Annotated in this window: 50 protein-coding genes and 1 tRNA gene (1 of these 51 only partly in view); 32 read left to right on the forward strand and 19 right to left on the reverse strand. The window is 68.4% G+C overall.

Annotated features, from left to right (window positions below):
* Positions 1 to 284: 284 nt before the first annotated feature.
* Positions 285 to 2,633 carry a DNA 3'-5' helicase SftH gene (locus EXE63_RS18115; RefSeq protein ID WP_168143044.1) on the reverse strand — a complete coding sequence of 783 codons (2,349 nt, stop codon included), beginning with the start codon at positions 2,631 to 2,633 and terminating at the stop codon, positions 285 to 287.
* Positions 2,634 to 2,918: 285 nt separating this feature from the next.
* Between EXE63_RS18115 and EXE63_RS18120 the strand changes: the two genes are divergently transcribed.
* From EXE63_RS18120 to topA, 3 genes are all read left to right on the forward strand, one after another.
* Positions 2,919 to 3,122 (forward strand): cold-shock protein, encoded by a 204-nt coding sequence (locus EXE63_RS18120; RefSeq protein ID WP_006243848.1) that lies wholly within the window; start codon positions 2,919 to 2,921, stop codon positions 3,120 to 3,122.
* A 73-nt stretch (positions 3,123 to 3,195) separates the two neighbouring features.
* A complete protein-coding gene (locus EXE63_RS18125) occupies positions 3,196 to 3,777 on the forward strand; it encodes a hypothetical protein (RefSeq protein ID WP_168143045.1) in 582 nt (193 codons plus the stop codon).
* A 111-nt stretch (positions 3,778 to 3,888) separates the two neighbouring features.
* Positions 3,889 to 6,711 (forward strand): type I DNA topoisomerase, encoded by a 2,823-nt coding sequence (topA, locus tag EXE63_RS18130; RefSeq protein ID WP_168143046.1) that lies wholly within the window; start codon positions 3,889 to 3,891, stop codon positions 6,709 to 6,711.
* Here topA and EXE63_RS18135 read toward each other — a convergent pair.
* Positions 6,708 to 8,282, reverse strand: a complete 1,575-nt coding sequence (locus tag EXE63_RS18135; RefSeq protein WP_168143047.1) for an adenylate/guanylate cyclase domain-containing protein — start codon at positions 8,280 to 8,282, stop codon at positions 6,708 to 6,710. The genes topA and EXE63_RS18135 overlap by 4 nt on opposite strands.
* Before the next feature lie 80 nt (positions 8,283 to 8,362).
* On the opposite strand from EXE63_RS18135, the gene EXE63_RS18140 reads away from it, so the two are divergent.
* Both EXE63_RS18140 and EXE63_RS18145 read left to right on the forward strand, forming a co-directional pair.
* Positions 8,363 to 9,574: a DNA polymerase III subunit delta' gene (locus EXE63_RS18140; RefSeq protein WP_168143048.1), complete on the forward strand. Its 1,212-nt coding sequence runs from the start codon at positions 8,363 to 8,365 to the stop codon at positions 9,572 to 9,574.
* Between the two features lie 90 nt (positions 9,575 to 9,664).
* Positions 9,665 to 9,740: transfer RNA gene (locus EXE63_RS18145), tRNA-Thr, on the forward strand.
* A gap of 21 nt (positions 9,741 to 9,761) precedes the next feature.
* Here the strand turns inward: EXE63_RS18145 and EXE63_RS18150 are convergent.
* Positions 9,762 to 10,616, reverse strand: a complete 855-nt coding sequence (locus EXE63_RS18150; protein WP_168143049.1) for a lysophospholipid acyltransferase family protein — start codon at positions 10,614 to 10,616, stop codon at positions 9,762 to 9,764.
* 47 nt (positions 10,617 to 10,663) lie between these two features.
* Between EXE63_RS18150 and EXE63_RS18155 the strand changes: the two genes are divergently transcribed.
* Positions 10,664 to 11,233, forward strand: coding sequence for a TetR/AcrR family transcriptional regulator (locus EXE63_RS18155; protein WP_168143050.1), 570 nt, complete (start codon positions 10,664 to 10,666; stop codon positions 11,231 to 11,233).
* Here EXE63_RS18155 and EXE63_RS18160 read toward each other — a convergent pair.
* The 3 genes from EXE63_RS18160 to galE form a co-directional block, all read right to left on the reverse strand.
* The gene (locus EXE63_RS18160) at positions 11,230 to 11,598 is read right to left on the reverse strand and encodes a hypothetical protein (protein ID WP_168143051.1); all 369 of its coding nucleotides are present in this window, start codon (positions 11,596 to 11,598) and stop codon (positions 11,230 to 11,232) included. The genes EXE63_RS18155 and EXE63_RS18160 overlap by 4 nt on opposite strands.
* Before the next feature lie 61 nt (positions 11,599 to 11,659).
* Positions 11,660 to 13,420 (reverse strand): hypothetical protein, encoded by a 1,761-nt coding sequence (locus EXE63_RS18165; RefSeq protein ID WP_168143052.1) that lies wholly within the window; start codon positions 13,418 to 13,420, stop codon positions 11,660 to 11,662.
* 28 nt (positions 13,421 to 13,448) lie between these two features.
* Positions 13,449 to 14,432: a UDP-glucose 4-epimerase GalE gene (gene galE, locus EXE63_RS18170; protein ID WP_168143053.1), complete on the reverse strand. Its 984-nt coding sequence runs from the start codon at positions 14,430 to 14,432 to the stop codon at positions 13,449 to 13,451.
* A gap of 137 nt (positions 14,433 to 14,569) precedes the next feature.
* Between galE and EXE63_RS18175 the strand changes: the two genes are divergently transcribed.
* Positions 14,570 to 16,369, forward strand: coding sequence for an N-acyl-D-amino-acid deacylase family protein (locus tag EXE63_RS18175; protein WP_168143054.1), 1,800 nt, complete (start codon positions 14,570 to 14,572; stop codon positions 16,367 to 16,369).
* Between the two features lies 1 nt (position 16,370).
* Complete coding sequence (locus EXE63_RS18180) at positions 16,371 to 16,955, forward strand: TetR/AcrR family transcriptional regulator (protein ID WP_168143055.1); 585 nt, start codon at positions 16,371 to 16,373, stop codon at positions 16,953 to 16,955.
* Here EXE63_RS18180 and EXE63_RS18185 read toward each other — a convergent pair whose 3' ends face one another.
* Genes EXE63_RS18185 through EXE63_RS18195 form a run of 3 tightly spaced genes read right to left on the reverse strand, consistent with a single transcriptional unit; the run spans position 16,956 to position 23,424 of the window.
* A complete protein-coding gene (locus tag EXE63_RS18185) occupies positions 16,956 to 18,206 on the reverse strand; it encodes a lipopolysaccharide biosynthesis protein (RefSeq protein ID WP_168143056.1) in 1,251 nt (416 codons plus the stop codon).
* Positions 18,203 to 19,543: a M1 family metallopeptidase gene (locus EXE63_RS18190; protein WP_168143057.1), complete on the reverse strand. Its 1,341-nt coding sequence runs from the start codon at positions 19,541 to 19,543 to the stop codon at positions 18,203 to 18,205. Before EXE63_RS18190 ends, EXE63_RS18185 begins: the two co-directional genes overlap by 4 nt.
* The gene (locus EXE63_RS18195; RefSeq protein ID WP_168143058.1) at positions 19,540 to 23,424 is read right to left on the reverse strand and encodes a Pls/PosA family non-ribosomal peptide synthetase; all 3,885 of its coding nucleotides are present in this window, start codon (positions 23,422 to 23,424) and stop codon (positions 19,540 to 19,542) included. Before EXE63_RS18195 ends, EXE63_RS18190 begins: the two co-directional genes overlap by 4 nt.
* A 121-nt stretch (positions 23,425 to 23,545) precedes the next feature.
* On the opposite strand from EXE63_RS18195, the gene EXE63_RS18200 reads away from it, so the two are divergent.
* The 5 genes from EXE63_RS18200 (at position 23,546) to EXE63_RS18220 (ending at position 28,376) form a co-directional block, all read left to right on the forward strand.
* Positions 23,546 to 23,953 carry a hypothetical protein gene (locus tag EXE63_RS18200; RefSeq protein ID WP_209999734.1) on the forward strand — a complete coding sequence of 136 codons (408 nt, stop codon included), beginning with the start codon at positions 23,546 to 23,548 and terminating at the stop codon, positions 23,951 to 23,953.
* Positions 23,954 to 24,043: 90 nt separating this feature from the next.
* Positions 24,044 to 25,633, forward strand: coding sequence for an aldehyde dehydrogenase (NADP(+)) (locus tag EXE63_RS18205; protein WP_168143060.1), 1,590 nt, complete (start codon positions 24,044 to 24,046; stop codon positions 25,631 to 25,633).
* Between the two features lie 33 nt (positions 25,634 to 25,666).
* The gene (locus EXE63_RS18210; RefSeq protein WP_168143061.1) at positions 25,667 to 26,596 is read left to right on the forward strand and encodes a 5-dehydro-4-deoxyglucarate dehydratase; all 930 of its coding nucleotides are present in this window, start codon (positions 25,667 to 25,669) and stop codon (positions 26,594 to 26,596) included.
* A gap of 2 nt (positions 26,597 to 26,598) precedes the next feature.
* Entirely contained in the window at positions 26,599 to 27,858 is a 1,260-nt protein-coding gene (locus tag EXE63_RS18215) for a glucarate dehydratase family protein (protein ID WP_168143062.1), read from the forward strand.
* Positions 27,859 to 27,905: 47 nt separating this feature from the next.
* Complete coding sequence (locus EXE63_RS18220; RefSeq protein WP_168143063.1) at positions 27,906 to 28,376, forward strand: PNPOx family protein; 471 nt, start codon at positions 27,906 to 27,908, stop codon at positions 28,374 to 28,376.
* Here EXE63_RS18220 and EXE63_RS18225 read toward each other — a convergent pair.
* Positions 28,369 to 29,871: an alkaline phosphatase D family protein gene (locus tag EXE63_RS18225; protein WP_168143064.1), complete on the reverse strand. Its 1,503-nt coding sequence runs from the start codon at positions 29,869 to 29,871 to the stop codon at positions 28,369 to 28,371. The two genes, EXE63_RS18220 and EXE63_RS18225, sit on opposite strands and share 8 nt — an antisense overlap.
* A 61-nt stretch (positions 29,872 to 29,932) precedes the next feature.
* Complete coding sequence (locus EXE63_RS18230; protein ID WP_168143065.1) at positions 29,933 to 30,577, reverse strand: TetR/AcrR family transcriptional regulator; 645 nt, start codon at positions 30,575 to 30,577, stop codon at positions 29,933 to 29,935.
* An 82-nt stretch (positions 30,578 to 30,659) separates the two neighbouring features.
* Here EXE63_RS18230 and EXE63_RS18235 point away from each other — a divergent pair, with 82 nt between their 5' ends.
* Together EXE63_RS18235 and EXE63_RS18240 are read left to right on the forward strand one after the other, a co-directional pair.
* Positions 30,660 to 31,619, forward strand: coding sequence for an oxygenase MpaB family protein (locus tag EXE63_RS18235; RefSeq protein WP_234904178.1), 960 nt, complete (start codon positions 30,660 to 30,662; stop codon positions 31,617 to 31,619).
* 53 nt (positions 31,620 to 31,672) lie between these two features.
* Entirely contained in the window at positions 31,673 to 32,599 is a 927-nt protein-coding gene (locus EXE63_RS18240) for a LysR family transcriptional regulator (protein ID WP_168143066.1), read from the forward strand.
* Here the strand turns inward: EXE63_RS18240 and EXE63_RS18245 are convergent.
* Positions 32,596 to 33,564 (reverse strand): 2-hydroxyacid dehydrogenase, encoded by a 969-nt coding sequence (locus EXE63_RS18245; protein ID WP_168143067.1) that lies wholly within the window; start codon positions 33,562 to 33,564, stop codon positions 32,596 to 32,598. The two genes, EXE63_RS18240 and EXE63_RS18245, sit on opposite strands and share 4 nt — an antisense overlap.
* A 352-nt stretch (positions 33,565 to 33,916) precedes the next feature.
* Here EXE63_RS18245 and EXE63_RS18250 point away from each other — a divergent pair, with 352 nt between their 5' ends.
* The 9 genes from EXE63_RS18250 to EXE63_RS18290 all read left to right on the forward strand — a co-directional run bounded on the left by EXE63_RS18250 (position 33,917) and on the right by EXE63_RS18290 (position 43,465).
* Complete coding sequence (locus EXE63_RS18250) at positions 33,917 to 35,485, forward strand: ABC transporter substrate-binding protein (RefSeq protein WP_168143068.1); 1,569 nt, start codon at positions 33,917 to 33,919, stop codon at positions 35,483 to 35,485.
* Between the two features lie 35 nt (positions 35,486 to 35,520).
* Entirely contained in the window at positions 35,521 to 36,450 is a 930-nt protein-coding gene (locus EXE63_RS18255) for an ABC transporter permease (protein ID WP_168143069.1), read from the forward strand.
* Positions 36,451 to 36,462: 12 nt separating this feature from the next.
* Positions 36,463 to 37,443 carry an ABC transporter permease gene (locus tag EXE63_RS18260; RefSeq protein ID WP_168143070.1) on the forward strand — a complete coding sequence of 327 codons (981 nt, stop codon included), beginning with the start codon at positions 36,463 to 36,465 and terminating at the stop codon, positions 37,441 to 37,443.
* On the forward strand, positions 37,444 to 38,463 hold the full coding sequence (locus EXE63_RS18265; RefSeq protein WP_168143071.1) for an ABC transporter ATP-binding protein: 1,020 nt from the start codon (positions 37,444 to 37,446) through the stop codon (positions 38,461 to 38,463). It abuts the gene before it with no gap.
* Positions 38,456 to 39,466, forward strand: coding sequence for an ABC transporter ATP-binding protein (locus EXE63_RS18270; RefSeq protein ID WP_168143072.1), 1,011 nt, complete (start codon positions 38,456 to 38,458; stop codon positions 39,464 to 39,466). Before EXE63_RS18265 ends, EXE63_RS18270 begins: the two co-directional genes overlap by 8 nt.
* Positions 39,467 to 39,500: 34 nt before the next feature.
* Entirely contained in the window at positions 39,501 to 40,226 is a 726-nt protein-coding gene (locus EXE63_RS18275) for a sulfite exporter TauE/SafE family protein (RefSeq protein WP_168143073.1), read from the forward strand.
* Positions 40,223 to 41,032 (forward strand): IclR family transcriptional regulator, encoded by an 810-nt coding sequence (locus EXE63_RS18280; protein ID WP_168143074.1) that lies wholly within the window; start codon positions 40,223 to 40,225, stop codon positions 41,030 to 41,032. The genes EXE63_RS18275 and EXE63_RS18280 overlap by 4 nt, the downstream gene beginning before the upstream one ends.
* A 97-nt stretch (positions 41,033 to 41,129) precedes the next feature.
* Positions 41,130 to 42,476: an enolase C-terminal domain-like protein gene (locus tag EXE63_RS18285; protein ID WP_168143075.1), complete on the forward strand. Its 1,347-nt coding sequence runs from the start codon at positions 41,130 to 41,132 to the stop codon at positions 42,474 to 42,476.
* Positions 42,477 to 42,478: 2 nt separating this feature from the next.
* Positions 42,479 to 43,465: a 2-hydroxyacid dehydrogenase gene (locus tag EXE63_RS18290; RefSeq protein ID WP_168143076.1), complete on the forward strand. Its 987-nt coding sequence runs from the start codon at positions 42,479 to 42,481 to the stop codon at positions 43,463 to 43,465.
* Here the strand turns inward: EXE63_RS18290 and EXE63_RS18295 are convergent.
* The 3 genes from EXE63_RS18295 to EXE63_RS18305 all read right to left on the reverse strand — a co-directional run bounded on the left by EXE63_RS18295 (position 43,447) and on the right by EXE63_RS18305 (position 45,696).
* On the reverse strand, positions 43,447 to 44,589 hold the full coding sequence (locus EXE63_RS18295; protein WP_168143077.1) for a serine hydrolase domain-containing protein: 1,143 nt from the start codon (positions 44,587 to 44,589) through the stop codon (positions 43,447 to 43,449). The two genes, EXE63_RS18290 and EXE63_RS18295, sit on opposite strands and share 19 nt — an antisense overlap.
* A 26-nt stretch (positions 44,590 to 44,615) precedes the next feature.
* A complete protein-coding gene (locus EXE63_RS18300) occupies positions 44,616 to 45,137 on the reverse strand; it encodes a 2-oxo-4-hydroxy-4-carboxy-5-ureidoimidazoline decarboxylase (RefSeq protein ID WP_168143078.1) in 522 nt (173 codons plus the stop codon).
* A 70-nt stretch (positions 45,138 to 45,207) separates the two neighbouring features.
* Complete coding sequence (locus tag EXE63_RS18305; protein ID WP_168143079.1) at positions 45,208 to 45,696, reverse strand: inorganic diphosphatase; 489 nt, start codon at positions 45,694 to 45,696, stop codon at positions 45,208 to 45,210.
* A 66-nt stretch (positions 45,697 to 45,762) separates the two neighbouring features.
* On the opposite strand from EXE63_RS18305, the gene dacB reads away from it, so the two are divergent.
* The 5 genes from dacB (at position 45,763) to EXE63_RS18330 (ending at position 50,461) form a co-directional block, all read left to right on the forward strand.
* On the forward strand, positions 45,763 to 47,136 hold the full coding sequence (gene dacB, locus EXE63_RS18310) for a D-alanyl-D-alanine carboxypeptidase/D-alanyl-D-alanine endopeptidase (protein ID WP_168143080.1): 1,374 nt from the start codon (positions 45,763 to 45,765) through the stop codon (positions 47,134 to 47,136).
* On the forward strand, positions 47,133 to 48,221 hold the full coding sequence (locus EXE63_RS18315) for an Rv3626c family coenzyme F420 biosynthesis-associated protein (RefSeq protein WP_168143081.1): 1,089 nt from the start codon (positions 47,133 to 47,135) through the stop codon (positions 48,219 to 48,221). The genes dacB and EXE63_RS18315 overlap by 4 nt, the downstream gene beginning before the upstream one ends.
* The gene (tilS, locus tag EXE63_RS18320) at positions 48,200 to 49,156 is read left to right on the forward strand and encodes a tRNA lysidine(34) synthetase TilS (RefSeq protein WP_168143082.1); all 957 of its coding nucleotides are present in this window, start codon (positions 48,200 to 48,202) and stop codon (positions 49,154 to 49,156) included. The genes EXE63_RS18315 and tilS overlap by 22 nt, the downstream gene beginning before the upstream one ends.
* A gap of 31 nt (positions 49,157 to 49,187) precedes the next feature.
* Positions 49,188 to 49,745, forward strand: coding sequence for a hypoxanthine phosphoribosyltransferase (gene hpt / locus EXE63_RS18325; protein WP_168145647.1), 558 nt, complete (start codon positions 49,188 to 49,190; stop codon positions 49,743 to 49,745).
* A gap of 368 nt (positions 49,746 to 50,113) precedes the next feature.
* Complete coding sequence (locus EXE63_RS18330) at positions 50,114 to 50,461, forward strand: hypothetical protein (RefSeq protein WP_168143083.1); 348 nt, start codon at positions 50,114 to 50,116, stop codon at positions 50,459 to 50,461.
* 180 nt (positions 50,462 to 50,641) lie between these two features.
* Here EXE63_RS18330 and EXE63_RS18335 read toward each other — a convergent pair whose 3' ends face one another.
* The 4 genes from EXE63_RS18335 to EXE63_RS18350 form a co-directional block, all read right to left on the reverse strand.
* Entirely contained in the window at positions 50,642 to 51,382 is a 741-nt protein-coding gene (locus EXE63_RS18335; RefSeq protein ID WP_168143084.1) for an SIMPL domain-containing protein, read from the reverse strand.
* 65 nt (positions 51,383 to 51,447) lie between these two features.
* On the reverse strand, positions 51,448 to 52,464 hold the full coding sequence (locus tag EXE63_RS18340; protein WP_168143085.1) for a zinc-binding dehydrogenase: 1,017 nt from the start codon (positions 52,462 to 52,464) through the stop codon (positions 51,448 to 51,450).
* Positions 52,464 to 53,642, reverse strand: a complete 1,179-nt coding sequence (locus EXE63_RS18345) for an LLM class flavin-dependent oxidoreductase (RefSeq protein WP_168143086.1) — start codon at positions 53,640 to 53,642, stop codon at positions 52,464 to 52,466. Before EXE63_RS18345 ends, EXE63_RS18340 begins: the two co-directional genes overlap by 1 nt.
* Positions 53,639 to 54,574, reverse strand: coding sequence for an alpha/beta fold hydrolase (locus tag EXE63_RS18350; RefSeq protein ID WP_168143087.1), 936 nt, complete (start codon positions 54,572 to 54,574; stop codon positions 53,639 to 53,641). Before EXE63_RS18350 ends, EXE63_RS18345 begins: the two co-directional genes overlap by 4 nt.
* 146 nt (positions 54,575 to 54,720) lie before the next feature.
* On the opposite strand from EXE63_RS18350, the gene ftsH reads away from it, so the two are divergent.
* The 3 genes in view from ftsH to folP are tightly spaced (at most 16 nt apart) and all read left to right on the forward strand, a layout consistent with a single transcriptional unit that may run on beyond the window.
* Positions 54,721 to 57,021 carry an ATP-dependent zinc metalloprotease FtsH gene (gene ftsH, locus EXE63_RS18355; RefSeq protein ID WP_168143088.1) on the forward strand — a complete coding sequence of 767 codons (2,301 nt, stop codon included), beginning with the start codon at positions 54,721 to 54,723 and terminating at the stop codon, positions 57,019 to 57,021.
* Positions 57,022 to 57,037: 16 nt separating this feature from the next.
* Positions 57,038 to 57,655 (forward strand): GTP cyclohydrolase I FolE, encoded by a 618-nt coding sequence (gene folE / locus EXE63_RS18360; protein ID WP_168143089.1) that lies wholly within the window; start codon positions 57,038 to 57,040, stop codon positions 57,653 to 57,655.
* A 14-nt stretch (positions 57,656 to 57,669) separates the two neighbouring features.
* A protein-coding gene (gene folP, locus EXE63_RS18365; protein ID WP_168145648.1) for a dihydropteroate synthase crosses the window boundary here: on the forward strand, positions 57,670 to 57,671 show a 2-nt sliver of it. 865 nt of this gene lie beyond the right edge of the window; just 2 of its 867 coding nucleotides fall inside the window; the start codon is cut by the window's right edge — 2 of its three bases fall inside, at positions 57,670 to 57,671; its stop codon lies beyond the right edge, outside the window.

Genomic DNA, 57,671 nt, shown 5'->3' on the forward strand with positions numbered 1-57,671 from the left:
AGCTGGAAGGCGGTGGCCCACCCGCGGTTTCCCCGGCTGCGGAATCAGTCGTCCATCGCGGCCGGGCGGCGATTGTAAGCCCGATTCGGACACCTCGGTGCACTGATTCTGAGTTGCAGATTGCGGAGCTCAGGAGGTACTTTCCCCTCTGCGCCCGGATCTCCGGGATTGAAAACGGATCGCGTTGTCCGACCGTTTTTTCGCGAAGCCTGTGTGCTCGGCGTCGCTGGTATCGGCACATTGCTGGACGGGGCGGTCGGCGAGGGGTGGACCGCTGCGCGGCATCAGTGCCGCGCCAGCGCGTCGAGCACCAGGCGCAGCACCCGCACCGCCCCGGCCTTGTCCAGTGGGTCGTTGCCGTTGCCGCACTTGGGGGACTGCACACACGACGGGCAGCCGGCCGGGCATTCGCAGGCCTCGATGGCCGCGGCGGTCGCCGCCCACCACGTTTCGATCTGCCGGTAGCCCCGCTCGGCGAACCCGGCCCCGCCGGGATGACCGTCGTACACAAAGATCGTCGGTAGGCCCGCCAGCTCACCCGGTCCCGGACCCGCGGCCGTCGACACACCACCGATATCGCCGCGGTCGCAACTGGCCACCAGCGGCAGCAGACCGATCGCCGCGTGCTCGGCGGCGTGCAGGGCGCCCGGCACCATGAGTGCCTCGACGCCGTTGTCCGCCAACGCTTCCGGCGTGATCGTGCACATCACCGCGACGGTGTCCAGGGTGCCCGTCGGCATCTCGAGCTCGACGAAATCGATGACTTCGCCGTCCAGCGCCCGCCGGAGATAGCCCGTCACGGTGTTGGACACCGACACCGGCACCACGCCGACGGTCACCGGTCCGTGGCCGTGCAGCTCGCCGTCTCCGGTCACCGCGATATCGGTCAACTCCCGTGCCGAGGTGGTGTAGCCAGGGTCCCCGGCGTGCACCAGAGCGATACCGTCCTCGAAATCCAGTGCGTCGACGACGTAGGTCTCGCCCTGATGCAGATACACCGCCCCGGGATGCACCGATGCCGGCGCCTGCCCGGTCCCGGTGGTGCCCAGCACGCGGCCGGTCCCGGTCTCCAGGATGGCGATCTGGCCACCCGATGAGCCGCGGATGTCGACCGCGGGGTGCGGATCGACTCCGGGAGCCGGAAAGTAGCCGCCCGGCCTGCGGCGCAGCAGGCCGTCATCGATCAGCGCCGCTGCCACCGCCTCGGCATCCCAGCTGCGTACCTCGGCATCGGTGAGCGGCAGTTCGGTGGCCGCGCACAGCAGCTGAGGGCCCAGCACGTACGGATTTCGTGGGTCGATCACGACGCGCTCGATCGGCTTGTTCAACAGTGCCTGCGGATGATGGACCAGATAGGTGTCCAGGGGATCGTCGCGGGCGATCAACACGATGAGCGCGCTCTGCCCGCGCCGTCCGGACCGTCCGGCCTGCTGCCAGAACGACGTGACGGTCCCTGGGAAGCCGGCCAGCACCACCGCGTCGAGGCCGGCGATGTCCACCCCGAGCTCCAGGGCGTTGGTGGTGGCCAGGCCGCGCAATGCACCGTCCGACAGCGCGCGCTCCAGCGTCCGGCGATCCTCGGCGAGGTAGCCGGCGCGATAGGAGGCGACCGCCTCGACCAGGTCCGGGGCGACCTGCTCGAGTCGGGTCCGCGCGCCGAGTGCGGTCAGCTCGGCGCCGCGGCGGGACCGCACGAAGGTCAGGGTGCGCGCTCCCTCGGCCATCAGATCGGCCATCACCCGGGACGCCTCCGCGCCGGCCGAGCGCCGCACCGGCGCACCGTTCTCCCCGACCAGGTCGTCGAGCAGGGCCGGCTCCCACAACGCCACCGTCCGGCCGCCCTGCGGCGAACCGTCCTCGGTGACCGCGGTGACGGTCTGCCCGATCAGCTCGGATGCGGTCTCGGCGGGTGCGGCGGTGGTGGCGCTGGCGAAGAACACCGTCGGCGAGCCCGAGTACCGCTCGCACAGGCGTAACAGACGTCGCAGCACCATGGCGACGTTTGAGCCGAAAATGCCCCGGTAGTAATGGCATTCGTCGACCACGATGAACTGCAGGTTCCGCAGGAACACCGCCCACCTGGCGTGGTTGCGCAGCAGCGAGAGGTGGATCATGTCCGGGTTGGAGAAGATCCACCGCGACCGTTCGCGGGCGAACCGGCGCAGATCGGTGGTCGCGTCACCGTCATAGGCGCTGGGTGCGACATCGCGCAGGCTGGGCACCGCATCGGTCAGCGCCTGCGCCGCGCGCAGCTGATCGTGCCCGAGGGCCTTGGTGGGGGACAGGTACAGCGCGCGGGCCCGCGGGTCGGCGGCCAGCGCGGTGAGGATGGGGAGCTGATACCCGAGCGACTTGCCCGATGCCGTACCGGTGGACAGCACCACGTGCCGTCCGGCGTGGGCCAGATCGGCCGCGACAGCCTGATGCGACCAGGGTGTGCCGACGCCGCGGTCGGCGAACGCCGCGACGATGCGCGGATCGGCCCACTGCGGCCAGTCCCGGTGCTCGCTGCGGCGCGGTGGCAGGTGCTCGACGTGGCGCACCGGATGCTCGTCGGGGGCGGTGCCCTCGATCGCGCGGAGGAGCAGGTCCCGGCCGAAATCGGACCCGGAATCTGCCGCGGAACCAGACAACTGTCGCCTCTCAAGATCGTTTTGATGTGTACCCAGGTGAATTGTTAACTACATGATCATTTCCGAGACTGTCGCTGGCGCGTTGAACGTGGTTGACTGAACGTGGTCGCAGCTTCTGTGTTCGTGTTTCAGCACCCGCAGGATCGAACGTTGCGATCGCGGTTCCTGCGAGGTTGTAGGTCGGGTCGAGTTCCGGCGACACACGCGTTGGTATGGCGGTCGGAACGGGCCCGGTACACCGGAAGTCGGTGAACCGCACCCGGTAAGAGAAGGAATGTACGAGAGATGCCACAGGGAACTGTGAAGTGGTTCAACGCGGAGAAGGGCTTCGGCTTCATCGCCCCCGAGGACGGCTCCGCTGACGTGTTTGTCCACTACACGGAGATCCAGGGGTCGGGCTTCCGCACCCTGGAGGAGAACCAGAAGGTTGAGTTCGAGGTCGGCCAGAGCCCCAAGGGGCCGCAGGCCACCGGCGTTCGCGCCGTCTGAGCAATCGCACTAGGAAGACACCCCCGGCCCCGCCGGGGGTGTTTTCGTATCGGACGCCGATAGTGTCGTTCGTGTGAGCCAGCTGTCGTTCTTCTCGGCGGAGTCGGTGCCGCCGGCCGTCGAGGACCTGACCGGGCTGCTGGCTGCCCATGGTCAGGTGGTGATCCACGGCGGTGAGGCGCGCCTGTCGATCGTGGTCGACGACCTCTGGCGTGCCCGGGAACTGGCCGCGATGATCACCGAGGTCGGGCTGGAGCCCGAGATCGCGCGCACCGACGAGAGCACACCGCTGGTGCGCACCGGAATGGACAGCCGGTTGGTGGGCATCGCCGCCGAGTGGACCCGCGGTGCGGTGAAGACCGTTCCCGGCGATTGGCTGCCCGGTGCGCGGGAATTACGTGCCTGGACGCTGGCCGCAGGCACCCCCGAGGCCGCCGACCGGTACTTGCTGGGATTGGATCCGCACGCACCCGATACCCATCCGGTGCTGGCATCGGCGCTGATGCGGGTGGGTATCGCTCCGACATTGATCGGCACCAGAGGGGCGCGGCCGGCGTTGCGGATCAGTGGGAGAAGACGGCTGTCACGGCTGGTGGAGAACGTCGGGGAACCTCCCGTGGACGACGACGCGTTTGCACAATGGCCGCGAATATAAGGAAAGCTGACGGGCGAGCCAGTTTGCGTTGGTTCGCCCAGGATGCGAAATTGTCAGTTGCCAGCGCGCCGCACGGCAGCTTGGCAACAGAGAAGTGGAGTGTAAGAGCAGGTGGCTGACGACGACCGGAGCCGGGCAGGCGCCGGTAACGTTCGGCGGCTCGTGATAGTCGAGTCGCCGACCAAAGCGCGCAAGATCGCGGGCTACCTCGGCTCCAACTACATCGTCGAGTCCTCGCGCGGTCACATCCGCGACCTGCCGCGGGCGGCCGCCGACGTGCCCGCCAAGTACAAATCCGAGCCGTGGGCGCGCCTGGGCGTCAACGTCGACGCGGATTTCGAACCGCTCTACATCGTCAGCCCGGACAAGAAGAGCACGGTCACCGAGCTCAAGGCCCTGCTCAAGGATGTCGACGAGCTCTATCTCGCGACGGACGGTGACCGTGAGGGTGAGGCCATCGCCTGGCATCTGCTCGAAACCCTCAAGCCGCGCATTCCGGTCAAGCGGATGGTGTTCCACGAGATCACCGAGCCGGCCATCCGGGCCGCCGCGGAAAGCCCCCGTGACCTCGATACCGACCTGGTCGACGCGCAGGAGACCCGCCGCATCCTGGACCGCCTCTACGGCTACGAGGTGTCCCCCGTGCTGTGGAAGAAGGTCGCGCCGAAGCTGTCGGCCGGCCGTGTGCAGTCGGTGGCGACCCGCATCATCGTCCAGCGCGAGCGCGAGCGGATGGCCTTCCGCAGCGCCGGGTACTGGGATGTCACCGCCGAACTCGATGCCAGCGTGTCCGACCCGCAGGCCACCCCGCCGCGATTCACCGCGAAACTCAACACCGTCGACGGACGCCGGGTCGCGGCCGGACGCGATTTCGACTCCCTGGGTGGGGTCAAGAAGCCCGATGAGGTGCTGGTGCTCGACGAGGCCGCGGCCGCGGCGCTGGCCGGTGGCCTGCGCGGGGCCCAGCTGGCCGTCTCGTCGGTGGAACAGAAGCCCTACACCCGCAAGCCCTACCCGCCGTTCATGACCTCCACGCTGCAGCAGGAGGCGGGCCGCAAGCTGCGGTTCTCCTCCGAGCGCACCATGAGCATCGCGCAGCGGTTGTACGAGAACGGCTACATCACCTACATGCGCACCGACTCCACGACGCTGTCGGAGTCGGCGATCACGGCGGCGCGTAACCAGGCCGGTCAGCTCTACGGCCAGGAATACGTGCATCCGACCCCGCGCCAGTTCACCCGCAAGGTGAAGAACGCGCAGGAGGCCCACGAGGCGATCCGGCCCTCCGGTGACGTGTTCCAGACCCCGGGCCAGCTGCACTCCGCCCTGGACAACGACGAGTTCCGGCTCTACGAACTGATCTGGCAGCGCACGGTGGCCTCGCAGATGGCCGACGCGCGCGGCACCACGCTGAGCCTGCGCATCGCCGGGCAGGCGGCCTCGGGTGAGCAGGTGGTGTTCAACGCCAGCGGTCGTACGCTCACCTTCCCGGGCTTCCTCAAGGCCTACGTCGAGAGCCTCGACGAGCAGGCCGGCGGTGAGGCCGACGACGCCGAGAGCCGGCTGCCCAACCTCACTCAGGGCCAGCGGGTGGACGCCGCCGATCTGACCGCCGACGGCCACACCACCTCGCCGCCGGCGCGCTACACCGAGGCCTCGCTGATCAAGGCACTGGAGGAACTGGGCATCGGGCGCCCCTCGACCTACAGCTCGATCATCAAGACCATCCAGGACCGCGGCTACGTCCACAAGAAGGGCAGCGCGCTGGTGCCGTCCTGGGTGGCGTTCGCGGTGATCGGCCTGCTCGAGCAGCATTTCAGCCGTTTGGTGGACTACGACTTCACCGCCGCCATGGAGGACGAGCTCGACGCGATCGCCTCGGGCAATGAGCGACGTACCAACTGGCTCAACAACTTCTACTTCGGCGGTGAGCACGGCGTCGAGGGCTCGATCGCCCGCGCGGGTGGTCTCAAGCAGCTCGTGGGCGGCAACCTCGAGGAGATCGACGCGCGACTGGTCAACTCCATCAAGCTGTTCGACGACGAAGAGGGACGCGCCGTCAACGTCCGGGTCGGCCGCAACGGCCCGTACCTGGAGCGGATGATCGCCGATCCGGACAATCCCGGTGAGCTCAAGCCGCAGCGCGCCAACCTCAAGGATGAGCTGACGCCCGACGAGCTGACTCTGGAGTTGGCCGAAAAGGCTTTCGCCACACCCCAAGAGGGGCGCTCGCTGGGTGTCGATCCGGAGTCCGGTCACGAGATCGTGGCCAAGGACGGCCGGTACGGCCCGTATGTCACCGAGGTGCTGCCCGAGCCGCCCGAGGATCCCGAAGACGGGGTGGCGGCCAAGAAGGGCAAGAAGCCGACCGGCCCGAAACCGCGGACCGGTTCGCTGCTGCGCACGATGGACCTGGAGACGGTGACGCTGGAGGACGCCCTCAAGCTGCTGTCGCTGCCGCGCGTCGTCGGCGTCGACCCCGCCAACAACGAGGAGATCACCGCGCAGAACGGCCGCTACGGCCCATATCTGAAGCGCGGCACCGATTCTCGTTCGCTGGCCACCGAAGAGCAGATGTTCACCATCACCCTCGACGAGGCGCTGAAGATCTACGCCGAGCCCAAGCGGCGCGGTCGCCAGGGTGCGGCCACCCCGCCGCTGCGTGAACTCGGCAACGATCCGGTGTCGGAGAAGCCGATGGTGATCAAGGACGGCCGGTTCGGTCCGTACGTCACCGACGGTGAGACCAACGCCAGCCTGCGCAAGGGTGACGACGTGCTGTCGATCACCGACGCCCGCGCGTCCGAACTGCTTGCCGATCGCCGTGCCCGTGGCCCGGTGAAGAAGGCGGCCAAGAAGGCGCCGGCGAAAAAGGCTGTCAAGAAGGCCGCCGCGAAGAAGGCGCCCGCCAAGAAGGCCGTCAAGAAGGCTTAGTTCGACACCGCGCGGTGGAACGACCGGGCGGGCCGGGCCAGCTGAGTGGGCGCCTGGCGGCCACGCAACTCGACGATCTCGCCGACATCCCAGCACAGGGCCTCGGCGTCGAGCGCACCGCTGACCGCGATGGCCGAGGCGAGCACGTGGCCCACCTCCAGCTTGGCCAGCTCGGTGAGCCGGGCGGCCTCGTTCACCGGATCACCGATCACGGTGTATTCGAAGCGGGCCTGGGCGCCGATATGACCGGCGATCGCGCGTCCGGCGGATACGCCGATGCCGAACTCCGTCTGCCCCAATACATTAACCAGTTCGTCGTGCAGCTCACGGGAGGCCGCCAGTGCGGCCCCGGAGGCGTCGGGGTGCTCGATCGGGGCGCCGAAGATTGCCAGCGCGGCGTCACCCTGGAACTTGTTGACGAACCCGCCGTGCTTGTTCACGGTGTCGACGATGACGCGGAAGAACTCGTTGAGCAGGTTCACCACTTCGGAGGCGGGGATGGTGGAGGCCAGCTGCGTCGAGCCGACCAGGTCGACGAACAGCACCGCGACATCGCGTTCCTGCCCGCCGAGTTCGGTGCCGCGTTCCAGGGCGCGCCGCGCCACGTCCTCGCCGACGTAACGGCCGAACAGATCCCGCAGGCGCTGCCGTTCGGCCAGATCGCGCACCATGTCGTTGAAGCCGGCCTGCAGCAGGCCCAGCTCGCTGGCGTCATAGATCTGCATGTGCGCGTTGTAGTTTCCGCGCTGCACCTCGCCCAGTGCCCAGCGCAGCTGGCGCAGCGGGTCGGCGATCGACATGGAGACCAGGACGGTGCCGACCAGACCGATCAGCAGGGCGGCGATGGCCAGCAGCAGGATCGGGGTGGTCAGCTTCTCGGCGGGTGCGTTGAGGATCTCGAACTTGCTCGCCACCACGGCCAGCACGATGGCCAGGATCGGCACGCCGGTGGACAGCACCCAGGTCAGCACCTGTCGCAGGATGACCCCGGGGGCCCGGAAGTTCTCCGGTACGCCGGTGCGCAGTGCGGCCACCGCCACCGGGCGGAGCACCCGTTCGGACTGCAGGTAGCCGATGATGGCCACCGCGGTGGCGCCCAGGGCGGTGGCGACCGCGACGACGGGCGCCGACTTGCTGGCCACCGGCCAGCTCGCGACGATGAAGACGATGGAGCCCAGGCACCAGTTGGTGACGTTGATGACCGACCGGTAGAAGGGCATCTTCAGCGCCCGGACCCGGGCCACCTCGGTGATGGTGGTCGAGGTGTCACCGAGCAACGTGTCGCGGCGCTGCCAGCGGATCACCGGGATGAGCATCCGCAGGGTGATGTAGGCGGCGATGGTGAACGAGACGAAGAGGTAGGCCAGGAAGACCGCCAGGTTGAATGCCGGAAGCTCCTGGAGCTGGATGCGGTCCTCGGGCGGCAGGCCGTAGCGTAGAAAGCCCAGGACCAGCAGCGCACCGATGATATCGGCCTGCACCATGCCCAAGCCGAACACCGGCCATGGCGTGCGGGCCACCCAACGGAGGAACGCGCTGACGCGTCCGACCAGTGTCACCTCCGCACTCACCCGTTCACCGTATCGGTCACCGGCGACGTGTCGCGCCGGTGAGTCCGTGTCGTGTCGGGCGGTGCCACTACTGTTGACCGGTGCATAGCGGTGTTTTTTCGCGTCTGGTGGGCCAACACCTCGTCGAGGAGGAGCTGCTCGCGGCCGCCAGATCCGCCCGTGGTGAAAAGTCTCACAGCGGACTCACAGCAGGCGGTATGACCCATGCCTGGCTGATCACCGGCCCGCCCGGTTCCGGTCGTTCGATCGCCGCGCTGTGCTTCGCCGCCGCGCTGCAGTGCACGTCAGAGGGCCAGCCGGGCTGCGGTGAATGCCGCCCGTGCACCACGACCATGGCGGGCACCCACGCCGATGTCCGCCGGATCATCCCGGAGGGGCTGTCCATCGGGGTGAAGGAGATGCGCGAGATCGTGCAGATCGCGTCTCGGCGGCCCGGCACCGGGCGCTGGCAGATCGTGGTGGTCGAAGATGCCGATCGGCTCACCGAGGGTGCGGCGAACGCACTGCTCAAGGTGGTGGAAGAGCCGCCGCAGTCGACGGTGTTCCTGCTGTGTGCGCCATCGGTGGATCCCGAGGACATCTCGGTCACCCTGCGGTCGCGGTGCCGGCACGTCCCGCTGGTGACCCCGCCGACCGCGTCGATCGCCGAGGTGCTGACCGGGCGCGACGGGATCGACGCCGAAACGGCGGCCTGGGCGGCGTCGGTCAGCGGCGGACATGTGGGCCGCGCCCGGCGGTTGGCGACCGATCCGGAGTCCCGGCTGCGCCGCGAACGCGCGCTGAGCCTGGCGCGGGACGCCGCGACGCCGTCACGCGCCTTCGGAGCTGCCGAGGAGCTGGTCGCCACCGCCGAGGCGGAGGCCAAGGCGCTGACCGTCGACCGCAATGAGAGTGAGGCCGAGGAACTGCGGACCGCGCTGGGTGCCGGTGGCACCGGTAAGGGCACCGCGGGCACGATGCGCGGTGCCAGCGGCGCGATGAAACAGCTCGAGGCGCGGCAGAAGTCCCGCCAGACCCGGGCCGGCCGGGACGCGCTGGACCGCGCGCTGATGGACCTGGCCACCTACTTCCGTGACGCGCTGGTGGTGTCGGCGGGCGCCGGCGGGGTGGCGGCCAACCATCCGGACATGGCCGAGAAAGTGGGGGCGATGGCCGCGCACGTGGCGCCGGACAAGCTGCTGCGCTGTATCGAGGCCGTGCTGGACTGCCGGGAGGCGCTCGCGGTCAACGTGAAACCGAAGTTCGCCGTGGACGCGATGGTGGCGACGGTGGGGCAGGCGCTGCGGAACTGAGGTTCGGCGGGCTGGAGGTCAGCGACCCGGGGATCAACTTGGGCGGTGGACGGACCCTGCCGTAGACTCATGCCGCTCTGAAAAGAGCGCGCCACCCTAGCTCAGTCGGTAGAGCAATTCACTCGTAATGAATAGGTCAGGGGTTCGATTCCCCTGGGTGGCTCCACGTTTTCGTGCACCGCGGCCGTCACGGCTGCACGGCATCGCGCCAGGCCAGCGGATTCAATTCGCGGTAGGGGTCGCCCGCCCGGATCTCCTGCAAGTCGGCCAGTACGGCCTCCAGCGATGTCTGGGTCCGTTGTTTCACGGTGTCCGCCCACTCCGGCGCGGATACGCCGGCCGGCCTGGCGGTGTCGATCGGCTCGGCGAAGCGCAGGTACATCCGCTGCGGGCGCGGGATCAGGGTGGGGCCGATACCGCGCAACAGCGGCATCGCCATATCGCCGGGGGCTCCGAGCGCCTTGGCGATGCGCTGGCTGAACCGCCCGAACAGCCCGTCGCGGGACGTCAGGCTGCGGTACACGTCGTCGCCGCCGATGAGCCCGGCCGGCACGATCGGATAGTCGTGTTCGGCCGAGATGCGCGCGAATCCGGCCCGGTCCTGCCAGCGCAGGGTGTTCTCCTCGCCCTTGAACTTCGCGATCTCACGTCCGCCGCCGGGGAACACCAGGATCGTCTGGTCATGGCGCATCAACTCGCCGGCGGATTCCGGGGAACCGACCGTCGCGCCGCAGGCCGCCAGCAGGTCGGCCGCGGGCCCGGGCATGGTGGCGAACCGGCGATCGGTCAGCGGGCGCACCAACGTGCCGATTTCACGACGGACCAGATACGGGATCAGGAATCCCTCGGTGCCGGACTGGGTGTGATTGCCCACCAACAGGAATCGTCCGTCGCGGGGGAGGTGCTCGAGTCCGTCGACAAAGGGCCGCCAGAGGTCGATGAGCGGGGCTGCGTTGTCGGCGACCGTCTCGACCACCCGCCGGATCGCCTGGATGCGACTCGGCTGGTCCATCAATCTCTCGGTGTTCGTCATGACTGTCATGACTTCACATTACCGAACGAACTGGTTCGTCTGGTTATGCTCTCCCTGTGAGAACCACGACCGAACTACGCGCCGAGATCCTTGCCGCGGCGCGCGCCGAGTTCGCGCAGCACGGACTGGCCGGTGCCCGGATCGATCGCATCGCGCGCGCGGCCCACGCCAGCAAGGAACGGTTGTACGCGCATTTCGGGGACAAGGAGACGTTGTTCAGGGAGGTCCTTGCCGCCGACGCCGCCGAGTTCTACCGTTCGGTCACGCTGCGGCCGGAGGCCGTCGAGGAATTCGTCGGCGGAATCTTCGACCTGGCCTGCCGCGAACCCGCCCACCTCCGGATGATCACCTGGGCACAGCTCGAAGGGTTCGCCCTCGGTCCGCCGGAAGTCGATGGCCAGCCCTTTCCGGATCAGGCGATCCGGGCCATCGAGGTGGCCCAAGATGCCGGGCATGTCGATTCCGCGTGGCGGCCCGACGATCTGATCGTGCTGCTGTTCGCCATCGGGCTGTCCTGGGCGCATTCGCCGCACCCCGACGCCACCACCGGCGATTCCGGGATCCTTGCCCACCGGCGTGCCGTCGCGGTCGACGCCGCACGTCGACTGATCGCGACGCGGCCCTAACCGGCCCTGCGCTGGGATTCCTTGCGCTCGGCGAGCCGCCGCCACAGGTCCTCGAGATCGATATCGTTGGGCTGGCGCGGTCGGCGGTGATGGAACAGCGAGTCGTCATGGCTGGCCGGGCAGTGAAAACGGTGCAGCTGCAGACATTTTGCCGGCCAGCGCGGCTCGTGCTCGTCGTCGAGGTCGACGACCTGACGCGTCGAACGCCGGATCGCGAACCGGTTTCCGGCCGCGCTCTCATCGGTGGCGAACATCTCGGCGTGGAACAGTCGCCAGCCGCCATAGGCCATCTGCAACCAGACCGTGTCGGTGCCGCAGTGCTTGCACGGCGCGACCACCGACGGTCGCGAGTCTGTCCGGTCCATGGGATCAGGCTAGGGACACCTACCGACATGTCGGGTCCGCACACGCCGTGTCGGGTGGAAACTATCGGGGCGCCACGAATCCGATCGGACCGGAGGCGACACACACCGACAGCGCTGCGGTGTTCGCGCTCACCCGGACGGCGTCGCCCGCCCCGGACAGCCGCACGAACACCCGGTTCAGCCCGGGATGCACCGGAACCTTCACCGGCACACCCTCGGTCAGCGACATGGTGAGTGATCCCTCGCTGTTGGCCAGATAGTTGATCTCCGCGGTCCAGTCCGCGGGCAGCAACGGCCCGTCCAGCGGCATGACGACCTCGGAGTCCTCGGTCTGCACCAGGTAGCCGCAGTTGGGCGCGGGCCCGGGGACGATGGTGCGGACCCAGGTGACCAGCGCGTCGCGCAGCCGGCCTGTGCTGTCGAGAACTCTCAGTTCTGTGGTGGCGCTGCTGAATTCGGGGCGTTCGGGCAGCAGCGCGAACATGTGGCTGGCCAGATTCTCCGGGGCGGCCACCCGCTGCATGATCATGGGGTCGACCTCCTGATCCAGCAGTGGCGCCGCCAGCGGGTCCATCGAGGACAACCCGGTGCGCGCGTTGTCCAGGTAGGCCGGGACCGGACTGTCCTGCCAGACCCGCAGGAAGGTCACCGTCGAGTACAGGCTGCTGCCGACGAAAGCCGCCGCGACCACGGTGACCACCACGGATCGGGCAGGTGAGGTATCCAGGCGCCGTGACGATGCCCGGTTCGGGGCACAGAAGGCCACCGCGGTGAGCAGGGCCAGGACCACCACCAGATCGGGCAGATAGCGCAGGGTCTGGGCCAGCTCCAGCGCAGTGAACTGCGATGAGCGCATCAGGTAGATCGGCACCTGGCAGGCCACCGCATAGCCGACGGCGGCCAGCCATACCGGGCCGATGCGCTCCTTGCGAGCCAGCGATACCGCGACCACCGCGGCCAGCACCAGCCAGCCCAGCACCATCACCGTCACCGACGGCGTGGCCCACGGGGACGCCGGCGCCCAGCGCTGCCAGTCCCACGGTCCGCCGGCCAAGCCAGGAACGATGCCGTGGGTCACCGAACGCAGGAGCAGATCCCAGGTCATGCCGAGGTCCAGCGACCACCGCTGCTGGTCGACAACGATCAGGTACACCCCGATCCAGGCGGCGGTCACCGCGAGAAGTCCACTCCAGAGCCGGATTCCGCGGCGCCAGACCTCCGCGACGGAGGCGCCGGTCACCCAGGCCAGCAGCGCCGCCACCGCGAACGCCACGAACGGGATGACTGCGGACTTCTCGAAGAACAGCAGCCCGCCGAGATAAACCAGGGTGCCGGTCACGGCGTAGCGCCGATTCCCGGTGCGTACCAACAGGATCGCGTCGGCGCTCACCCAGGCCAGCGCGGCCAGCATGGGCAACGAGTTCAATCCGGCCGCCCACCACGCGAAACCGGGCACCGTCAGCGGGGTGAACAGCGCAAAGGTCAGCGGTATCAGCAGCACCGGGCGCCAGCCCAGGATCACGTGCAGTGCCCGCAGCAACGCCGCCGAGGCCAGCAGTTGCAGCACCAGCAGGCTGATCGCCGGGCCTGCCCATTCCAGTGGCGCCAGCCGGGTGATGGCGCCGGCCACCAGGAAGGCCCCCGGCATCACGTGCCCGTCATGATCGTCGAACAGGTACTGCGCGGACAGCAGGCTCTGGGTGCCGGCCCGGCCGACCAGGATCAGGTCATCCCAGTAGAAGTCGCCGCCGAAGGCCAGCACGGAACGGACCAGCAGCTGCACCGCGATCAGCGCGACGGCACTCCTAGCGACCCAGTTCATCGGTTGCGACTGTACGGAGCCGTTGCCTTCAGCCCGCGGTTGGATAGCTTTCGCCGGCCGCCTGGCGAGCCGCCCACGCCGATGCCACCATATCGGTCAGCGAATGTCGCATCCGCCAGTCCAGATCGCGCGCCGCGAGGTCCCCGGCCGCCACGATGCGCGCTGGATCTCCAGGCCTGCGCGGGGTGACCGCAGGGTCGAAATCGATTCCGGTGACGTCGCGGATGGCCGTCATGATCTCGCGTACCGATGTGCCCGAGCCGCTGCCCAAGTTGTAGACGGCCTCGACGGGTTCACCTGTCGCCAGTCGGTGCGCGGCCGCGACGTGTGCCGAGGCCAGATCCGAGACGTGCACGTAATCGCGCACGCAGGTTCCGTCGGGTGTGGCGTAGTCCCCGCCGTTGATCTGCGGGATCTGGCCGTGGAAGAGCATGTCCAACACCTTGGGGAACAGGTTGTGCGGGCTGCGGTCGTAGATGTCGGGCGAGCCGGACCCGACCACGTTGAAATACCGCAGGCTGGTGTGGCGCAGTTCTCCCGAGCGGGCTACGTCGCGAAGGAGCCATTCCCCGATGAGTTTGCTTTCGCCATAGGGCGATTCGGGCGACGTGGGGGTTCGCTCGTCGACCACCTCGACATCGGGGGTTCCGTAGGTCGCCGCGCTGCTGGAGAAGACGATCTGGTTCACGCCGGTCTTGGCCATCGCCGCGAGCAGCACCGTCATGGCCGTGACGTTCTGCTGGTAGGTGTGCAGCGGGTGCTTCACCGACTCGCCCGCATATTTGTATCCGGCGACGTGCACCACTCCGGTCACCCGGTGATCTCGCAGCGTCGACTCGACGGTGTCGGCATCGAGCAGATTTGCTCTGACGAGTTCGACGCCGTCGGGGACGAACTGCGCCAGCCCGGTGGAGAGGTCATCGATGACGACCACCGGGGTGTTCGCGTCGGTGAGCGCCCGGACGACATGCGATCCGATATAGCCTGCACCTCCGGTAACCAACCAGGTCACGTGGTCTCCCTGTCTGCGTATCGTCCGAGGTCACCATGCTGTCACAGACCCGTGGCAGGCAAACGGCTCCGGGTGCCATCGCGATGAGACCGGCGAAAAAGATTGTGAGTGATCACTATCTAACCTAGCCTGGGCCCATGCCCTATGACGTGATCATCCGCAACGGTCTGTGGTTCGACGGGACCGGGCGCCCGCCGCTGACCCGCTCCCTGGGTATTCGCGATGGCCTCGTCGCCGAGGTGTCGGCCACTGCGCTGGACGAGACCGGTTGCCCCGAGGTCATCGACGCGACCGGCAAATGGGTGACCCCCGGTTTCATCGATGTGCACACCCACTACGACGCCGAGGTGCTGCTCGACCCGGGTCTGCGCGAATCGGTGCGCCACGGTGTCACCACCGTGCTGCTCGGCATGTGCTCGCTGTCCACCGTGTACGCCGATACCGAGGACGCCGCCGACCTGTTCAGCCGCGTCGAGGCCGTGCCGCGGCAGTTCGTGCTCGGTGCGCTGGCCGAGCACAAGACGTGGTCGAACCCCGCCGAGTACGTGGCCGCCATCGACGCGCTGCCGCTGGGCCCGAACATCGCCTCGCTGCTGGGGCACTCGGACCTGCGCGCCTCGGTGCTGGGACTCGACCGTGCCACCACCCGTGACGTGACGCCCACCGAGGCCGAGCTGGAGACGATGGCGCAGCGCCTCGATGCCGCGCTGGACGCCGGGATGCTCGGCATGTCCGGGATGGACGCCGCCATCGACAAACTCGACGGCGACCGGTTCCGGTCCCGAGCCTTGCCCTCCACCTTCGCCACCTGGCGCGAACGTCGCCGGCTGATCAAGGTGCTGCGCCGGCGCGGCCGCATCCTGCAGAGCGCACCGAACGTCGCCAAGGCCCATGAGGCGTTGAACTTCTTCCTGGAGAGCAGTGCAATGTTCGGCCGTCGGCGCGGGGTGAAGATGAGCCTGCTGGTCTCGGCCGACGCCAAGTCCGCACCCGGGGCCGTGCACGTGCTGGGCCGCGGTACCCGGCTGTTGAACCGGTTACTGGACGCGAAGGTGCGGTTCCAGCATCTGCCGGTGCCGTTCGAACTGTATTCCGACGGAATCGATCTGCCGGTGTTCGAGGAGTTCGGGGCTGGTACGGCGGCGCTGCACCTACGCGATCAGCTGGAGCGCAACACGCTGCTCGCCGACCCCGAATACCGCCGCCGGTTCCGCAGGTCCTTCGACCGCCGCAAGCTCGGACCCGCGTTGTGGCACCGCGACTTCCACGACGCCAAGATCGTGGGCTGCCCCGATGCGTCGTTGATCGGCAAGAGTTTCGGTCAGATCGCCGATGAGCGCGGTATCCACCCGCTGGACGCCTTCCTGGACGTGCTCGTGGAGAACGGCGAGCGCAATGTGCGGTGGACGACCATCGTGGCCAACCATCGCCCGAAGCAGCTCGACAAGCTCGCCGACGAGCCGTCGGTGCACATGGGGTTCTCGGATGCCGGTGCGCACCTTCGCAATATGGCGTTCTACAACTATGCGCTGCGGCTGCTCAAGCGGGTGCGCGATGCCGATGAGGCGGGCCGGCCGTTTCTCACCCCGCAACGCGCGGTGCACCGGCTGACGGCCGAGGTGGCCGATTGGTTCGGGCTGGACGCCGGCACCTTGCGCCGCGGTGACCGTGCCGACTTCGTGGTGATAGACCCAGTTGCGCTGAATGATTCGGTCAACGCCTATCACGAGTCGACGGTGTCCTTCTATGGTGACCTGAGCCGCATGGTGAACCGCAATGACGAGACCGTCATCGCCACCGGAGTCAACGGCCAGGTGGTGTTCACCCGGGGCGAGTTCCGCGACGGTTACGGCAGCACGGTCCGGTCCGGGCGTTATCTGCGCGCCGGCGCATCGGAGTCCCCGTCGCTCCGCGCGCCCCGGTCGACCACCGTCTGAGATGGCCCGCACCCAGCAGCAGCGCCGAGCGGATACCATCGCGCGGCTGCTCGACGCCAGCATCGAGACCATCGTCGAGATGGGTTACGCGCGGGCATCGGCGGCGGTCATCGCCAAGCGGGCCGGCCTTTCGGTCGGCGCGTTGTTCCGGCATTTCCCGACCATGGGGGACTTCATGGCCGCCACCGGGTATGAGGTGCTGCGCAGGCAGCTGGAATCGTTCAGCAAGCAGGTGGCCCAGATCCCGAGCGGTGAGCCGGCGCTGCCCGCAGTGCTCTCCGTGCTGCGCGATATCACGGCCAGCGACACCAACGCCGTGCTCTATGAATTGATGGTCGCCGCCCGGACCGATGAAAAGCTGCGCGCCACACTGCATGTCGTGCTCACCGAATACAGCGCAAAGATCTTCGATGCCGCCGGCGCGGTCGCGCCCACAGATGGGCTCCCCGGCGACGCCCGGGCTGTGCTGACGGCGATCCTGACGAACACGTTCGACGGTGCGGCCATCCTGCGGCCGGTGATGACCGACCCGGAGTTCGAGGAGCGCAAACTCGCGATGCTGGCCGATCTGCTCGGCCGCTACTGACTACCCGCGGTCGGCTCTGGCCAGTGCGTACAGATGCACGGCGATGCCCACGATCGGCCCGCACAGCAGCGCGATGACGGTCCGGGTCTCCAGGTCAAGCGGGAGCAGCAGCAGCGCCACCGCGGCCAGCGTGGCGCCGACCCACCCCGCCGCATACGCGCGGTGCAGCGCCGCCGCGACGGCAGCCGCACCGGTGAGGGTGAGCAGGGCGATGGCCACCGCACCCGCGGTGAACCAGGCCAGCAGCCCGCCCGCGATCTGATAGTCGGGGCCGAAGGCGCTGCGCAGCAGCCACGGTCCGGCCGACCAGGCGGCCACCACACCAACGCCGCCGATCGTGGTCACCGCCACGGCCGGCACCACCAGCGCTCGCAGACGACGGTGGCTCTGGTCCACGAAGTGCGCGATCAGGTTGCCCTGCATGGCGGTCAGCGGTACCAGCAGCGGTGCCCGGGTGAGTGTCACCGCCAGGATCACCACACCCCCTGCCGCGCCGAGCTCACCGGTGGTGGCCTTGAGCAGCACCGGGAAACCCATGATGAGGACGGCGCTGGCGCCGGCCGCGGCCACCGAGTGGAAGGCTCCGGTCAGAAAGGTCCGGGCGCTGCCCGCGGCGGTCAGCCGGGCCGCGTCCCGAGTGGCCGGCGAAAGCGCCAGCAGGATCAGCCAGGCCACCGACCCGGCGACGGTGGCCCACAGGAAACCCGCCAGCCCCCACCCCAGCACGAAGGCGGTTGCGGCGATCGCCACCCGAAACACCGCATCGGTCACCATCAGCGATCCGTACTGCGTCCAGCGGTCCACTCCGGCGAGCATCCCGAGCAGCGTTGCGTGCAAGCAGAATCCGGCCAGCCCGATGCTCAGCAGGACCACGCTCAGCAGCTGGTCCTCGGTGAACACCCGGGCCGACCACAGCGGCGCGGTGACCGCGATCAGCACCGCTGAGCCGATGCCGACGACGGCGGCGATCCGCATGGGCCGCGTGGTCGCGGCGGGACGGTGTTGCCCACGCATCGCGCGGACCTCGCGGGTGGATTCCTGCAACAGGCCGTTGGCGGCGCCGCTGACCAGACCGAACGCCCCCCAGAACACCCCGAACAGGGAGAACCCGGCCGGGTCCAGATCGCGGGCGGCCAGATAGAGCACGGCATACCCGCACAGCGCGGACAGTGCGGTGGCGATCCCGACGCGGGCGACGCTTCCCCGTGTCACCGGACCGCGGGCCGGCACCGCCGCGCTGGCGTCGGTCACAGGTCCGGTACGTCCTTGGAGTACAGCCAGCGGTCCCACAGTGCACGCAGCGACACGTCGGCGTGGTTGGCCGCCAGCCCGGTGAAGTCGTCGGTGACGGCCGTGCTGTGCCGGTACCGAGTGGTCCAATCACGAAGCAGCGCAAAGAAGTTATCGTCGCCGATCACGCCGCGCAGCGCGTGCAGGGTGAGCGCGCCCCGTTTGTACACCCGGTCGTCGAACATATCGGCCGGGCCCGGGTCGGTCAGCAGCAGGTTCTGGGGTGAGTCCTTCAGCCTGCGGTGATACGACCGTGCCCGCTCGTCGGCGGTGGGGCCGCCGGACTCCTCGGACCACAGCCACTCCGCGTAGCACGCGAACCCCTCGTGCAGCCAGATGTCACGCCAGCGGCGCACCGTCACCGAGTTGCCGAACCACTGATGGGCGAGTTCGTGGGCGATCAACCGCTCCGCGCTGCGCTTGCCGTCGCAATGGTTGGCCCCGAATATCGAAAGCCCTTGCGCCTCAAGCGGTATTTCCAGATCGTCATCGGTGACGACGACGGTGTAGCCGCCCGCGAGCGGGTAGGGGCCGAACTGGCGGGTGAACAGTTTCATCATCTGGGGCTGCCGGCCGAAATCGTGCTCGAAGTTGCGCCGCAACCGATCCGGGAGCACTGCGTGCATCGGCACCGGGCTCTTCTGTAGCCGGTGGCGGCTGTACTCGCCGATCTGCAGGGTGATGAGGTAGGTCGAGGTCGGCTCGGTCTGCTCGTAGACCCAGGTTGTGTGGCTGGCCCGCACCTGCTTGGACAGCAGTTCACCGTTGGCCAGCGCGTAGTACGGGCTGTCGGTACCGATCCGGATGTGGAAGCTCGCCTTGGCGGCCGGATGATCGTCGCACGGGAACCACGAGGCCGCGCCGTTGGGCTGTCCGGCCACCAGTGCGCCGTTGGACAACTCCTCGAAACCGACCTCGCCCCACAGAGTTCGCAGCGGTCTGGGCGTTCCGCCGTAGCGGACCGCGACGGTCATCGCCGCACCGGCGGGCAGCGTGGCGCCGAGCGTGATGTGTAGCTTGCCCGCCGACGTTCGGAACTGGGCGGGGCGCCGGCCGTTGACCGTCACCTTCGATACCGACAGCGCGTCGGACAGGTCCAGCGTGAAGGTGCGCAGTGCGGCCAGCGTCACCGTGGTGATCGTGGCGGTCCCGGCGAGCCGGTTGATCGCCACCTTGTATTCGAGATCCAGTGCGTACCGCGACACCCGGTAGCCGAAGTTACCGTTGCGGGGCAGGTAGGGGTCGATGACCGGGGGCTGGTGTGCCGCCTTGCGGGCAGCTTTCTTGGCGGGCGTCACCGGTCATGCTTCTTGGGCCGTTTGATCGTCCATGGCGCAATCGGGTTGCCCTGCCACCTGGTCCACGGCGGCACCTCGTCACCACGCATCACCAGCGATGCCGGTCCGACGGTGGCGCCCTCGCCGATCCGCGATGCCGGCAGAGCCACGCAGTGCGGGCCCAGTGTCGCGCCCTCGTCGAGGATGACGGTGTCCATCCGCATGATCCGGTCGTGAAAGAGGTGGGTCTGCACCACACAGCCACGGTTGACGGTGCTGCCGTCGCCCAGGGTGATCAGGTCCGCCTCGGGCAGCCAGTACGTCTCGCACCACACCCCGCGGCCGATCTTCGCACCGAGCCCGCGCAGCCAGATGTTCATCACCGGGGTGCCGGTGGCGGCCCGGGCGAACCACGGTGCGGCCACCGTCTCCACAAAGGTGTCCGAGACCTCGTTGCGCCACACGAACGATGACCACAGCGGGTGCTCGATGGCGTCGATACGGCCCACCACAAGCCATTTCGCCGCCACCGCGATGGCTCCGGCCACCGCGCCGGCGATCAGGAGCACGAGGCCGCCCGCCAGCGCGGTCCAGCCGTAGCCGATGGCATCGGCCAACTGGTGCAGCGCGGCCAGCACCGCGACGCCGATCGCGAAGGTCACGATGACCGGGATGATGCGGCAGGTCTCCACGGCCGAGCGCATCACCCGCAGCTTGACCGACGGATTGAAGGTGCGGATCACATCGGCGGTGGTGGGTTTGCGGCGCAACCGGATCGGCGGGCTGCCCAGCCATGACGAGCCGGCCTTGGACTTGTGCGGTGCTGCCGACAGCACCGCCACCAGACCGTCGTCGGGGACCCGCCGTCCCGGCTGGGTGATACCGGAGTTGCCGAGGAACGCACGTTTGCCGATGGTGGCCTTCGCGACGTGGATCCATCCGCCGCCGAGTTCGTAGGAGGCCACCATGGTGTCATCGGCCAGGAACGCGCCGTCCTGGACCTCGGTGAACTTCGGGGTCAGCAGTGCTGTCGAGATCTCGGTGTCCTTACCGATTTTCGCGCCGAGCAGGCGCAACCACCACGGTGTCAGCAGGCTGGCGTAGATGGGGAACAGGTAGTTGCGCGCCGCATCCATCAGCCGCTCGGTGGCCCACAACTGCCAGCCGACGCGGCTGCGCACCGGGTGATAGCCCTCGGTCAGGCCTGCCGAGAGCAGGCGCACCCCGATCACCGTCAGCCCCGCGTACACCACCATCGCCACCAGTGCCGCCACCGGTGTCCAGGCCAGGGCCGGGAGCAGGGCGTCGGCCGGGGTGGCGGTACCGCGGATGGCCCAGCCAAGTACGGCGAGCCCGGCGGCCAGCGCGGCCAGCGGCAGCCCGCCCAGCAGCATCGACGTCACGCTGTAGAAGGCCACCCATACCGGTGCGCGGCCGGGCCGCTCCTGCGGCCAGGGATGGCGTGCCTTTCCGGATTTCGCCGCCGGCGAGCCCTTCCAGTACTGGCCGTTCTTCACCTTGCCGACGACACCGGAGCCCGCGGCGACATCGGCGTTCTTGCCGACGACCGCGCCCGGGAAGAGGGTGGTGCGTGCGCCGATGGTGGAGTCGTTGCCGACGGTGATCGGTCCGACATGGAACACGTCGCCGTCGATCCAGTGTCCGGTCAGGTCGACCTCGGGTTCGATGGAACAGCGGTGGCCAAGGGTCAGCATGCCGGTGACCGGCGGTGCGGAGTGCAGGTCGACCCCTTTGCCGACCGTATTACCAAGGGCGCGAGCGTAATACACCAACCACGGGGCGCCGGCCTGATTCTCCGCACCGCTGGCCTCGGCCAGTCGCTCGGCGAACCAGACGCGCAGATGCGCGCTACCGCCGCGGCGGTAGCTGCCCGGTTGCAATCCCGACAGCAGGGTGCGGGCGCCGAGTACGGCGATACCCATCCGGCCCGGCGGGGTGATGAAGATCAAGAAACCGGCGATGATCCACCACCAGTTCGCCGTTGCCGCCCACGGCACCAGCTCGGTGGTGGCCGCGATGTTGTTGAGGATCGCCAGCCAGATCACCCACTGCAGGCCGGTCAGCGTCGCCAGCGGCAACGACATCGCCACCTGCGCCAGTTGGGTGAGAACGGGTGTCGGTGCCACATCGCGGCGCACCACCTCCGGGGGCGGGGCCAATTCGTCGAGATAGCCGGCCAGCGAGCCGAGCCGCGGATGGTCGTACAGATCGGCGACGGTCACCTGCGGATAGCGTCCGCGGACCGCGGTGACCAGCTGCGCGGCCGACAGGGATCCGCCGCCGAGGGCGAAGAAATCGGCCTCCGGGCCATCCACCGCCGCGGCCAGCACATCGCGCCACAGGCCGGCCAGCCAGCCCATGGTGCCGCCGAGGTCGGGCTCCTCCTCCGCGGCTGCTCCGGGCGGGGGCCACGGCAGCGCGTTGCGGTCGACCTTGCCCGAGGTCCGGGTGGGCAGTTCGTCGAGCAGGACCAACCGGGGCACCAGCGCCGCGGGCAACGCGTCCGACAGCGCGGTGCGAGCCGCCGCCACGTCGAAGCCCGGGTCGGCACTGGCGATGTAGCCGACCAGCAGGGGAGTGCCGCTGGTGGTACGGCGCACCGCGGCCGCCCCGCCGCTGACGCCGGGCAGGTTCACCAACGCGGCGTCCACCTCGCCCAGTTCGATGCGGCGTCCGCCGACCTTGACCTGGTCATCGGCGCGACCCTGGAAGTACAGGCCGTCGGCCTCCAGCCGCACCAGGTCCCCGCTGCGGTAGGCGCGTTCCCAGCCCAGCGTCGGCATCGGGGCGTACTTCTCGGCGTCCTTCTCGGGGTCCAGGTAGCGGGCCAGCCCGACACCGCCGATGACGAGTTCGCCGGTGTCGCCCAGCCCGACCGGCAGCCCGTCCTTGTCGACGACGACGAGGTCCCAACCGGCCAATGGCAGCCCGATGCTCACCGCGGATTTTCCGTCCAGCGGCGCCGCGCAGGCCACTACGGTCGCCTCGGTGGGGCCGTAGGTGTTCCACACCTCGCGACCGTCGACGGCGAGGCGTTCGGCCAGTTCGGGTGGGCAGGCCTCGCCGCCGAAGATCAGCAGCCGGACCGCTTCCAGTGCCTCGGCGGGCCACAGCGCGGCCAGGGTCGGGACGGTCGAGACGACGGTGATGTCGCGGGTCACCAGCCATGGACCCAGGTCCATACCGCTGCGCACCAGCGACCGCGGAGCGGGCACCAGGCACGCGCCGTGGCGCCAGGCCAGCCACATCTCCTCGCAGGACGCGTCGAAGGCGACCGACAGCCCGGCGAGCACCCGGTCACCGGGGCCCAGCGGCGAGTCCCGCAGGAACATCCGGGCTTCGGCGTCGACGAAGGCGGCGGCGTTGCGGTGGGTGACCGCCACACCCTTGGGTGTGCCGGTGGATCCGGAGGTGAAGATGATCCAGGCGTCGTCGCGGGTCAGCGGTGCCGCGGCCCGCCAGCCGCGCGAGGATCCCGGGCCGCGCACCAGGCCCGCGTCGGTGATGATGGCCACCACCTGTGCCTCCCCGAAGACGAGTGCGGCGCGTTCTTCGGGGTCGTCGGCGTCGACCGGGACGTAGGCGGCGCCGGTGGCCAGGGTGGCCAGGATCGCGGTGTAGAGCGCGTAGCTGCCCGAGGCCATCCGGATGCCGACGCGGTCGCCGCGGCCGATGCCGCGGGCCGCGAGCCACTGCACGCTCTCTTCGATATCGCTGACCAGTTCCGAATAGGTCAGCTGCACGTCGCCGTCATCGATCGCGGGGGCATCCGGGAAACGGTTCGCGGTGTCGTAGAGGACGTCGATCAGGGTCCGCGGGGGAGCTGCCGCCGGGGAAAGTAGGTACTGGGGAGGTATGGCCTGCCCGGGCTCCGCTGTCACTGTTACAAACTACTAAGCCACCCGACCGGCCCGCGCGCGGCGCGCTGCCCCGCCATGTTGCGTTCAAGTCGTGGTGATCGCAACCGTGGGCGGGTCGTGCCCCTCTTCGTAGCGTGGCGGGGTGCGGTTATTCGTGGCGGATGAAGCGTGGAGTGAACTGACCTGCGGTCCCGAGCCGGTGGTCCGGGTGGCCGCCGACGACCTGCAGCAAGCCCGCCGGGCCCGTGCCCGGCTCCGCGATGACGACGGCGATGTGGCGGTGATCCTGGACGTCACGGTCGCGGTCGCCGGGGATGTGCGCGCCGCCTGTGCCTCGTTCGGCACCGACGAGTCCGTCCGCGGTGTGCGCTACGCGGGCACCGTGCGCGGGCTGGCCGGTCTGATCGCCGATATCGAGACCGCCGGGGTGGCCGACGGCGTCACGCTGGTGGGCGTCGCGTCACCGCCGAGCGCCACACCGCTGGACCTGGCTGAGATCGGCCGTACCGTGCTGGCGGTTCTCGAGCAGCGCAGCCGAATCTGCGCTTAGCGCGGGGCCGTCAGATTGATTCATGCACTGCATTAGTTGGCACTGAATCGGTCTTGGACATGAATGGATCGGCGTCTTAGCGTTAGAGCCATGACTGCCACCCTCGCCCATCAGCTGACCGGACAGATGATCATCGCGGGATCGCCCGTCAGCGGAACCGGTGCCGAGATCCGCGGATTCGACCCCGCCGCCGGTCAACCGCTCGAACCGGCCTACCGGCACGGCGACAGCGCCGATGTCGAGGCCGCCGCCGCCGCGGCCGCCGCCGCGTTCCCGGTCTACCGGGCCACCACGTCCGAGCAGCGCGCCCAGTTTCTGGAGGCCATCGCCGCGCGCATCGAAGCGGTCAAGGAAACCCTGATCGCCCGCGCCGTCGCCGAGAGCGGTCTACCCCAGGCCCGCATCACCGGCGAGGTCGGGCGCACCACCGGCCAGCTCCGGCTGTTCGCCGAAGTGCTGCGCGAGGGCAGCTGGAACGGCGCCCGCATCGACAACGCACTGCCCGACCGTGCGCCGCTGCCCCGCCCCGACATCCGTCAGCGTTTCATCCCGCTCGGCCCGGTCGCCGTGTTCAGCGCCTCGAACTTCCCACTGGCGTTCTCCGTCGCCGGCGGTGACACCGCCTCGGCCCTGGCCGCCGGGTGCCCCGTGGTCGTCAAGGGTCACGACGCGCACCCCGGCACCTCCGAGATCGTGGCGCGCGCCATCACCGAGGCCGTCGCCGAGAGCGGGCTGCCCGCCGGGACGTTCTCGCTGCTGTTCGGCACCGGCCAGAAGCTGGGCATCGCGCTGGTCACCGATCCGCGGATCAAGGCCGTCGGCTTCACCGGATCCCGCACCGGCGGAACGGCTCTGGTAGCCGCGGCCGCGGCCCGCCCCGAACCCATCCCGGTCTACGCCGAGATGAGCTCGATCAACCCGGTGTTCCTGCTCGACGGGGCGCTGAGCACCCGCGGCGCCGAACTCGGCAAGGCGTTCATCGGCTCGCTCACCATGGGCTCGGGCCAGTTCTGCACCAACCCGGGCCTGGTCATCGCCGTCGACGGACCCGGCCTGGACGCCTTCGTCGCCGCAGCCAGGGAGGCCGTCTCGGCCGCCCCCGCCACCCCGATGCTCACGCCGAACATCGCCGGCAGCTACGCGTCCGGCGTGGAGTCGCTCGCGGCCGCCGCCGAGCTGGTCGCACGCGGCGTCGAAGGAAGTGAAACCTGCGGCCAAGCAGCACTTTTCACCACCGATGCGAAGAGCTTCCTGGCGTCGGAGGACCTGCAGGCCGAGGTGTTCGGGGCGTCGAGCCTGATCGTACGCTGCGCCGACGCGGCGGAGGTTGCCGTTGTCGCCCAGGGCATCGAGGGTCAGCTGACTGCGACCGTGCACGCCGATGACTCCGATGGCGACGCCGCACGAGAGTTGCTGCCGCTGCTCGAACTCAAGGCGGGCCGGATTCTGTTCAACGGCTGGCCGACCGGTGTCGAGGTGTGCCACGCCATGGTGCACGGTGGCCCGTTCCCGGCCACCTCGGATTCCCGGACCACCTCGGTCGGGGCCCGCGCCATCGAGCGCTTCCTGCGTCCGGTCGCCTACCAGGACGTCCCGAAGGCCTTGCTGCCCAGCGCCATTGCCGACGGAAACCCCGAGCAGATCTGGCGTCGCATCGACGGCCGACTCTCCCAAGACTGACACACACCCACACCACACTCGAAAGGCCCGCCCATGCGTCCGAACTTTGACGGCGTCCTGTTCTTTCCCGTCACGCCCTTCACCGAATCCGGTGCGGTCGATCTCGAAGCCCTGGCCGCCCACCTGACCAAGGGTCTGGAGGCCGGCCCCGGCGGGATCTTCATCGCCTGCGGCACCGGCGAATTCCACGCCATCGACGAGGACGAGTTCCGCGATATCGTCACCACCGCGGTCAAGGTCGTCGCCGGCCGCGTCCCGGTGTACGCCGGTGCGGGTGGCTCGGTGGCCCAGGCCAAGCGCTTCGCCGTCACCGCGCAGGAAGCCGGCGCCGACGGCCTGCTGCTGCTGCCGCCCTACCTCGTCGAGGTACCGCAGCCCGGTCTTGTCGACTTCGTCGCCGCCGTCGCCGGGGCGACCGAACTGCCGGTCATCGTCTACAACCGCAACAACGCGAAGTTCACCGAGGCCTCCGCCGTCGCCGTCGCCAAGATCTCCAATGTCATCGGATTCAAGGACGGCACCGGCAATTTCGATCAGGTCGCGCGCATCGTGGCCGCGGTGAAGAGCGAGGTCGACCCCGACTTCCTGTTCTTCAACGGTCTGCCCACCGCCGAGACCACCCAGCTCGCGTTCCGCGCCATCGGCGTGCCGCTGTACTCGTCGGCGACGTTCGCCTTCGCGCCCGACCTGGCGCTGGCGTTCTACAACTCGCTGGAATCCGGCAACACCGAGCTGACCAACGCGCTGCTCAACGCCTTCTTCATCCCGCTGGTGCAGCTACGCGACACCGTTCCCGGCTACGCCGTCTCGCTGGTCAAGGCCGGCGTGACGATGGAGGGTGTGCCTGCAGGTCCGGTGCGTCCGCCGCTGGTGATGCCGCACGCCGATGACCTGGCCCAGCTGAACTCGATCATCGCCGCCGGACGTGCGGTGCTGGCCGCCTCGTTGAGCGAGGCCCGCTGATCATGGCGCCGATCAGGATCACCGGAGCCCGCATCACCCCGGTCGCGTTCGTCGACCCGCCGTTGCTCAACACGGTCGGGGTGCACCAGCCCTACGCGCTGCGCGCGATCATCCAGCTGGATACCGATGCGGGCCTGGTGGGCCTCGGCGAGACCTACGCGGACACCCGCCATCTGGCCAGGCTGAACGCCGCAGCCGTGGCGATCACCGGTTTGGATGTGTTCGCGCTCAACGAGATCCGGTCCGCGATCGCCGTCCGGCTGGCCGGTGATGACGCCGCCGTCGGCACGGCGGGCATGATCACCACGGCCAGCGCGGTGGACCAGGTGTTCTCGCCCTTCGAGGTGGCCTGCCTCGATGTGCAGGGTCACACCCTGGGCCGGCCGGTATCGGATCTGCTCGGCGGCAAGGTCCGCGATGCGGTCCCGTTCAGCGCCTACCTGTTCTACAAATGGGCCGCCCACCCCGGCCGGGAGCCCGATCGCTTCGGCGAAGCCCTCGATCCGGCCGGCCTGGTGGCCCAGGCGCGGTGCATCATCGACGAATACGGTTTCACCGCAATCAAACTCAAGGGCGGGGTGTTCCCTCCCGAGGAGGAGATGGCGGCCATCGAGGCACTGGCCGAAGCATTCCCCGGCATGCCGCTGCGGCTGGATCCCAACGCCGCCTGGACCCCGCAGACCTCGGTGAAGGTGGCCTCCGGACTGGCAGGCATCCTGCAGTATCTGGAGGATCCGACGCCGGGCCTGGACGGGATGGCCTCCGTGGCCAGTGAGTCGCCGCTTCCACTCGCCACCAACATGTGCGTCGTAGCGTTCGATCAGCTGGCACCCGCCGTGGCCAAGGGCTCGGTGAAAGTGGTTCTCTCCGATCATCATTACTGGGGCGGTCTGCAGCGATCCCGGCTGCTCGCCGGGATCTGCGAAACGTTCGGTCTCGGCCTGTCCATGCATTCCAACTCGCATCTGGGCATCAGCCTTGCCGCCATGGTGCACCTGGCCGGCGCGACACCGAATCTCAGCTACGCCTGTGATACGCACTGGCCGTGGAAGACCGAAGAGGTCGTCAAGGACGGTGCGCTGCGCTTCGTGGACGGCTCCGTCCCGGTGCCCACCACGCCGGGCCTGGGCGTCGAGATCGACGAGGACTCGCTGGCCGCACTGCACGAGCAGTACCTGCGTTGTGGGATCCGGGATCGTGATGACACCGGTTACATGCGGACCGTCGACCCGAGCTTCGAACTGGTCAGCCCACGCTGGTAGGCGCTGCACTTCTCCCGTCGCTTCGCTCACCCCGCTACGGTGGGTGGATGGAAGACCAGTCGGCAGTTGACGTCGCCCACCCACCGCAGTTGCTGCTCAACGCCGTCAACCGGGTGCTCAAGGTTGCCCTCAAGACCCCATTGGGCGGCTTCGTCGGCGATTTCATGCTGGTGGCCTTCACCGGTCGTAAGACCGGGAAGCGGTATGCGACGCCGGTGAGCGCGCATGCGCTCGACGGTGCCCTCTATGTCGTGCTGGAGGCGCAGTGGAAGTACAACTTCCGCGACGGCGCCGACGCGCAGGTGTCCTACCGCGGCAAGACCAGCACCATGCGCGGCGAACTCATCACCGAACCCGCCACCGTCGCCGGCATCGCCGACCAGATTGCCAGGTCCTACAGCCCGAAGAAGGCGCAACGGCAGATGGGGATGGCCTTCCGCGGCGGGGCGTATCCCACCCTGGCCGAGTGGGAGGAATCCGTGCGTCGGATGAAGATCGCGGCCATCAAGCTCACGTGAGGACCGGGGCACGGTCGGCGATGACGAACGTCGCATCCGTGCGTGCCGGCGCATCGGGACGGGTGACGAACGGTAGCGTCCGGAAGTCGGCTCGCAGTTCGTCGGCCGTGATGCGGGTGCGGACGTAGCCCCGGCGGTTGCTGAAATATTTGATGTGCGGATTCTCCGGAAGGATCACGTCCACATCAGAGCGGGAGTCCGAACCGTCTCCGCCCGACGAGATCGATGTCGTCACCAATTCCGTTGCCACCGGCCCTGACCGGGGATCGCTGATCTCCGCGGCCCAGTGCGAGTGCACATCGCCGGTCAGCACGACGGGGTTGCGCGCACCGGCCAGCCCGGCGGTGAGCCGGTCGCGGCCGGCTGCGTAACCGTCCCACGCGTCGGCGTTGACGCCGCGTCGCGGTCCCGCCACCACATCCAGTGGAGCGAAGAACACCTGCTGGCCCAGGATGTCCCAGCGGGCCCGCGAATCCCGCAGGCCGTCGAGCAGCCAGCGTTCCTGAGCGGGACCCGTCAGGGTGCGCCCCGCGGAGTCGAGCTCGGGACAGTCGGCGTCATACGCATCGCCGCAGGCCTGATCGGTCCGGTACTGACGGGTGTCGAGCATGTGAAAGGTCGCCAGCGCGCCCCACTGCACGCGCCGGTAGAGCTGCATCGCGGCTCCCTGCGGCCGTGCCGGGGCCCGCAGCGGCATGTTCTCGTAGTAGGCCTGCATCGCCGCGGCGCGCCTCGCCGTGAAGCCCGGTTGCGGTTCCTCGGGCGTATCGGCGGCCCAGTTGTTGTCCAGTTCGTGGTCGTCGAACACCACCAGCCATGGTGCTGCGGCGTGTGCGGCCTGCAGATCGGGATCGGTCTTGTACTGCGCGAACCGCTGGCGGTAGTGGGCCAGCGTGACGGTTTCCGGTCCTATGTGTCTGCGCACACCGCCGTCACGGCCGGCGTACTCGTACTGGTAGTCACCCAGGTGCACCACGAGATCCGGGTGGTCCTCGGCGAGTCGTCGGTAGCCGGTGAACCAGCCCTGTTCATAGTTCGAGCACGACGCGACACACATCGTCAGGGGCGCCAGCGCGCCGGGCTCCGGTGCCGTGCGGGTCCGCCCGGTTGCCGACAGGTACCCACCGGTGCGAAACCGGTAGAAGTACTCGGTGCCCGGACGCAGGCCGGCGAGCTCGATGCGCACCGAGTGCGCCGATTCCGGTGCGGCCACCGCGATCCCGCGCTGTTCGACACCGCGGAAGCGGTCGTCGGTGGCGATCTCCCACTCGAGATCGACCGTCCGCCAGGGCATTCCGCCGTGGCCGTCATCGGCCAGCGGGACCGGCGCCAGTCGCGTCCAGATCACCACGCCATCGGGGACGGGTTCACCGGAGGCCACCCCGAGGGTGAACGGGTCGCCGGGCAAACCGGGCCGGCCGAAGCCGACCAGCGGAACCGCCGCGACGGCCAGGGCCCCGCCGAGCAGCGCCCGGCGGCTGAGATTCGTCGACACGCCGCAGTGTCAGATGCCGACCTTGCCCGCAGGTGACGCGCAGTCGTCCGGTGTCTCTCCGTCAGTCGTCATCTCGTGGTTGCCGTGCGGCCGGTGCGCGCACCGCCTCGAACAGTCGCACCAGCACCTCCACCAGGTGCTCGCGGTCGACCTCGACATCGCCGAGCAGCACCGCGCCGATGGTGCTGATGACGCCGCCGACCAGGAACTGCGAGACCAGACGCAGGTCGGTGGGTAGATCGTCGGTGGGCAGGCTCGGGTCGCCACTGGATGCCGTGGATGCCAGCATGCCGGCGAACCGGCTGGATTCCTGCAGGCTGCGCCGGCCCAGCGCCGGCGATGCGGTGGCCTCCAGCACCAGGATCCGGCCCTTGCGTGGGTCAGCGAGAATCAGGTCGACCAGTTCGGCCAGCACCGCGCGGGTTCTCGCGAGGCCGTCATCGGGCGCTTCGGCCAGCGCAGTGACCGACCGGCGCGCGCTCTCCTCGACGACCATGTCGTAGACGGCCAGATGCAGCGCCTCGATGTCGGGGAAACTCTCGTAGAAGTAGCGTGCCGCAACCCCCGAGGCCTCGGTGACGCCGCGCACCGTGGTGCCCGCGATACCGCGGGTGCCCATCAGTTCCAGTCCGGCGGCGAGCAACCGGGCGCGTCGTTCGGCGATCCGGTCATCGGCGGTCTGCCCTCCATACCGCCGGGTGACCATCGAACCATCTTGACACAGCGCATATCGGGCTGGTTTCCTCAATCTGCACACAGGTGTTTCCTGTTTTGCGATGGGAGATCAGATGACCGGCACCGCAATCGAAACGACCACGGCAGCTCCGAAGCCCTGGGAGCCCGGGCAGCCGCATCACGAGCTGGCCGCCGACGTGCGCTGGTGGATGGGGATGCCGTTGGCGTTCGGTTTGTTCGGGCGGCTGGCGCTCGACCAGGTGGCCTACCGCAAGGTCGCCGCCGCCGTCGATGCCAGTGGGCGCTTCGCCTCGAACTTCACCGACCGTGGGCTGAACAGCTATCTGTGGAACGGCCCGCTGGCCTTCGGCGATGACGCCGACCGCCACGCCGCCCAGGACCGGCTGAAGTCGAAACACGGGGCGGTTCGCGGTGTCGGCACAGGCGATTTCGAGGGCGAACGTTTCAGCGCGCTGGATCCCGCACTGTGGAAATGGGTCGGCACCACATCGCTGAACATCTTCTACGCCGGCTACGTCGCGGTCTACGGTAAGGACCTGACCGCCGAGCAACGCGAGGTCGTGTATCGAACTGTGTGCGCTATGGCCGATTTCGGGTTGCCGAGCACCGCATCCGATGTGCCGCCGACGGTGGCCGAGATGCAGGCCTACTACGACGAGATCGCGGCCACCGAACTGGCGGTCAATCCGTTCCTGCTCTGGGCCGCGGACCAGTTCGGCGCGCCGCCGGTGCCGACGTTGTTCGGCCCGCGCTGGCTGCACCGGGCCATCGCGCCGGCCTGGCGGTTGGCGGCCCCGGTCCTGGCCCGGCCGGCCCGTATCTGCGCGGAGTCGACCACCCACCCGAAGATGATGGAATTGCTGGGCAGCGGCTGGAACTCGCGAAAGCAGCTCGAATTCGCCTGCTACCGGGCCGGCATCCGGGCTGCGCGGCGGTGGTTGCCGAAGTGGGCACTGCTGGAACCGATGGCCTACAACCGGTACCGCTATGAACAGTTGCGCGCCTTCCACCACAAATACGAGTTGGAGTCCTTCGCGCCGGCCGCGAGCTAGACTGATGCACTGCTGACGTCCCGCATCGGTGCGGTGATACGAGGAGTGCATGGATGTTCTCACTGGCCCGGCTGTCCTGTTTCATCGCCGTCGCCGAGGAACTGCATTTCGGCCGCGCCGCCGAGCGTCTGCACATGACCCAGCCCCCGCTGAGTCGCCAGATCCAGCAGCTGGAAACCGAACTCGGCGTGCAGCTCATCGACCGGACCACCCGCTCGGTGACCCTGACCCCGGCCGGAGTGGCCTTCCTGCCCGACGCGCGCCGCATCGTGGCGCTGGCCGAGAGCGCCGCGCTCACCGTGCGCCGGGTACCGGCGGGTGACCTGGGCACGGTGGTGGTCGGATTCACCGCGGCCTCTGCGCATGCGGTGCTGCCGCGCCTGCTCGAGCAGACGCGCAGCATCCTTCCGGATGTGAAACTCGAACTGCGCGAGATGGTTTCATCGGTGCAGATCGAGGCGCTGATGAGCGGCGAGATCGACCTCGGGATGGCGCGGCCACCCTTGAAGCGGCCCGGCATCGTGTCCCGTCCGTTGCTGCACGAGCAGTTGGTGGCCGCGCTGCCCGCCGGGCACCCGCTCACCGAGCAGGCACGTCAGCTCACCCTCAACGATCTCGACGGCCAGGACTTTGTGATGTACTCGCCGGTGCAGGCGCGGTATTTCAACGAGCTCCTGATCAGCACGTTCACCATCGCCGGCGCGACGCCGCGGTTCGTGCAGTTCGTCACCCAGGTGCACACCATGCTGGTGCTCGTGCGTTCCGGGATCGGGATCGCGCTGGTCCCGGCCTCGGCGGCGACGCTGCACCCCGAGGGGGTGGTGTTCCGGACCATCGGGGCGTTCCGGGAACGCCCGGTCGAACTCGACGCCGCGTGGCGCGGGGACAGCACCAACCCGGCCCTGCTGAGGCTGCTGCGCGATGTGCTGCCGCCCCGCGAGTGGACGACAGATGACCTGGTGGAACAGGTGATCGTTTAGACGCGTGCGCCGGGCTGCAGCACCGGGGTGACCAACCTGCCGGTGGCCAGGAACTCGTCGAGGTTGCGCAGCGTGAGGTCCTCCATCGCCGCGCGGGTCTGCACGGTGCCGCTGCCGACATGGGGGAGCAGCACCACGTTGTCCAGCCCGAGCAACTCGGAAGGGACGTTGGGCTCGTCGGCGAACACGTCGAGCCCGGCGCCGGCCAGTCGGCCGTCGCGCAGCGCCGCCACCAGGGCAACCTCGTCGACGACGCTGCCGCGGGCGATGTTGATCAGATAGCCGTCGGCCCCCAGCGCGTCGAGGACCGCGGCGTCGACCAGCTTCTTGGTGCTGCTGCCGCCGGCCGCGGCGACCACCAGCACGTCGACCCGCTGCGCGAGTTCGGCCGGCGACCCGACATAGGTGTACGCGGAGTCGGTGACCTCGCGGCGGTTGTGGTAGCTGATCGTGCATCCGAACGCGCTGAGCCGCTTGGCGATTGCGCCACCGATGCGGCCCAGCCCGATGATCCCCACCCGGGTGTTGCTCACCTGCCGGGTCAGCGGGTAGTTGCCGCCGGCCGACCACCGGCCGGCTCGCACGTAGCGGTCGGCAGCGGAGAACTGGCGCATGGTGTCGATCAACAGGCCCACCGCCGTGTCGGCGACGCAGTCTGTCAGGACGTCGGGGGTGTTACTCACCCCGACGCCCCGAGCTTCGGCGGCCTCGACATCGGTGGTGTCGTAGCCGACGCCGAAGTTCACCACCGCCCCGAGGCGGGGCAACTCGGCCATCAGCGCAGCGTCCACGCCGGTGCGCCCGGAGGTGACGACGGCGGTGATGTCGGCGCCGGAACCGGCGAGGAACTCCGCCCGCGCAGCGGCATCGTCGGGGAGGATCTGCGCCCGGTAACGGGTGCGCAGGGTCTCGGCCAGGGACGGCTTGAGGGGGCCGACCTGCAGGATGTTGGCTGTATCGGGCATGGCTGCTCCTTCGCTGCTCACTACGTACGGTATTGAGACCTGCGGATACCTGTCCAACACGGAAATAGCATGGGTTGATGCAGAACCCGCATGACTAGGCAATCCTGCGCCCGTCCCGGGTATCAAAGCCTCGCCTGTCGAACGAAAATCGCAGCTCAACGGCACTTTCCCCGACCCATCTGCGGCGTCGGCCGAGCCGCAGGCACCGCTCAGCGCCCCATTTCGGGCGGTTGACGCTGTCCGAGAGCCGCTCCTACGGTGTGTCTACCGTCACAGGTGATGTCCACATACGTAGACGTCACTGCCGATGATCGCAGGTAGTTCAGCCCACATCCTTGATCTGGAGGTCCCGATGGCCGCGACAGTTGCCCGAGCCTCGCTGCGCCGGCTCGCTCTTCTCACCAGCGCAGCCGTGCTGGCCGCCGGATGCAGCGTCGCCAATACCGGCGGCGGTGGTTATGACCCCGACACCCTGCGGATCGTGCTTCCCCAGGAGCCGCCCACGCTGGAGCCGTGCGAGGGCTCGCTGACCTCGACCGGCATCGTGACCCGCTCCAACATCACCGAGCCGCTGGCCGAGCGTGATTCCACCACCGGCGATCTGCTGCCGTTGTTGGCCACCGAGTGGGAGCAGACGTCGCCCAACGAGTGGACCTTCACCCTGCGCGACGGTGTGACCTTCTCCAACGGCGCGCCGTTCACCTCCGCCGACGCTGCGTTCTCCATCGACCGCGCGGTCAACTCCGATCTGCAGTGCAATGTCGACGGCTACGTCTTCGGTGACGAGGTTCTGACTCTGCAGACCCCCGATGAGCGCACCGTCGTCGTCGGCACCACTGATCCCGATCCGATTCTGCCGCTGCGGATTTCGTTTGTCGAGATGGTGCCGGTGACCACCAGCATGACCGAGAAGGTCCGTGAGCCCATCGGCACCGGGCCGTACGCGATCGAACGCTGGGACTACGGTCAGAAGCTCACCCTGGCGCGCAACCCCACCTATTGGGGAACCCCGCCGGCCTTCGCGCGCGCCGAATACAAGTGGCGCAGTGAGGGAAGTGTGCGCGCCGCGATGCTCACCAACGACGAGGTGGACATCGCGACCGGGCTCGGACCCGAGGATGGGGCCGGAGACCTCGGTGTGCCGTTCCAGAACAACGAGACCACCGCGCTGCGTATCACCGGGACCGAGGCGCCGCTGAACGATATGCGGGTACGTCAGGCCATCAACTATTCGGTCAACCGCACCGGCATCGTGAAGGCGTTGTTCCGCGGGCTGGGCGAGCCTGCGGCCCAGCTGATCCCCGAGGGGGTCGTCGGTTTCAACTCCGATCTGGAGTTGTGGCCACACGACCCGGAAAGGGCCCGCCAACTCGTCGACGAGGCGCGGGCCGACGGGGTACCGGTGGACCGCCAGATCCGCTTGATCGGCCGCAACAGTCAGTTCCCGGGCGTCACCGAGACGGTCGAGGTGATCCAGAGCGAACTGGCCGACGCCGGGCTCAACGTCAAGATCGAGATGATGGACACCGCGGCCCAACTGGAGTACCAGCTGCAGCCGTTCCCGGCCGATGCCGGACCGTTCCTGGCGTTGATCCAGCACGGCAACCAGGCCGGTGACGCGGCCTTCTCCGTCGATCAGTACATGCGCTCCGACGGTGCCCAGAGTGCCTTCGGTACACCAGCTTTCGATGAGCAGATCGCCGCGGCCGGCAGGCTCACCGGAGAGCAGCGCCAGCAGGCCTACGCCCAGATCTTCGCCGACGAACCGGAGGAGATCCTGCAGTTCGCCTATATCGCCCACATGCGGGGGATCCTCGGCAAGTCCCCGCGCGTCGACTACGTACCGAACCCGGCGACCGGTGACGAGATGTTGCTGGCCACCATGACGCCCGCCGCTTCCGACCGCACCGACCAGTCCTGACAGTCAACATCCTCTCCTGAAGGGTCCCGCCCGTTATGTTCTCCTTCGTCCGACGCCGGATGTACACCAGCGCACTACCGTTGGTGATCGTGCTGCTGGGGGCGTTCCTGCTCGCCAGGCTCACCGGCGATCCCACCAATCTGTACCTGCCCGAGTCCGCGACACCCGATCAGCGCCAGGCCTTCGCCGACGCCAACGGATTCAACGACCCGCTGATCATCCAGCTGGTCGACTACTTCAAGGGCATCATCCACCTCGACTTCGGAACCTCGCTGCGCACCGGCGAATCCGCCTCCGAGATGGCGCTGCGCGCCTTCCCTGCCACCCTGCAGTTGGCCTTTGTGACCATGCTGCTCGCCATCATCGGCGCCGTCGTCATCGGCTGCTGGGCCGCCTACCGGCCAAACTCGCTGGCCGACCGGTTCTCCAGCCTGCTGTCCATGACCGCGGCATCGATCCCCGACTTCTGGTTCGCCATCACCGGTGTCTGGCTGTTCTCGGTGCTGATGGGCTGGCTGCCCACCTCGGGCACCGACGCAGGGATGCTGTCCTGGATCCTGCCGATCGCCACCCTGATGATCCGCCCACTCGGTGTGCTGACGCAGGTGGTGCGCGGCGCCATGGTGTCGGCGCTGTCGGCTCCCTACGTTCGGCTGGCACGCAGCAAGGGCGCCAGTGATTTCCGCGTCGTCACCCACCACGCGCTGCGCAACGCCGCCGCTCCCGCACTCACCGTCGCCGGTGACCTTGCCGTCGGCCTGATCAACGGCGCCGTGGTCGTGGAGGCCATCTTCGGCTGGCCCGGTATCGGCAAGCTGATGATCGACGCCATCCTGCAACGCGACTTCGCGGTGCTGCAGGCAGCGGTGCTGCTCACCGCTGTCAGCATCTTCATCCTCAACATCGCCATCGATGCCTGCTACGCGTTGCTCGACGCACGCGTTCGGGAACCGGCCAAGGTCTAAGGAAAGATCAAGATGACTCAAATCGATCTGGTGCCGGTCAAGCCGACCACCGCCATCGTCGGAGAGCCGGGATCGCGCAAGACCTCCGGTCGCTCGGTGTGGTTCCGGATGCTGGTCAACGACCGCGTGGCGGCCGTCGCGGCGACCGTCCTCGGCGTCGTCGCACTGACCGCGTTGTTCGGTCCGATGCTGGTCGGCGATCTGGCCACCGACATCGACCTGGACAACTCCAACCAGGCGCCCTTCACCCTCGCCCACGGCTGGGCCAACGTGCTGGGCACCGACCCGTTGGGACGCAGCATGCTGGCCCGACTCATCGTCGCCTGCCAGACCACCCTGTCGGTGGCCATTCCCGCCGTGGTGATCTCGGCCGTCGTCGGATCCGTCATCGGCATGTGGGCGGGCTACTACCGTGGATGGCGCGAGACCGTGGCGATGCGGATCGCCGACGTCATCATGAGCTTCCCGTCGCTGTTGCTCGCCGTTGTCGTGCTCTACGTGTTCTCCCCGAGTGCGGCCAATATCGTTGCGGTGCTGGCGATCACCCGTATCCCGGTCTATCTGCGCACCGCCCGCGCCGAGTCCGCCGAGCTGTCCACCCGGGTGTTCGTCGACGCGGCCCGCACCTTCGGCGCCAGCGGCACCTCGATCATCACCCGGCATGTGCTGCCCATCGTGCTGCCCACGCTGTTGACGGTGGCAACCCTGGACTTCTGTTACGTGATGCTGGCCGAGAGCTCGCTGAGCTTCCTGGGCATCGGAATTCAGCCCCCGGATGTCAGCTGGGGCCTGATGGTCGCCCAGGGCCGCACCTACCTGCACACCGCGTGGTGGTTGTCCTTCCTGCCGGGCCTGGCCATCGTCATCACCACGGTTTCGGCCACCATCCTGGCGGCCTGGGCACGTATCGCCACCGATCCCGCCCAGCGGTGGCGGCTGACTGTTCCGCAGAAGCGACTGTCCCGCTTCGCCAAGTCCGGAAAGGCTCTCTAGATGACTGCTGTAGCCGAACATCCGCCCGTGGACCAGACGGACGCCGACCCGGCCTTGCGGGTGCACGATCTCACCGTCGACATCCGCACCATCGCCGGTACGGTCCGCGCCGTCGACCACGTCAGCTTCGCCGCCCGTAGCGGTGAGACGCTGGCGCTGCTCGGGGAATCCGGCTGCGGCAAGTCGATGACAGCCACCGCGTTGGTCGGCCTGCTGGAACCGGTCGCCCAGGTGGTCGACGGATCGGCCCGCATCGGTGACACCGATCTGATCACCGCGGATCGCAAGAAGCGCCGTGAGATGGCCGGACCCGAACTCGCGATCGTCTTCCAGGACGCGCTGACGGCACTCAACCCGCTCTACACCGTCGGCACCCAGCTCGCCGAGCCGTTCCGCATCCACCACGGCATGAAGGCCAAGGAAGCCAAACGCCGGGCCATGGAACTCATGACGCGCGTGGGTATCCCACAGCCGGAAGAGCGGATGAAGGCCTACCCGCATCAGTTCTCCGGCGGTATGCGGCAGCGCCTGCTCATCGCGATGGCCGTCGCGCTCAACCCCAAGGTGCTGATCGCCGACGAGCCGACAACCGCGCTGGACGTCACGGTGCAGGCGCAGATCATGGCGCTGCTCAAGAGCCTGCGCACCGAATACGACATGGCCGTCGTGCTGATCACCCACGATCTCGCCCTGGTCGCCGAGGAGGCCGACCGGGTCGCGGTGATGTATGCCGGCAGCATCGTCGAAACCGGTTCGGTTGCCCAGGTTTTCGGCGACCCGAAGCACCCGTACACCAAGGGCCTGCTGGACTCGGTGCCGGTCGACGCCGTACGCGGGGCGGAACTGAAGTCCATCGGCGGCTCGCCACCGGACCTGCACTCGATCCCGCCCGGCTGCGTCTACCAGGACCGTTGCCCGCTGGTCCGCGATATCTGCCGCAGCACCCGTCCGGGTCTGCGCGACGTCGGCAGCCGGCGCAAGTCCGCCTGCCATTTCCCCGGGGAGGTTTCGAATGTCTGAGAACCACGAGACAGACCAGGTGCTGTCGGTTCGCGACCTGACCAAATCGTTCCGGGTGTCCGGCGGCAAGACGCTGCGCGCCCTCGACGGTATCAACCTCGATCTGGCCCGCGGTGAGACCCTGGGCCTGGTCGGCGAATCCGGTTGCGGCAAGTCCACTCTGGCCCGCACCCTGATGATGCTGGAACGTCCGGATTCCGGGTCGGTCACCTTCGACGGTATCGACCCGTTCGGGCTCAAGGGTAAGGACCTGCTGAAGTTCCGCCGCCGGGTGCAGATGGTCTTCCAGGACCCCTACGCCTCGCTGAACTCCCGGATGACCGCGGCCGAGATCATCGCCGAGCCGTGGCGCACCCACAAGGCGCTGTACACGTCGCGGGCAGACCGGGACATGCGGGTCCGCGGCCTGCTCGACCTGGTCGGCCTGGGCGCCAAGGCGTTCGGCAAGTACCCGCAGGAGTTCTCCGGCGGTCAGCGCCAGCGCATCGGCATCGCGCGGGCGCTGGCGCTGGACCCCGAGGTCATCATCTGTGACGAGCCGGTGTCCGCGCTCGACCTCTCGGTGCAGGCACAGGTACTCAACCTGCTCAACGACCTGCAGCAGGAATTGAAGATCTCCTACGTCTTCATCTCGCACGACCTGTCCGTGGTGCGCCACGTCGCCGACCGGGTGGCGGTCATGTATCTCGGCCGGATCATCGAAAACGGGCCGACCGAGGCCGTGTTCGACCGTGCGTCCCACCACTACACCTCGGCGCTGATGTCGGCGGCCCCGAAACTGCGCGACGAGCAGCGCGGCGAGCGCATCCTGCTCAAGGGCGAGGTGCCCTCACCGCTCAACCCGCCGTCGGGGTGCCGGTTCCGCACCCGGTGCGCCGCGGCCACCGACATCTGCGCCGAGCAGCGCCCGCCGCGCTCGCTGGATGTGCTGGTGCCCGGACACGCCGCCGAGTGCCATCATCCCCGGATCGAAGAGCAGCAGTCGGCATTGTCCAACGCGTGAGCGGGGTGATGGCGGGCGAGCGAAGCGACGGGAAATGACCAGCGTCCTGGGATTCGCGGTCGTGGCGATCGCGGTCCTCTTCGCGTCCTGCCTGCAGGGTTCCATCGGGTTCGGCATGGGAATGCTGGCCGCCCCGGTGGTCGCCGTGGTGGATCCCGCTCTGGTGCCGGGGACGCTGATCATGCTGGCGACCCTGCTCACCCTGATGGTGGTGATCAAGGAACGCGGCGCGATCGACGTGGCGGGCGCCGGGTGGGCACTGCTCGGGAGAGTGCCCGGCACGATCGCCGGGGCCCTGCTGCTCGCCGCAATTCCCGAACACACGCTGGCGATCCTGATCGCGCTCGTGGTGCTCGGCGGAGTCGCGGTGACCGGGCTCGGTTGGGTGCCCGCGCCGCGGCGGCGCAATCTGGTGCTGGCCGGGGCGACCTCGGGAGTCCTGGGCACCGCGACATCCATCGGTGGTCCGCCGATGGCGCTGGTCTGGCAGCGCAGTGAGGGCCCGAAGTTACGGGCCACCATGAGCAGCTTCTTCCTGATCGGTTCGTTGATGTCGATCGCCATGCTCGCCCTGACCGGAGCCATCGACCGGCATACCGTGGCGATGTTCGGTGTCCTGATACCCGCTGCGGTACTGGGGTATGTGTTGTCCCGCTACGCAAACCGGATACTCAACCCGATTCGCCAGCGGTGGACCGCGATCACGGTCTCCATGATCGGCGCGGTGGTTCTCATCATCCAACAGACGGGTCTGCTATGAGCGAATCCACGGCGCGCGCAGGCGTGAAATCGGCCGTCCGAACCGTCGAACTGCTGGAGTATCTCGCCGCCCGGCAGGACAAACCCGCGCGTATCCGCGAGATCAGCGAGGCGCTGGACGTGCCGCGCAGCAGTGCCCATGCGCTGCTGCGCACCCTGATGGCCAAGGGCTGGGTGCGCGCCGAGGGCACCGGACCGGATGAAACGGGAACCCTGTACGGGATCGGCATCCGGGCCCTGCTGGTGGGCACCAGCTATCTCGACGGGGATCCGTACCTGCCGATGATCGCGCCGTTCCTGGACGACCTGCGCACCGAGTGGAGCGAGACCTTCCACCTGGGCCGCCTGGACGGCACCGACATCGTCTATCTGGCCACCCGCGAGTCCGGGCAGTACCGGCGATCCACCAGCCGGGTCGGCAGGCGGCTGCCCGCGCACGTCACCGCACTCGGTAAGGCACTGCTGGCCGAGCGGGTGGGGGATGAGCGCCGCAGTCACCTACCCGACGAGTTGGTCGCGCTGACACCGCGCACGATCACCTGTCACCGTGAACTCGACGACGCGCTGGAGACCGTCCGGATCCGCGGCTACGCCACCGATGACGAGGAGAACACCGCGGGCGTGCGGTGTTTCGCGGTGCCGCTGCGCTATACCTGGCCGGCCCAGGACGCCATCAGCGCCTCGGTGCCGCTGTCCCGGCTCACGGCCGAACGTGAGCATGCACTGGTCGAGGCGCTGTGCGCGGTCGGTGACAAGGTCAGCCGGGTGCTGCGGCCTGTCGCCAACGGTGACAAGTGGTTCGGCTGATGTGGGTGTCGGGCCAGGTGGGCCATATCAGTGTTGGATCAATTGATGCGATAACAGTGTTGGACGTGCATCAACCGCGATTTATAGGCTGGCAAGCATGAGCGTTCAGACCCCTATCGTCACCGAGATGCGGGTCGTCCCCATCGCCGGCCACGACAGCATGCTGTTGAACCTCAGCGGTGCGCACGGCCCCTTCTTCACCCGGAACCTGGTGATCCTCAAGGATTCCGACGGCAACACCGGTGTCGGGGAGGTGCCCGGCGGTGCGGCCATCCAGGCCACGCTTGAGGACGCCCGACCGCTGGTCGAGGGACGCGGAATCGGCGCCTACAACGCCGTGCTCGCCGACATCCGGCGCGCCTTCGCCGACCGTGACTCCGGCGGCCGCGGCGCGCAGACCTTCGACCTGCGGATCACGGTGCACGCGGTGACCGCGGTGGAATCGGCGATGCTGGACCTGCTCGGCCGGCATCTCGGTGTGTCGGTGGCGGCCCTGCTCGGCGACGGGCAACAGCGAGACCGGGTGCAGGCCCTGGGATATCTGTTCTTCGTCGGTGACCGCAACCGCACCGATCTGGCCTACCGCAGTCCCGCCGATGAGGATTTCGGGGCCGACGACTGGCTGCGGATCCGGCATGAGGAGGCGATGACCCCCGAAGGTGTGGTGCGACTGGCCGAGGCCGCCCGCGAACGATACGGCTTCCGCGATTTCAAGCTCAAGGGCGGTGTGCTGCCCGCCGCGGACGAATCCAAGGCCGTCATCGCGCTGGCCGACCGGTTCCCCGACGCCCGGATCACCCTGGACCCCAACGGTGGATGGCTGCTCGCCGACGCCATCACCACCTGTCGTGAACTGACCGGCGTGCTGGCCTATGCCGAGGATCCGGTGGGACCCGAGGGCGGTTTCTCCGGCCGTGAGGTGATGGCGGAGTTCAAGCGGGCCACCGGCCTGCCGACCGCCACCAACATGATCGCCACCGACTGGCGCGAGATGGGCCATGCCATCCGCTCCGGCGCCGTCGACATCCCGCTGGCCGACCCGCACTTCTGGACCATGGGTGGTTCCGTACGCGTCGCTCAGCTGTGCGACGCGTGGGGGCTGACCTGGGGATCGCACTCCAACAACCACTTCGACGTCTCGCTGGCGATGTTCACCCAGGTGGCCGCGGCCGCCCCCGGCGATATCACCGCCATCGACACCCACTGGATCTGGCAGGACGGGCAGCGCATCACCAAGCAGCCCTACCGGATCGTGGACGGCTATCTCGACGTGCCTGCCGCACCCGGCCTCGGTGTCGAACTCGACGAGGAACGGGTGGCCGCCGCGCACGAGCTGTACCTGACGGAGGGACTCGGTGCCCGCGACGACGCCGTCGCCATGCAGTATCTGGTCCCGGGTTGGCGTTTCGACAGCAAACGCCCCTGCCTGCAACGTAACTCGTGACGATGAAAGTTCTGGTTTGCGATCGCAACCTGGTACCGCACCGTCGCCGGTTCGAGGCCGCCCTCCCGCCAGAGGTCACGGTGACCTGGGCGGCCGGCGATATCGGCCTGGATCGGCTGCGGGACGCGCAGGTCTTCGTCGGTGGCCGCTTCACCGCGGAGATGGCGGCCACGGCCGAGAAGCTACGCCTGGTGCACGTGGCCGGCGCAGGAACCGACCGTGTCGCCTTCGCGGCGCTCGGTGCTGACGTTCTGGTGGCCAACACTTTTCACCATGAGCGCTCCATCGCCGAGTTCATCCTGGCCGCCGCGGTCATGTTGCGCAGGGGCTTCCTCAAGCAGGACCGCGCGCTGCGCAGAGATGTGTGGGCGAGTTCGGTGTATGACGACACCATCGTCCAGCCGCCCACCCTGCACGGAGCCCGGATCGGTTTCGTCGGGTTCGGCCATATCGGCCAGCAGAGCTGGAAGCTGTTGAGCGCCTTGGGTTGCCAGGGAGCTGCAGTCACCGGATCGGGGCGGGTGCGTGACGGCGCGGGGTTGTCCTGGGCCGGTGATGCGTCCCGACTCGACGATCTCGCCCGCGAATCGGATGTGCTGGTGGTGTCGGCGCCGCTGACGCGGGAGACCGCGGGCATGATCAGCCGAAACCAGCTCGGCGCGCTGGGGCCCGACGGTGTGCTGATCAATGTCGGTCGTGGCCCGCTCGTCGACGAGAACGCGCTGTACGACGCGCTGCTCACCGGTCGCCTCGGGGCCGCCGCCATCGACGTCTGGTATCGCTACCCCGACCTCGTGAACGGTACCGGCGCGGTGTGCACACCGAGTGAGCTGCCGTTCGCCGAGTTGCCGAACGTGTTGATGACTCCACACGCCTCCGGCGTCACCGCCGATACCTTCGAGGGCAGATCCGACGACATCGCCGCCAATATCGGCAGGCTGGTGCGAAACGAGCCGCTGTGCAACGTGGTTCAGCCCAGCACGTCGTAGATCAGCCGGAAGTAACGGTCGGTCCGCGCGGAGCCCTCGATCCCGGGGCCCATCTTGTTCATCACGTAGGCGATGGTGGTGCGGCGGTCCGGGTTCATCGATTCCCACGACCCGCCCCAGCCGCCCCAGAAACAGATCTTGCCGTCCGGGATGTATCCGATGGCGGGGCTCGGGAGACCGAATCCGAGACCCATGCGCAGGTGATGCCCGGCGAGCACCAGGTCGGGTCCCTCGATCTGGGTCTCGAAGATGCGCTCCACGGTCTGTGGTCTCAGCAGTTGCACGCCATCGACGGTTCCGCCCAACGAGATCGCCGACAGGATCTTGGTCAGGGCGCGCGCATTGGTATGTCCGTTGGCGGCACCGACATCGGCCGCCCGCCACGCCGCGGTGTTGGCGATCAGCGGGTCGGGCGCCGGTCCGGCGAACGTCTTGAACATCTGCTCGGTCCACTGATCCATCGGCGGAATACCCTCGAAGGGGTCGGCGGGAGCGATGATCTCGGCGGTGCGGCCGTCGTCCTGCGGCGCCGATCCGATCTGGAAGTCCGCGCCCAGCGGCCCGGCGATCTCCTCGGCGACGAACCGTTTCAGCGTCCGGCCGGTGACCCGGCGCAGCACCTCACCGATCAGGTGCCCGTGGGTGAGTGCGTGGTAGCCGGTGGCCGTGCCGGGCTCCCACCACGGCGCCTGCGCCGCGAGCATCGAGGTGGCCTTGTCCCAGTCGAGCACGTCCTCGGTGGTCACGGGCTGCTCCCACGCCGACAACCCCGACGAATGGGTGAGCAGGTGGCGGAACTCGATGTGCTGCTTTCCGTTCGCGGCGAATTCGGGCCACACCTCGGCCACCGGGGTGTGCGCCTCGATCAGCCCGCGGTCGATCAGCATCAGCCCGGCCAGCGCGGTGACGTTCTTGGTCGATGACCAGACATTGACGATGGTGTCGGCCGTCCACGGTGTCGTGCGGGCCGCATCGGTGTGCCCACCCCAGATGTCCACCACCGATTCGCCGTCGACATCGATGGCGATCGCGGCACCGCACTCCTCGTCGGCGGCGATGGCACGATCCAGTGTCTCGGCCAGCGCAGCGAATTCCGGGGCGAAGTGGCCGTCGACGTTTCCCATACCCGACATCATGCGCCGGGTGGGGCTCACCAGTTGTGGTATCCGCCTTCGGGGCCCAGCATCCGTTCCAGCCGGCTGCGCCCGATCTTGGCCAGCTCATTGCGCAGGATCTTGCGTTCCATCTCGATGTCGTGGTGCATTCGGTCGGCGAGCGCGCTGCGCACGTCCCCGGCGCGGTGCCCGTCGACGAACATCACGAAGGGGAAGCCGTAGCGGTCGACGTAGCGGCGCGATGCTGCGCCGAGTTCGGTCATCGTCGCGGCGTCGTCGTCCCACACCGAGCACTGTTCGGCCGCGGACCTGGCACTGCGCGGCCGGCGCCCGACGTCGGGGCAGGTGTCGAGAATCTGGTCGACGGCGGCTTCGGGGAGTTCGAACAGCAGCGCGTCGGCGCGGCGGAAGAGGGCGTCATGATCACCGTAGGCGCGTCCCCGGGCCAGTTCACGGGCCATCGCGTAGCTGTTGCAACACTCGTAGAGCGCGTGCACGGCCTTGCGTTCGGGCAACGTGTTGAACACGTCCAGGCCGATTCCTTGATGGAGTAGCACACACCCATGATCAAAGGGCCAGGACACGCCCGGGTTACCGCGTGTTACAGCGGTGCTAAATCAATTCCCGTCAGTGACCGGCGCTCTTGAACCGTTCGATCGAACGCTGCAACTCGGCCTCGGCCTCTTCGCGGCCCGCCCAATCGGCGGCCTTGACGAACTTGCCCGGCTCCAGGTCCTTGTAGTGCACGAAGAAGTGCTTGATCGCTTCCAGCTCGAACGGGGGCACATCGGCCAGATCCTGGATGTGATCCCAGCGCGGGTCGCCTGCGGGCACGCACAGCAGCTTGTCGTCGCCGCCGGCCTCATCGGTCATCTTGAACATCGCGACCGGACGGGCCTCCACGATGCAGCCCGGGAACACCGACTCGGGCAGCAGCACCAGCGCGTCCAGGGGATCGCCGTCCTCGCCGAGGGTGTCTTCGAAGAAGCCGTAGTCGGCGGGGTATCCGAACGAGGTGTAGAGGTACCGGTCGAGCTTGACGCGGCCGGTCTCGTGGTCCACTTCGTACTTGTTGCGCGAACCCTTGGGGATCTCGATGACGACGTCGAACGACACCGGCGTTGCTCCTTCGGCTGGCTTGGTCTGGCGGGTCCACATTAGAGGAGCGATACGCTGCACGTTATGCGGCCCGGGAGATGGCGCCGATCCACCCACCTGGTGATCGGCCTGGTGGTACTCGTGCTCGTGGCTGCCGTGGTGGGGGTGGCCGCGGTGGTCACGTCCTCCCGGCCCTCGGCGAAGGCGCTGCCCGAACAACCGGCCGCCGTGGCGGCCGCGCCGGGTGTCCGCCCACTCGGCGAAGCCACCACCGAACCGACCCCGAAAGGTCTGGCCGCCACGCTCGCCGCCGCGCTGGCCGACCCGAACCTGGGCGCGCTGACCGGCCGGATCACCGACGCCGGCAACGGCACCGAATTGTGGGAGCAGGGCGAGCGCATCCCGATGCAACCGGCGTCGACGAACAAGGTGCTCACCACCGCGGCCGCGCTGCTGACCCTGGACCGGGACGCGACGCTGACGACCCGGGTGGTCGCCGGCGACCGGCCCGGTGTGGTCGTGCTGCACGGCGGTGGGGACCCCACGCTGTCGGCCGCCGCCGACGACGAGCGCACCTGGTACAAGGGCGCGGCCCGGATCAGTGACCTGGCCGATCAGGTTCGGGAGAGCGGCAGCCGGGTCACCGCGGTGCAGGTCGACCTCGGTGAGTACAGCGGGCCGACGTTGGCACCCGGCTGGGATCCGCTGGACATCGACGGCGGCGATATCGCCCCGATCGAATCGGTGATGCTCGACGGCGGCCGGACCCAGCCCGTGTCCCCGGAGTCGCGACGATCGCGGACACCGGGTCTGGACGCGGGCCGCGCGCTGGCCACCGCACTGCGCGTGGACCCGGCCACCGTCACGGTGAGGTCCATCGCGGCGGACGCCGAGGAACTGGCCGCCGTGCAGTCGCCCCCGCTCATCGAGCGGCTGCGCCAGATGATGAACGACTCCGACAATGTGATGGCGGAGTCGATCGGCCGCGAGGTGGCCGCCGCGCTGAACCGTCCGCAGAGTTTCGACGGGGCGGTGCAGGCGGTGCTCGGCCAGCTGCGCGGCGCCGGCGTGGACACCGCGAACGCGACCCTGCTGGACTCCAGCGGGCTGTCCGTGGACAACCGGCTCACCGCGTTGACCCTGGACGGTGTCATCGCCGCCGCGGTCGGTGAGGACCAGCCGCAACTGCGCCCGCTGGTCGACCTGCTACCCATCGCCGGCGGCAGCGGCACCCTGTCCAACCGCTACCTGGATACCGATGAGGGGCGGGCGACGGCGGGCTGGCTGCGCGCCAAGACGGGCTCGCTGACCGGCACCAACTCGCTGGCGGGCATCGTCACCGATTCCGGCGGCCGGGTGCTGACCTTCGCATTGATCTCCAACAACGCCGGGCCGACCGGGCGCACCTCGCTGGACGCGCTGGCCGCCACCCTGCGGTCCTGCGGGTGCGGCGGATGAGCCCCCCGGCGTCCGGCGGGGGAGAGCGCAGCGACCGGGGAGACAGCTCGGTGGGCGGTGCGGTCGACTGGGCCTTCGCCGCCGATGTCGGTGCGCAGCTGAGCAGGCCCGGCCCGGCGACCACGGACTACACCCGTGATCAGGCGATAGCCCAGCTCTACGAGTCGGCGCGCACCGCCGAACTGCCGGTGCGCGAGGTGACCCACCTCAACGAGGGGGCCGAGGTCCCCGAGGCCGTGGTGATCGACCGGCCGCAATGGGTGCGCGCGGCGACCCAGTCGATGCGGGTGATGACCGGCGGCGCCGAGCAGACGTCGAAGGGGCCGGCCGGTGCGTTGACGGCCAAGGCGACCGGCGCCCAGACCGGCGCCGTGCTGGCGTTCATCTCGTCGGGGATCCTGGGGCAGTACGACCCCTTCGGCAACGACGGCGGTGAGTTGCTGCTGGTCTACCCGAATGTCATTGCGGTGGAACGGCAACTGCGGGTCAAGCCCGCCGACTTCCGGCTCTGGGTATGCCTGCACGAGGTCACCCACCGGGTGCAGTTCCGGGCCAATCCGTGGCTGGCCGAACACATGTCGTCCTCGCTGGCGGTGCTCACCAAGGATGGCGGCGAGCAGGTCGGTGATGTCGTCGGCAGGCTCGGCGCGTATGTCCGCGCCCAGCGCAGCGGCACACCGGTCGACGCGAACTCGGCGGGCGTGCTCGGTCTGCTGCGCGCCGTGCAGGCCGAACCGCAGCGCGAGGCGCTGGACCGGCTGCTGGTGCTGGGCACCCTGCTGGAGGGGCACGCCGAGCACGTGATGGACGCCGTCGGGCCCGCGGTGGTGCCGACGGTGGCGACCATCCGCCGCCGCTTCGACGAACGGCGGCAACGCAAACAGCCACCGCTGCAACGCATCATCCGCACCCTGCTCGGCTTCGACGCCAAGCTCAACCAGTACACCCGCGGCAAGGTGTTCGTCGACGATGTGGTGGCGCGGGTCGGGATGGACCGCTTCAACGTCATCTGGACCGACGCGGGCACCCTGCCCCGGCCCGAGGAGATCGAAGAGCCACAGCGATGGATCGATCGGGTTCTGTAGCGCAGTTACGCGCGGTGGTCGCGGCCTTCGCCAGGACCCATCTCGGCGACGACGCGCGCTGGTGTGTGGGCCTCTCCGGCGGTGCGGACTCGCTGGCGCTGACGGCGGTGGCCGCCCGGTTACGTCCCACCACGGCGCTGATCGTGGACCACGGCCTGCAGGCCGGCTCGGCGGACGTCGCCGAACGGGCCCGCGAGCAGGCCATTGCGCTGGGATGTGTTGGCGCACACATACTGCCTGTCGAGGTCGGCAGTGTCGGGGGGCCGGAGGCGGCGGCCCGGACGGCTCGCTACGGCGCTCTGCGGTCCGCGCGGGACGGTGCGCCGGTGCTGCTGGGGCACACCCTCGACGATCAGGCCGAGACGGTTCTACTGGGACTGGGGCGGGGTTCGGGTGCCCGGTCGCTGGCCGGGATGCGGGCCCACGACCCGCCCTGGTGCCGTCCGCTGCTCGGGATCCGGCGGGATACGACGGTGGCGGTGTGCGCCGAACTGGGCGTGACACCCTGGCAGGACCCACACAACAGCGACCCACGCTTCACCCGGGTCCGGCTGCGCAACGAGGTGCTGCCGCTGCTGGAGCAGGTGCTCGGCGGCGGGGTTGCCGAGGCGCTGGCCCGTACCGCCGCCGCGTTGCGCGAGGACACCGAGGCGCTGGATGCCGCGGCCGCCGAGATCAGGATCCCGGCGCAGCGCCTGCCGATCGCGGACCTGCACGGCCTGTCGGCCGCCGTCCGGCGTCGTGTTATCCGGAGCTGGCTGTTGGCCGGGGGAGCCTGCGATCTCACCGACGCCCAGATCCGCTCCGTCGATGCTCTGGTCACCGACTGGCGGGGCCAGGGCGGGGTCGCGGTGCCCAGCGGATTGTCCCGGGAGCGTCTGTTCGCGGGCCGCCGGAACGGCGCTCTGGTGCTCTACCGTCAGCCGGTCGCCTGATCCCGGCTACGCTGTGACGGTGACTGCGGAGTTGTATCCGGGCGATATCAAGTCGGTCTTGCTGTCCGAAGACCAGATCAAGACCAAGACCGCCGAACTGGCCCAACTGATCGCCGCGGACTTCCGCGACGGCGGACCAGATCAGGACCTGCTGCTGATCACGGTGCTCAAGGGTGCGGTGCTCTTCGTCACGGACCTGGCCCGGGCCATCCCGGTGCCCACTCAGCTGGAGTTCATGGCGGTCAGCTCGTACGGATCGTCGACATCCTCATCGGGTGTGGTGCGCATCCTCAAGGACCTGGACCGCGATATCAACGATCGTGATGTGCTGATCGTCGAGGACATCGTCGACTCCGGGCTCACGCTGTCCTGGCTGCTGCGCAACCTCGCGACGCGGCGTCCGCGGTCGCTGAAGGTGTGCACGCTGCTGCGCAAGCCCGACGCTGTGCGCGCCGATGTGGAGATCGAGTACGTCGGCTTCGACATCCCCAACGAGTTCGTCGTCGGCTACGGCCTGGACTACGCAGAGCGCTACCGCGATCTGCCCTATATCGGCACGCTGGAGCCCAAGGTCTACGAGAACCGTTAGGGTTCTCCCGCCTGGCAGGGGAATACGTCCGGCTTTGCGTATTCGGATAACGCGTAGAACGACTTTCGTGAGTTGCTGCGCCCGGCGAGATAGCGCGACGGGGTGACTGCTCGCGAATCTCTCGATCCTCGCGGCCGCCTCTGGCCGGCCGAACTCTCTCCGATGTCCTGATTCATCACCCTTGCGCACCCGCTTGAGGCAGAGGTAGTATCGAACACAAGTTCGAATGCGACGTTGCTCCCATCATCGCTCGGTGAGCACAGACCGCGACTTCGGTCGCCGCGAGGTTCGATGTCCCCTTTGGGGACCCCCGGACCGTATTGCCTGATCGTGCCCGTTGGGCACCTTCTGTGAAAGCCGGTATCCACATGGACGCCACCCATCTCGACACCTTCATCGATGCGCTCATCGGCGACCTCACCCCCGCACCGGATGACGCCGCCGATCGCCGGCTGTGTCATCTGCTCGATATTCCCAGCCGGATCGTCGATGAACATCTTCTACTGGCGGTGTTGGCGGCCGCGGTCACCGCCCGCAACCTGGTCGACCATGTGACCGCCCAAGCGGTCGCGGCCGCCGAGCGTGTCGGCATCGAATTCGCCGACGCCGTCGGGCAAGAAGTCGCGCATGTGGCCGGCAGGGTCGCGTTGAGCGATGAAGACCGGGCAGGCCTACCTCGGGTCCGGCCGCCACCCTTGGCTCATCCCACCGCGTGACCGGGCCGGGCCCGAATCGGAGCACCTGAGATCACACGCCCGCCGCAGCCATGACTACCCTGCCCGCCGCCGCACAGACCACGACTCAGCACCTTGAAAACTACACAGAGAAACCGGCCGGAGCGCCGATTGCGTTGGTGGCCAACCCAACTACTGCAAACGAGCTAACGAATCAGGGCGCTAGGTCAGTTCCCAGATGACCGTCACCGAGAAGCCGACGCTCTGCTCGCCCGGCGCCAGCGGCACCGATTCGGCCATCGCGGAACGTGGCATCGGGACCGGCGGTGGGGGCGTGGTGCCGTCGGCCTCCGAGATCGAGATGACGTCTCCCAGGTTCATGCCGGACAGCTCGGCGTACTGCTGAGCGCGGTCCTTGGCATCCTCGAAGGCGCGGGTGCGGGCATCGCGCACCAGGGCGGAGTCATCGGCGATCGAATAGTTCACCGAGTTGATCCGGGTGTTGTCCCCGCCGGTGGTGACGATCAGGGCCAGGATGTCCGACGCCCGGTCGGCGTCGCGGATCTTCACGTCGATGGCATTGCTGGCCCGGTAGGAGGCGATGCTGGTGCCGTCGTTGTTGTACTGCGGCTGCAAGGTCACCTGGGTGGTGCTGATGTCCTTCTGCTCGATCCCGGCGCCGGTCAGCGCGTCGAGGACGGCCTGCTGACGTTGGCTGGTCTGGTTGAGCGCGCCGGTGACGTCGGCGGCGATGGCTTCCATTGCCGCAGAAACGGTCAGCGTGTCGGGGGTGCCCTGCACCTCGCCGGAGCCGACGACGGTGACCTGGCGGGCGGCCGCGGCGGACGGGTCACCGACCGGTGCCGGACCTGACTGTGCATCACAGGCGCTCACCCCGACGGCGAGCACCGCCGCGGCGAGAGCGAGACAGACACGGACCGGCCAACGTCGCGCGAGAGGCATGTTCGCACCATAGCGCCTCACGCAGTGACTGTGATCAACCGTCACGGCGTGACTGTGATCGACCGTCACGGAGTGACGACGATCTTGCAGTGCCGTTCTGGGTCCCCGAGATCTGCGAACGCTTCGGCCACCCCGTCCAGGTTCACCTCGCCGGTGACCAGCGGTGCCACATCGATATCGCCCTCGGCGATGGCCCGCAGCGATTCGGCGAATTCGGATGGGTCGTAGCCGAATACGAAGTGCAGGCTGATCTGCTTGGCGCTGGCGTAGAACGGGTGCACGGTGTCGGGTTGCATGCACACACCGGCCACCACGACGCGGGCGCCGGCCGGTGCCCGGCGCAGCACGTCGTCGATGACACCCGGGGCGCCCACCGCCTCGAACACCACCACCGGTGCGCTCTGATGGAAAGGCGAACCCTGCGCGGGGTCGACGGTGACATGTGCCCCGACGGTCTCGGCCAGCTGCCGTCGAGTGGGGGAGAAGTCCGCTGCCACGATGGTTTCCACGCCGCGGTACTTCAGCGCGGCGATGATTGCGATACCGATCGGGCCGCATCCGATGACGAGTGCCGGCTCACCGCGTTCGATCTTCGAGGTGTTGACGGCGTGCAGGCCGACCGCCATCGGCTCGGTCAGAGCGGCGTGGTGGGGGTCCAGGCCGTTGGGTACCGGCAGCAGCAGCGGAGCCGACAGCAGCATGCGCTCGGAGTAGCCGCCGATGGTGGTGTTGCTGTACACGATCATGTCGAGCCCGGTCGGTGTCAGCAGCACCGGGACCGAGGTCACCAGTGTCCCGGGGGCCGGCGCGTCGGTGCCCGGCCCGGCCTCCAGGATCTCCGCGCTGAACTCGTGGCCCATGTAGACGTCGGCCGCCAGGTCGATACCGGCCAGGGTGTCGGGCATGCCCTCCATCTCCGCACCCGCGGCCAGCATCTGATCGCCGTGCGAGGCGAAATGCAGGTCGGATCCGCAGATTCCGCACGCCTTCACCGCCACCAGCACCTGGCCGGGGCCGGGTACCGGTTCGGGCACGTCATCGCGCACCACCATCGCGCCGTCACGTAGTACCGCGGTGCGCATCAGCGCTTGTCCGCGGCGTGCTCGGTGATGGCGTTGACGATGGCCTGCCCGGCGCGGCCGAACAGCTGGTCCCGGATGCCCTTGGCCCACTCGTGGGAGGCCTGCGGTGCGCTCAGCTGTCCCTTGAAATGCGGGATGACCTCCCGGGCGAACAACTCGTAGGAGTGGTAGGTGGCCGCCGGCGAGGCCCAGTCGTGGCCGAGCAGCAGGAACGTGCCGAACCCGCCCGAGCGGTCCAGCAGATCCTGGATGTAGGCGATCGCCTCTTCTGTGGTGCCGATACAGCAATTGCCTTTGGCCGCATAGTCTTCGACGAATTGCCGGGCATCGCCTTCGCCGCCGTCGGCCGAGTTGGACAGCGGTACGAACCCTGCCGCGCCGAAGTAGTTCGCGAAATCCTGCAGGCCGTAGGTGCAGTCCTCGATCGCCTGTTCCTTGGTGTCGGCGACGTGCACGATCCCCAGCACCCGCCAGTCCTTGCGGTCGGGTGCCTCGCGCCCCGATGCGGCGGCCTGGTCCTCGACGATGCCCCAGGTGGTCTCCAACGCCGCGGCCCCGCCGGGCACCGACATCGACAGCGACAGCAGCGAGGTGCCGAGCTGGCCGGCCAGCCGCGGTCCGGACGGCGAAACCATTGCCGCGGTAGATATCTCCGGGTACGGCCAGGTGTATGGGCGGATGTGCAGCGCCGCGTCACGCAGGGTGAACCAGTCGGTCTGCCGGTCGATCCGTTCCTCGGGGCCGGCCCGGAAGAGTGCCAGGATGGCGTCCAGGGACTCCTGCATCATCCGGCGCTGCTCGACGGGATCGATCCCCATCATGTAGGCATCCGAGGGCAGCGCCCCCGGCCCGGTGCCGAACATGACCCGGCCCCTGGTCAGGTGATCGAGCAGCACCCAGCGGTCGGCGACCATCAGCGGGTGGTGGTAGGGCAGCGACACCACGCCGGTGCCGAGCCGGATGTGGCGCGTGCGCTCGGCGGCCGCGGCGATGAACACCTCCGGGCAGGCGATGAGTTCATAACCGCCGGAATGGTGTTCACCGAACCAGGCTTCGTCGTAGCCCAGCCGGTCGAGTGCCTCCACCCGGTCCATGTCGTACTGCAGTGCCAGGGTGGGGGACTGCCCGGTCGGATGGAACGGTGTGATGAAGACCCCGAAGTCCAGTGGACGCGTCATGCGAGACTCCCGAGGAACTCCAGCAGCACCGCATTGACCTCGTCGGGCCGCTCCTGCTGCAACCAATGCCCCGCACCGTCGAGTAGCACCTCCCGGTAGTCGCCGGTGGCCACCTCGGTCACCCGGTCACGCGGGGTGAATCCCAGTACCGGGTCGGCGCTGCCGGCCAGGAACAACAGCGGCACGGTGATGGTGTGTGCCGCCAATCCGTCGGCCGCCGGATCGGTGAGTTCCCAGTTGCGGTCGAAGTTGCGGTACCAGTTCAGCGGTCCGGTGAAGCCGGTCACCTCGAACGCCCGCACGTACTCGTCGAATTCCTCGGTGCTCAGCCAGTCCGGCAGCGCCGGCAACGGCTGCTCGGTCATCTCGTCGACGGGGCCGCCGAATCCCTCCAGCGCCACCATCCGCTGCAGCGAGGAGCGGACATCGGCGTTCAGCGCGGCGTCGGCCACACTGGGTTCCTGGAAGTAGAGGATGTAGAAGAAGTTGTCGCCGAAGATCTTGCGCCAGATCTGGGTGGGCGGGGCCGAGGCCCGCGGGATGGGCGGCACGCTCAGCGCCGCCACGGCGCGCACCCGGTCGGGGTAGTACAGCGGGAAATTGGTGGCCACCGGGGAGCCCCAGTCATGGCCGATGAGCACGGCGCGCTGCGCGCCCACGTCATCGAGCAGTCCGGCGATATCGGCGGTCAGTTCGGCGATGTTGTAGGCCTCGATCGCCTCCGGGCGCGAGGATCCGCCGTATCCGCGCTGGTCGGGGGCCAGCACGTGGTAGCCGGCCGCGGCCAGCGCGGGGATCTGGTGACGCCACGAATGGGCCAGTTCGGGGAAGCCGTGGGCCAGCACGACGACCGGATTACCGGGGTCGCCGGCCTCGGTCACCCGCAACGTCACGCCATTGGTATCGACTAACCGGGTGGTTGGTGTGATCACGATCTCACCCAAGCACACGGGGTCCGCGCGGGCGAGCATCCCGGGCGGGGAACTTCTGATCGTTGGTCAAGCGGTAGCCTTGAGTTTTCCAACTGCGCTTATCGGAAGGACCGGGCCGGCCGCACCCATGCAGGCCGGAGATATCGATGAACCGTAAAAACGTCATCCGCACGCTGTCGGCGATAGCCGTCGTGCTGCTGCTGGGTTGGTCCTTCTTCTACTTCAGCGACGACACCCGCGGATTCAAGCCGGTCGACACCTCGGTGGCGATGGCCCAGATCAACGCGGACAATGTCAAGAGCGCCCAGATCGACGACCGTGAGCAGCAGCTCCGGCTCGAGCTGAAGTCGGGCAACGGCGACACCGAGAACAGCGACAAAATCCTCACCAAGTACCCGACCGGTGTCGGGGTGCAGCTGTTCGACGCGTTGAGCGCCAAGAACGCCACGATCAACACGGTGGTCAACCAGGGCAGCGTGCTGGGCACCCTGCTCATCTACATGTTGCCGCTGCTGCTGCTGGTCGGCCTGTTCGTGATGTTCTCCCGCATGCAGTCCGGTGGCCGGATGGGCTTCGGTTTCGGCAAGTCCAAGGCCAAGCAGCTGTCCAAGGACATGCCCAAGACCACCTTCGCCGATGTGGCCGGCGCCGATGAGGCGGTCGAAGAGCTCTACGAGATCAAGGACTTCCTGCAGAACCCGAGCCGGTACCAGGCGCTCGGCGCGAAGATCCCCAAGGGCGTGCTGTTGTTCGGCCCGCCCGGAACCGGTAAGACGCTGCTGGCCCGCGCCGTCGCCGGTGAGGCCGGCGTTCCGTTCTTCACGATTTCGGGTTCTGACTTCGTCGAGATGTTCGTCGGCGTCGGCGCCTCCCGGGTGCGTGACCTGTTCGAGCAGGCCAAGCAGAACAGTCCCTGCATCATCTTCGTCGACGAGATCGACGCCGTCGGGCGTCAGCGTGGCGCCGGTCTGGGCGGCGGCCACGACGAGCGTGAGCAGACGCTGAACCAGCTGTTGGTCGAGATGGACGGTTTCGGTGAGCGGCAGGGCGTCATCCTGATCGCCGCGACCAACCGCCCCGACATCCTGGATCCGGCCCTGCTGCGTCCCGGCCGGTTCGACCGCCAGATCCCGGTGTCCAACCCGGACCTGGCCGGCAGGCGCGCAATTCTCAAGGTGCACTCGGCGGGCAAGCCCATCGCCGGCGACGCCGATCTGGAGGGCCTGGCCAAGCGCACCGTCGGGATGTCCGGTGCCGATCTGGCCAACGTCATCAACGAGGGGGCGCTGCTGACCGCCCGCGAGAACGGCACCGTCATCACCGGCGCGGCGCTGGAAGAGGCCGTCGACCGGGTCGTCGGCGGTCCGCGCCGCAAGAGCCGCATCATCAGCGAGCACGAGAAGAAGATCACCGCCTACCACGAGGGCGGCCACACCCTGGCGGCCTGGGCGATGCCCGATATCGAGCCGATCTACAAGGTCACCATCCTGGCGCGTGGCCGCACCGGCGGTCACGCCGTGGCGGTGCCCGAGGACGACAAGGGCCTGATGACCCGCTCGGAGATGGTCGCGCGGCTGGTCTTCGCGATGGGCGGGCGGGCCGCCGAGGAACTGGTGTTCCGCGAGCCGACCACCGGTGCGGTCTCCGATATCGAGCAGGCCACCAAGATCGCCCGTGCCATGGTGACCGAATACGGCATGAGCGCCAAGCTCGGCGCGGTCCGCTACGGCACCGAACACGGCGATCCGTTCCTGGGCCGGTCCATGGGCACCCAGGCGGACTACAGCCACGAGGTCGCCCAGATCATCGACGACGAGGTGCGCAAGCTGATCGAGGCCGCCCACACCGAGGCGTGGGAGATCCTCACCGAATACCGCGATGTGCTCGACATCCTGGCCGGCGAGCTGCTGGAGAAGGAGACCCTGCACCGCAAGGAACTCAAGGCCATCTTCGATGGGGTCAAGAAGCGTCCGCGGATCACCATCTTCAACGACTTCGGTGGCCGGATCCCGTCGGACAAGCCGCCGATCAAGACCCCCGGCGAGATCGCGATCGAGCGTGGTGAGCCGTGGCCACCCCCGGTGAAAGAGCCCGCCTACAAGACCGCCATCGTGGAGGCCAGCAAGGCCGCCGAAGCGGCCGGCCCGAATGGCGCAGGCGGATCCGGCACCAACGGCGCCAACGGCACCAATGGCGCACCCCCGAACGGCCAGGCACAGCCGGACTACGGTGCGCCGGCCGGCTGGCACGCTCCGGGTTGGCCCCCGCGTCCCGAGGGTGGCCAGCAGCCGCCGCCTCCGCCGCAGGGCTGGTACCCACCCCAGCATCAGCCACCCCAGCACCAGCCCGGCCCGCCGCCGTCCCCGTACCCACCGCAATACGCGCCGCCCCCGCATTCGCCCGGCAACGATCAGCAGGGCCCGGACGCCCCACGGACCCGTGGCTGAACAGAACGGAGCGTCGATGACGACGTCAGGGAATGACCTCGCCGAAGCGGTCGCCTTCACCCCGGCCCACTTCGACCAGGAACGCGCGGAAGCGGCGGTCCGCGAGCTGCTGATCGCGGTCGGCGAGGATCCGGACCGGCACGGTCTGGTGGATACCCCCGCGCGGGTGGCCAGGGCGTACCGGGAGATCTTCGGCGGTCTCTACACCGATCCCGACACGGTGCTCAACACCACCTTCGACGAGCAGCATGACGAGCTGGTGCTGGTCAAGGGAATCCCGATGTACTCCACCTGTGAACACCACCTGGTGTCGTTCCACGGGGTGGCCCATGTCGGGTACATCCCCGGACTCGACGGCCGGGTCACCGGCCTGTCGAAGATCGCCAGGCTTGTCGACCTCTATGCGAAACGCCCGCAGGTTCAGGAGCGGCTGACCGCACAGATCGCCGATGCCCTCATGCGCAAGCTGGACCCGCGCGGGGCGATCGTGGTGGTCGAGGCCGAGCACCTGTGCATGGCGATGCGCGGTGTGCGCAAGCCGGGCGCGGTGACCACCACCTCGGCGGTGCGCGGACAGTTCAAGACCGACAAGGCATCACGGTCCGAGGCGCTGGAACTGATCCTCCGGAAGTGACCGTGCCGGTGGTGAT

It is taken from the genome of Mycolicibacterium frederiksbergense (assembly GCF_012223425.1).
Taxonomy (GTDB): domain Bacteria; phylum Actinomycetota; class Actinomycetes; order Mycobacteriales; family Mycobacteriaceae; genus Mycobacterium; species Mycobacterium frederiksbergense.

Bases quoted from the DNA above. Each gene is read 5' to 3' on its own strand.
- EXE63_RS18120 (WP_006243848.1), top strand. From the start codon at position 2,919: ATGCCACAGGGAACTGTGAAGTGGTTCAACGCGGAGAAGGGCTTCGGC.
- EXE63_RS18150 (WP_168143049.1), bottom strand. From the start codon at position 10,616: ATGACAGTCATGACGAACACCGAGAGATTGATGGACCAGCCGAGTCGC.
- EXE63_RS18160 (WP_168143051.1), bottom strand. From the start codon at position 11,598: ATGGACCGGACAGACTCGCGACCGTCGGTGGTCGCGCCGTGCAAGCAC.
- EXE63_RS18165 (WP_168143052.1), bottom strand. From the start codon at position 13,420: ATGAACTGGGTCGCTAGGAGTGCCGTCGCGCTGATCGCGGTGCAGCTG.
- EXE63_RS18175 (WP_168143054.1), top strand. From the start codon at position 14,570: ATGCCCTATGACGTGATCATCCGCAACGGTCTGTGGTTCGACGGGACC.
- EXE63_RS18180 (WP_168143055.1), top strand. From the start codon at position 16,371: ATGGCCCGCACCCAGCAGCAGCGCCGAGCGGATACCATCGCGCGGCTG.
- EXE63_RS18205 (WP_168143060.1), top strand. From the start codon at position 24,044: ATGACTGCCACCCTCGCCCATCAGCTGACCGGACAGATGATCATCGCG.
- EXE63_RS18210 (WP_168143061.1), top strand. From the start codon at position 25,667: ATGCGTCCGAACTTTGACGGCGTCCTGTTCTTTCCCGTCACGCCCTTC.
- EXE63_RS18215 (WP_168143062.1), top strand. From the start codon at position 26,599: ATGGCGCCGATCAGGATCACCGGAGCCCGCATCACCCCGGTCGCGTTC.
- EXE63_RS18220 (WP_168143063.1), top strand. From the start codon at position 27,906: ATGGAAGACCAGTCGGCAGTTGACGTCGCCCACCCACCGCAGTTGCTG.
- EXE63_RS18230 (WP_168143065.1), bottom strand. From the start codon at position 30,577: ATGGTCACCCGGCGGTATGGAGGGCAGACCGCCGATGACCGGATCGCC.
- EXE63_RS18235 (WP_234904178.1), top strand. From the start codon at position 30,660: ATGACCGGCACCGCAATCGAAACGACCACGGCAGCTCCGAAGCCCTGG.
- EXE63_RS18240 (WP_168143066.1), top strand. From the start codon at position 31,673: ATGTTCTCACTGGCCCGGCTGTCCTGTTTCATCGCCGTCGCCGAGGAA.
- EXE63_RS18245 (WP_168143067.1), bottom strand. From the start codon at position 33,564: ATGCCCGATACAGCCAACATCCTGCAGGTCGGCCCCCTCAAGCCGTCC.
- EXE63_RS18250 (WP_168143068.1), top strand. From the start codon at position 33,917: ATGGCCGCGACAGTTGCCCGAGCCTCGCTGCGCCGGCTCGCTCTTCTC.
- EXE63_RS18255 (WP_168143069.1), top strand. From the start codon at position 35,521: ATGTTCTCCTTCGTCCGACGCCGGATGTACACCAGCGCACTACCGTTG.
- EXE63_RS18260 (WP_168143070.1), top strand. From the start codon at position 36,463: ATGACTCAAATCGATCTGGTGCCGGTCAAGCCGACCACCGCCATCGTC.
- EXE63_RS18265 (WP_168143071.1), top strand. From the start codon at position 37,444: ATGACTGCTGTAGCCGAACATCCGCCCGTGGACCAGACGGACGCCGAC.
- EXE63_RS18270 (WP_168143072.1), top strand. From the start codon at position 38,456: ATGTCTGAGAACCACGAGACAGACCAGGTGCTGTCGGTTCGCGACCTG.
- EXE63_RS18275 (WP_168143073.1), top strand. From the start codon at position 39,501: ATGACCAGCGTCCTGGGATTCGCGGTCGTGGCGATCGCGGTCCTCTTC.
- EXE63_RS18280 (WP_168143074.1), top strand. From the start codon at position 40,223: ATGAGCGAATCCACGGCGCGCGCAGGCGTGAAATCGGCCGTCCGAACC.
- EXE63_RS18285 (WP_168143075.1), top strand. From the start codon at position 41,130: ATGAGCGTTCAGACCCCTATCGTCACCGAGATGCGGGTCGTCCCCATC.
- EXE63_RS18290 (WP_168143076.1), top strand. From the start codon at position 42,479: ATGAAAGTTCTGGTTTGCGATCGCAACCTGGTACCGCACCGTCGCCGG.
- EXE63_RS18295 (WP_168143077.1), bottom strand. From the start codon at position 44,589: ATGGGAAACGTCGACGGCCACTTCGCCCCGGAATTCGCTGCGCTGGCC.
- dacB (WP_168143080.1), top strand. From the start codon at position 45,763: ATGCGGCCCGGGAGATGGCGCCGATCCACCCACCTGGTGATCGGCCTG.
- EXE63_RS18315 (WP_168143081.1), top strand. From the start codon at position 47,133: ATGAGCCCCCCGGCGTCCGGCGGGGGAGAGCGCAGCGACCGGGGAGAC.
- tilS (WP_168143082.1), top strand. From the start codon at position 48,200: ATGGATCGATCGGGTTCTGTAGCGCAGTTACGCGCGGTGGTCGCGGCC.
- EXE63_RS18330 (WP_168143083.1), top strand. From the start codon at position 50,114: ATGGACGCCACCCATCTCGACACCTTCATCGATGCGCTCATCGGCGAC.
- EXE63_RS18335 (WP_168143084.1), bottom strand. From the start codon at position 51,382: ATGCCTCTCGCGCGACGTTGGCCGGTCCGTGTCTGTCTCGCTCTCGCC.
- EXE63_RS18340 (WP_168143085.1), bottom strand. From the start codon at position 52,464: ATGCGCACCGCGGTACTACGTGACGGCGCGATGGTGGTGCGCGATGAC.
- EXE63_RS18345 (WP_168143086.1), bottom strand. From the start codon at position 53,642: ATGACGCGTCCACTGGACTTCGGGGTCTTCATCACACCGTTCCATCCG.
- ftsH (WP_168143088.1), top strand. From the start codon at position 54,721: ATGAACCGTAAAAACGTCATCCGCACGCTGTCGGCGATAGCCGTCGTG.
- folE (WP_168143089.1), top strand. From the start codon at position 57,038: ATGACGACGTCAGGGAATGACCTCGCCGAAGCGGTCGCCTTCACCCCG.